Here is a 57671-nt window from a genome sequence, read left to right on the forward strand (position 1 = left end):
TCTTCGAGCGTCTTATGCATCTTCAAAAGTCCATGTCCTTCTCCGCTCCGGTCATTTCCAAGTGAAACAGTGTGAGAAATAAGACGTTCATAAAGCTCAGGCTCTTTGATATCTTTGCCGTAATCTTGTTTCCATTTGTTTGCTAAAAGAGCTGCTGCTCCTGCAACGTGCGGAGTAGCCATTGATGTTCCACTCAATACGGCGAATTTCCCTTTTAGATAGGTTGACAAAATTTCCTCTCCTGGAGCTACTAGATCAATTTTGTCATTTGTATTGCTAAATTCAGAAAGCTGACCGCGTAAATTCACAGATCCGACTTGAACCACTTCCTCATATGCCCCTGGATACGCGTACTCATCTGTTTGATCGTTTCCATCGCCTTCATTTCCAGCTGCACAAACAACTAAAATGTTTGCTGCAACAGCTTCTTGAACAGCTTTGTGAAGAGCTGGATCATCTTGTGGTCCACCTAGAGACATTGAAATAATACTTACTTTTTCTCCTTGTTTTCCTCTCCACTCTACTGCATATTTAATAGCCTTTATAATCCAGTCTGTTTGCCCCATCCCTTGTTTATCGAGAACTTTAAGAACAAGCAACCCTGCTTTTGGTGCTACACCTACAACGCCCATATCGTTTTCCATAGCAGCAATCGTCCCGGCAACATGCGTGCCATGGCCGTTATAGTCTTTTACATTCTCTTTTGTATCATCTTCTGTAAAGTTATAAACATCAACAATTTGGTCTTTTAAGTCAGGATGATCTACTTCACATCCTGTATCAAGAACAGCAACAATAACTTCTTCTCCTCTATATCCTTGCTGCCATACAAGCGGTGCATCAATAAGGCGAACCCCTGGCGGTACCTCATTTGATGATTCACGAACTTCCTGTACTTTAAAAGGAATTAAGCCGACTTTAGCCATCTTTTTCTCCCCTTTTCCAAATGATTTTTTATACTTTACGATGAGATGGGACGCACACTCTTATTTCCTTAACTTCTCTAAAGATGCTCTACAAAAATCGCCTCTTTCGTTTTGGTTTCTTTTTAATATTTTTCATACTTTTCATATTTTTTACGCCGATTGTTATCGTGGTAAAAGTCGTAGCGACTAGTGCGAACAGCTGCAGAAACTGCTCTAACCACGCTAGCACAATATCTCCCCCCTTCTTATAAAAAAGCACCCGCAAACAGCTTTATGATTAATGACTGCTCGGGGCGCTTTGTTCTATAAAGAATTGAATATAATGATAGGAATAAAATGTGCGTCTTATTAAAATTTTAACATATACTGATAATTCAAACAAGTATAATTTTTCAATAAATACAAGCGAATGTAATCTTAGCATGCGCTTATATTTATTCATCTCTTAGAGCATTTCACTAATTGTTTTAGGGAGCATGTGTAAAGGAAGATAATCTGGACCTCCTGCTTTAGAATCTGTGCCAGACATGTTAAAGCCACCAAATGGATGATATCCAACAATCGCTCCTGTGCAATTTCGGTTGAAATATAGATTTCCAACATGAAAGTGACCTTTTGCATACTCCAGATGTTCGCGGTTATTTGAAAAAACGGCTCCTGTTAATCCATACTCCGTATTGTTTGCTATTTCAATAAGCTCTTTAAAGTCTTTTCCTTTTGAAAAGGCTAAAACAGGACCAAATATCTCTTCCTGCATAATCCGTGCATTTGGATCAACGTCTGCAAAGATTGTTGGATCAATGAAAAAGCCTTTTGAATCATCGCTTTTCCCTCCATATACAAGACGTCCTTCTTCTTTTCCAATTTCAATATAATCTGTAATTTTATCAAATGAACTTTGGTCAATAACAGGTCCCATGTATGTTCTCCCATCTACAGGGTCTCCTACTTTTTTAGTTTCTGCAATTTTTACCACTTGTTCAACTACGCTATCGTATACATCCTCATGGATAACCGCTCTGGAACCAGCAGAACATTTTTGTCCTGAAAAACCAAAAGCCGAAACAAAAATTTCTTCTGCTGCTGCCTCTAGATCTGCACTTTTATCTACGACTACTGTATCTTTGCCTCCCATTTCAATAATGGAGCGCTTCAACCATTTTTGTCCTTCTCTTACTTGTGAAGCTCTATTATAAATTCTTATTCCAACTTCACGAGAGCCGGTAAAACTAATAAGATGTGTTAACGGATGGTCCACTAAATAATCACCTACTTCACTACCGCTTCCAGGGCAAAAGTTGACAACGCCTTTCGGTATCCCTGCTTCTTGCAGAATGTCAATAAAAGCCCGAGCAATAACAGGAGTGTTTGAAGCTGGTTTTAGGACAACCGTATTTCCTGTCACAATAGGAGCAACTGTTGTACCAACCATGATTGCAAAAGCAAAATTCCACGGAGGTATAACTACTGTTACCCCCATACTTGTATAAATATATTTATTTTTCTCTCCATCTCTGCTTTTTACGGGCGCTCCGTCTTTTAAGCGAATCATTTCCCGACCATAATACTCCATAAAATCAATGCCTTCTGCAATGTCTGCATCTGCTTCCTTCCATGGTTTTCCTCCCTCTTTAATAAGAAGCGCTGTTAATTCCTTTTTTCGCCGGCGTGTAATAGCTGCTGCTCTAAATAAAAGCTCTGCTCGCGCTTCTGCATCCCACAAACGCCAACTTTCAAAAGCATGGTGAGCAGCCTGCATCGCGTCCTCTGCTTGCTCCTTACTCGCTTTTGAAACATAACCTACTACTTCCTCTTTGTTAGCAGGGTTAAGAGAAGTAATCTCTTCATCTGTTTCAACATTTTTTCCATCAATTAATAAGCTATGTTTTTTACCTAAATAGCTTTTTATATGTTCAAGAGCTTGTTCCATCTCTTGATAGTTTTTCTCAATTGAAAAATCAGTAAATGGCTCATGCGAATATTCCTTAATCATCTTATCTACCCCTTTGCTATTTATTGAATTCCTTTCATCCTTATAAACTCATATAACCTCCTAACCTATAATTAAACATATATTTTTCTAACAAAAAAATGCTTGTTTGTCTTGCATCCATTTCCTGTAAAAAAAGACTTCCTATTATAATGGGAAGTCTTTTTGTTGAGATTAATTTTTCATATCAAGTGACTCATCTAAATGTAAACGTCCTTTTTGTTCTTCAGACTTTGTAATATACATCGCACACGCTGCGTCTCCTGTAATATTAACAGCGGTTCTCACCATATCAAGAAGACGGTCTACTCCGATAATCAATCCAATTCCTGCTACAGGCAAACCAACAGATTCTAATACCATTGCTAACATAATTAAACCTACACCAGGAACGCCTGCTGTTCCAATGCTTGCAAGTACAGCTGTTAATACGACCATAACAAGTTGTGAAAATGTTAGGTTTACATCGTAAACTTGGGCAATAAATACGGTTGCAACCCCTTGCATAATAGCTGTTCCATCCATATTAATTGTTGCACCAAGCGGTTGTACGAAACCACTGATTGCTTTTGGAACTTTCAATTCGTTTTGTGCCGTTTTCATACTAAGTGGTAAAACGGCATTACTGCTTGATAAGCTGAATGCAACTGTTGCTGCCGGGAAAAATTTCTTAAAAAACATAAGCGGATTGTATTTTCCTAAAAATGCAACAGCTGCTCCGTAAACTATGAAAAAATGAAGAGCTAAAGCAATTAATACAACACTCATGTAAAGTCCCATTGATCTGATTGCTTCCCAACCTTGTGAGCCTGAAGCTGTCGCGATTAAACCAAATGTACCATATGGAGCAAACTTCATTACAATGTTTACTAAGTACATCATAAGTTCGTTTCCTTGCTCTACTATTTTTAACATACCTGCTGTTTTCTCTCCTAATACTGCAAGCCCTACTCCAATAAATACAGCAAAAAAGATAATTTGTAACATTTCGCCACTACTCATAGCAGCAATAGGGTTTGATGGAATAATGTTTAAAAGAGTCTCTACAAAGCCTGGTGTTTTTTCAGCCTCAAATCCTGGACTTGATGAAGCATCAACATCCATTAATTTACCAGGCTGAATGATAGACGCAAGAGTAACCCCTATTGTAATCGCTAAAGCGGTTGTAATAAGAAAAAAGGAGATTGTCTTGGTTCCAATAATACCAATCTTTTTAGGATCACCAAGCCCAGCTACTCCTAAAATAATCGAAAAAAGAACAATTGGGACAACTAACATTTGAATAAGTTTTAGGAAAATCTGGCCTAACGGGACAAACAAATACTTATTGACCCCATCAAAAGCATCTGGAGAGATCATGTGTAAGGAAATTCCTACAATCGCCCCCAAAACTAAAGCTACAATAATTTTTACTGTTAAGTTAGATTTCATCTCTATTCCCTCCTTCATTTTAAAAAATTGATTTTTAATATTCAGAAAATTTTAATTAATTATCCTTCCTCACTTTCCGCACATTCTATCATATTACGTGCTGTTTTTACTATATCACATAGAACAAACGGAAACATACAAAAATAGTCATTAAACACCATTTTCTAACAAAAAGAGTCGTTCTTCCTAAAGAAGAACGACTCTTTGTTTATTCACTTTTTGTTTTCTTTAATATCCCTACAAGTAACGCTGTTACAATCGCTCCGATTACAACTGCTAATAGATATAGAAGTGCGCTTCCTTGCACAAATGGGAAGACGATGATTCCACCGTGTGGCGCAAGAAGCTTAATATGAAACGCCATTGTTAAAGCCCCAGCAGTTGCTGCACCCACAACTGCAGCTGGAATAACGCGAAGTGGATCTGCTGCTGCAAACGGGATTGCTCCCTCTGTAATGAATGTTAAGCCCATGACATAACACGTTTTTCCTGTATTACGTTCTTGTTGTGTAAACTTTTTACGGAAAATTGTTGTTGCAAGTGCCAAACCAAGTGGCGGTACCATTCCACCAGCCATAACAGCTGCATGTGGAGCATAGTTTCCAGCATCAATCATTGCAATACCAAAGGCAAATGCTGCTTTGTTGATTGGACCGCCCATGTCAATTGCCATCATTCCACCTAATAGAATACCAAGGAAAACTAAGCTTCCTGTACCAAAACCGCCTAACCAGTTTTGAAGACCTGTGTTAATTGCTTCCACAGGACCATTGATTACGTAGACCATAATAAGACCCGTAATTAACATTCCTAAAAACGGATAAAGAAGAACAGGTTTTAATCCTTCTAATGACTGTGGTAAACCTTTTAAGGCACGTTTAATTCCTAATACAACATAACCTGCTAAGAAACCTGCAATAAGTCCACCTAAAAATCCAGCGTTTGCTGTGAAAGCTAAGTATCCACCAACCATACCTGGAGCTAGACCAGGACGATCTGCAATACTCATTGCAATATAACCTGCTAAAACAGGGACTAATAGTTGGAATGCGTTTTCAGCCCCAATTTGATTTAAAACTTTTGCGAATGGGTTGTTAATTCCGCCATCTTGATCAATACCAAACAAGAAAGAAATAGCAATAAGAAGTCCGCCACCTACAACAAACGGAAGCATATTTGAAATTCCGTTCATTAAATGCTTATAGAAAGCATTTCCTTTCTTTTCAGATGAACCCGATTCTTCACTTTTATCACTGCCACCGTTTCCTTGATACGTACTTCCTTCACCTCTAGATGCTTTTTCTAAAAGCATCTGTGGTTCACGAATGGCACGAGCTACAGGAACCTGGATAATTTTTTTGCCTTTAAAACGTTCCATTTCAACTTGCTTATCAGCTGCAACGATAATTCCTGCTGCATTTTCGATATCTTCAGAAGTAAGTGCATTTTTAACACCTGTTGAGCCGTTTGTTTCAACTTTAACATTCATATTTAATTCTTTAGCTTTTGCTTTTAAGCTATCAGCTGCCATGTACGTATGAGCAATTCCTGTTGGACAGGCTGTAACAGCTAAAATTAATCCTTCTGAAGGTTGTTCAACTTCTTCTTCGCCTTCTTCTTCTCTTTCTTTTGCATCAATTGCTGCAATCACTTCGTCTTCTGAAGATGCATGAAGAAGCGCTTCACGGAAATTCGCATCCATTAGAAAAGAAGAAAGTCTTGATAATGTCTCAAGGTGAGCATTATTAGCTCCTTCTGTTGCCGCAATCATGAAAAATAAATGTGCATTTTGACCGTCAAGTGACTCATAATCTACACCTTGCTTTGATACACCAAAAGCAATTGCAGGCGTATCAACGGAACTTGTTTTTGCATGTGGAATAGCGATACCTTCGCCAATTCCTGTTGTACTTTGTGCTTCACGAGCTAAAATTGCCTCTTTGAACCCTTCTCGGCTTGATAAACGTCCTGCTTCATCAAGTTTACCAACTAGTTCATCAATTACATTAGCTTTTTCTGTACTCTGAAGCGATAAAATAATCGTATCTTTTTTTAGTAAATCTGTAATCTTCATTTTGTTTCCCCCTTACTCATCCATACCTGTAACATGAATCTGCGGTAGTAACGATTCCATATGGTCTTTCGTACAAAGTTCAATTGAAAATGCTGTTGCACTTCCTGTAGCTGCTCCAACTTGTAATGCTTTTGCAAAATCCCCGTCTTTCACATAACTAGCTAAGAAACCGGCTACAAGAGAATCGCCTGCACCAACTGAATTTTTCAGTTCGCCTTTTGGAACATTGGCTCTGTAGACATTATCTTTTGTAACAAGTAAAGAACCTTGTCCAGCCATTGAAACGATAACGTTCTCAGCTCCCATGTCCATTAATTTTCTTGCATATGGTACAGCTTCTTCAGCTGTTTGAATACTAACATCAAAGAGTTCACCAAGTTCGTGATGATTTGGTTTAATGAAAAATGGTCCTTCTTTTACGATATCTAATAAGTCTTTTCCGCTTGTATCTACAACAACGCGCGCGCCCTTTTTACGGGCTAGCTTTGTTAGCGTCACGTAAATATCTTTCGGTGCAGAACTTGGAATGCTTCCTGCTAAAACAACAAAGTCTCCTTCTTCTAATGAAGAGAACTGTTGATACAATGCCTGTAAATTCTCTTCAGTTAGCGTTGGGCCTTGTCCATTAATTTCTGTTTCTTCATCTGCCTTAAGCTTAATATTAATGCGTGTATCTTCATTAACTTCCACAAATGCCGTTTTTGTGCCTTCTTGTTCAAGAATATCTTTAATATACTGGCCTGTGAATCCACCTGTATAACCAAGTGCTGTACTTTCTAATCCAAGGCGATGCAAGACACGCGAAACGTTAATTCCTTTTCCCCCTGGATGTTTTGTATCAAATGAAGTTCGATTTAATCCACCTAAGTCAAATTCCTTCACATGAACAACATAGTCAACGGAAGGATTTAATGTACACGTATAAATCATGTTGTCACAACCTTTATATCTGTTTTTTCTTTTAATAGAGCTTTTTGTTCATCTTCTAGTTCATTTGTAATGACAACGGCTTGGTTTAAATCCGCAATTTTAGCAAAACTCACTTCTGAGATTTTTGTCTCATCTGCCAAGATAAAGCTTTCTTTTGCAAGATTTATAGCACATCGTTTAACCATTGCTTCTTCTGGATCTGGTGTTGTATATCCATAAACAGCATCAACACCGTTCGCTCCAATAAATGCTTTATCAAACCTGTATTGCTTTAGACTTTCAAGCGCATTAACTCCGATTAGGGCCCCTGTTTTATGTTTCACAGCTCCTCCGATAACAAAAAGAACAATTTCATTTTGTACTAAGTGAGCTACATGGGGTAATCCGTTCGTCACTACTGTGATATCTTTATCAGTTAAAAACGGAATCATTTCATATGTGGTTGTTCCTGCATCTAAGAAAATACAGTCGCCAGATTCAATTAGGCTTGCCGCATAGTGAGCGATCTTTCGTTTTTCTTCAATGTTTCGAGCTGATTTTTCAGCAACACTCATCTCAAACGCTTTTTTACGAAAAAGGGTTGCCCCTCCATGTATGCGTTTGAGTACGTTTTCTTCTTCAAGCTGACTGAGATCTCGCCTTATTGTAGACTCAGAAGCGCCTGTTATATGAATTAGTTCACTAATTTTAATTGTGTCTTTTTCTTCTAAGAGATTTAAAATTAACTCATGTCGCTCTTGTGTTAGCATGAAGATATCGCCTCTTTCAAACGCTTTCATCTTTTGCTTAACTTAATTTAACATGAACATCTTTCAAAATCAATCATTTTCTATCAAAAACCGTCAAAATTATTCAGGTAAACGTTCATAATCTTTCACCGCGGATTGCTCTACCTTTTTACAAAAGAAAAAGAGTGCAGGCAAACTGCACCCTATCATTTATTTTTGAATAACTCCACATGCAATTCTACTTCCTGCATCTCCGGCAGGATTTGTTTTGTTATCATCTGCTTTCTCGTGAATCATAAGAGCACTGCCATCTTCATCAAACAGAGAGTTCTCTTTTCCTTCTTCTAATGTAACAAGAGGAGCTACCACTTTTACATCTACCTTACCGTTCTGGTCAACTTCAATATTTGGCAAATCCCCTGCATGCGGGCCCTTCGGATTGTCTAACCCGTGTTCTTTATTATAAGGATTAAAATGACCTCCAGCAGATTCAAATCCAGCTCCTTTACATTCCCCTTTTTCATGAATATGAAATCCATGTACACCTGATGGTAAGTTCTCCGCTTTCAAGTGAATGGTAACCCCGTTTTTACCTTCTGTTAACGTGGCTGTTCCAATTGTATTCCCATCAATATCTTTCAGTTTTGTTTTATACATATCTTCGGCTTTTTCACTTACTTCTATAGAATTGTGATGCTGTGTTTCTGTATTTGCTCCACTGCACGCTGTTAAAAAAAGGATACTCAACAAAAAAACGTGAATGCTTTTATTCATGGAAAAACTCCTTTTTCTGTTGTCACGTTCAGTTTGCATCAAATCAACTTTTTTTAAACCTTTTTACTATTTCTTCGTTGAAGTAAATCGGTTTCATAAAGGATGCTTTCGGGAAAGTGGAAACTATCTTTTTTGAAATATAGAATCCAAATATATTTTTACGCCGTTAGCTTAATATGAAACGAAATATCTCATGACCGTAAACAGCATGATCGCATACTTTTTTAGAGACATCATAATAAGAGGGAGCATTACTTTTCATAATCACAAAGATAGCCTGCCATTTCAAAGCCTTTATGGACCTTTAGAAGGAACCGTTTCTTCTATCTCCTACGATTCTCGAAACGCACGAAAAAACACAGCGTTTTTCTGCCTGCGTGGCACAAACTGCGATGGACATCTTTTTATTAAAGGAGCGATAGATAACGGAGCTTCGTTAATTGTTGGAGAAGATGAAAAAATCTTACGCCATTTTTCTTATCAATATGATCATATTACCTTTTTAAGCGTCAAAGATTCAAAAAAAGTGATGGGTCTTTTCTCTTCCTCCTTCTATCATCATGCTGATCAAGCCTTAACAACTGTTGGTATAACAGGAACAAATGGAAAAACAACGGTTACCGCATATGTACGCTCTCTATTAAATAGAGTTGGAATGAGGACAGAGTCAATTGGAACAGCTGGTATTTGGGATCATGAAAAAGAACTTAACTTCACTCACACGACCCACACAACCCCTGAAGCACCTGACCTTCATGAAACTTTTTCTCACTTTGTTCAAAAGGGATTAAAAACAGTTTTAATGGAAGTAACCTCTATCGCTATTGAGCAAAAACGAGTAGAAGGGATTTTATTTGATATAGCCGTTCACACGCATTTAACGCCAGCTCACCTTGACTTTCATAACAGCTTTGAAGAATACAAAAAGGCAAAGCTGAAGCTTTTTACACGTGCTAAGAAAGCTGTTGCTAATCTAGATGATGAGGGAATGAGCAAAGACATTTTATCTTTATTTAAAGGACAAGTTATTACATATAGTATGAAACAAAAGGCAGATGTTTTTGCTAAGGTCATAAAAGTAGAGAAAACGGGGACAGTCTTTCAATTGCATGTCTACGGAGATAACTACCTTGTCAAAGCTCCCATTCATGGAGATCATAATATCGCGAACTTTCTTGCTGCTTTCTCTGCATGTCTTCTTATGAAAATATCGATACAAGATCTTTTAACAGCAGCAAACTTTATTACAGGCCCTGAAGGAAGATTCCAGCTCCTTACCAATTATCCAAGTCACCAAATTATTCTAGATTATGCACATACACCCGAAGCATTAGAAAGTCTTGTTAAAGCTGTTAAAAATCTTCCCCATAAACGTTTGATTTTGATGGTAACAGGCGTTGGACTAAGAGATCCAAAGCAGCGTCCCTTCATTGGAAAAGCTGATGAAATCGTCGTTACTGTTGATCATCCTGGGCCACATAATAGAAGAAACATTGTAAATGATGTGATGAAGGGCTTTTCTTCTTCATCTTCCGTTCATGTTGAACTTCATCGCGAATGCGGTATTCATAAAGCTCTTTCACTTGCGGATAAAGATGACCTTATTGTACTAACTGGTCTTGGTTTTGGTGGCTATCAAGTCATTGGAAAAGAAAACGTTCCATACTGTGAATACGATGTAATTCATCAATATTTCAACAAAGAACAAAAAGTTCTCGTATAAAAAAGAGCGGTCAATTTTGACCGCTCTTTTTTTATAAAGTTAACGCTGATACAGGTTGTTCAAAATACGCTTTGTACAGAGATTGCACAGCCTTATTTAGTTCTGTTTCTTTTACGCCAAACATCATGCTTACTTCTGAAGATCCTTGGTTAATCAGTTCAAGGTTTACTCCCGCTTCAGCGAATGCATTTGTTGCTTTAGCTGCCACTCCAACAGAGCTTGTCATCCCTTCTCCTACTACCATAATTAAAGCTAAACCGTACTGGACTTTCACATCATCAACCTTCAGCTCTTTTTGAATGCGTTCAAGCACTCTTTCTTCTTTTCCATTTGTAAGCTGACATTTTCGCAAAATAATAGACATATCATCAATGCCAGATGGCGTATGTTCATAAGAAATCTGTTCATCTTCTAAAATTTGTAGCAGTCGACGTCCAAAACCAATTTCTCTGTTCATTAAATATTTTGAAACATAAATGCTACAAAATCCTTCATCACTTGCAATTCCTGCCACCTGTTGTTTTAAATAATCACGCTCTGCTACAATTAACGTCCCTGGCGCTTGTGGGTTGTTCGTATTTTTTACACAAACAGGGATTTTTTGACTTACAACAGGATGAAGAGCTTCATCATGGAAAACAGAAAATCCTGCGTAAGATAGCTCGCGCATTTCTCTATACGTAATTTCCTTAATATCTTTTGGCTTTTCTACAATTGTAGGATTGACGCACACGATAGAATCTACATCTGTAAAGTTTTCATACATTGTTGCTTTTACACCCGCTGCTACGATGGAACCCGTAATATCAGACCCTCCCCGCGGGAATGTTACAATATTTCCTTGTTCTGAGTAGCCAAAAAATCCGGGAATAACTAGAATTTCTTCTCGTTCTCTTAGATTGGCTAGCTCTCTATACGATTGTTCTAGAACTTGAGCATTTCCTGGCTCGTCTGTTACAAAGATGCCCGCTTCTTTTGGATTTACATATTGCGCTTTTAAACCTAAGCTTTGGAGATAAAAAGCCATAAGCCTTGCATTATTGTCTTCACCACTTGCTTTTACACTATCTAACAGACGGTTAGCGTCGTCTTTGTATGTATCAATAATGTCTTGGAGATTTTCTGCGATTTCATCACAAATATAACTTTTTAGCTTCAAGCCATCTGCAATTTCTTTATAACGCACAATAATTGCTTTAAACTCTTCCGCATAGGAATTTCCTGTTAAAATTTGGTTTGTCAAAGCAATGAGCAAATCTGTCATCTTTATATCGTCTTTAAATCGTTTTCCTGGAGCAGAAACTACCACAATACGTCTCTCCTGATCCGCCATGACGATATCCGCAACTTTCATAAATTTTTCTGCACTCGCAACAGAGCTTCCACCAAATTTTGCTACTTTCATTCCTCATACACCTTCTTCAATAGATTGTTTACAATGCTGAAATAAAATATTGTTACTATCATAGCACAAATTTTCAAAAAATTAAGCTTTTATTGAAAAAAACTTTCAAAAATTCCACCAGAAAAGAACAAATGTATTTATTAAAGGTACAAAAACGTTTTTCTTTTACTTTTCATGATATATTTTTTCATCCTTTGTATAATGTGCACCTTTATGACGCAAATTAACAAACGTATCAATACTACAAAGGAGTGAACACTTTGAAATTTTCTATTTTTACTCTTGGTGCTGTTCTTCTTCTAGCAACAGGCTGTGGAGCAAACGACAACCAACAAGGTCAAGGCGGGATGGACAATAATGCGCGTGACGTTCGCTACAATGCTGATTATGATCGCGGCATGAACGATGCAACAGATAACAATATGAATAACTATGATATGAACGATGCTGGTCCTTACCAAATCAATAACGACGATAATAACAATAACAACAATGACAACGACGACAACAATAATAACGACGATATGCGCGTTGATCAGAACTTAAAAGGAAAAATTGAAAATATTGATGGAGTAAAAACAGCTCACGTCATTGTAACAGGCGAAAATGCTTACGTTGCTACTGTATTGGATAACAACCAAAAAGGTGAAATTACAGATAAAATGAAAGAAAAAGTGCGCAATGTAGTGAAAAAAGCGGACAATAATGTTGATGAAGTGTACGTATCTTCAAACCCAGACTTTGTAAAACGCATTGGTGGTTATGTAAACGACATTCAAAATGGCAAACCTGTTGAAGGCATTGGACAAGAGTTCTCAGAGCTTGTACGTCGCGTCTTCCCAGAAGGTCGCTAAACAATTACGCCTCATTCATTAAGAATGAGGCGTTTTATTGCCAGATTGGATAAAGACTCACCGTAACAAGCGCAAGACAAATGGCAAATCCAATTAAATAGAGCACGTTAAATAGACTTGTTAGACAAAGCAGCCCCCATTTCGAAACTCCTTTACTCGTAAAAGCCACATAGAAAAAACGATAATCAATCAAAAAAAGCAACAAAAAAGAACCAATGAAATAAAAAGGAAGTACCCAATCCCCTAACGCTGTTACGCCACTTTTATTCAGCCACTCATGCTCTGAAAGACCATAATAGCCTGTTTTATAGCGAATTAAAAAAACACCGCTTAAAAAGAGAAGAAAAAGCCCTGTAAAAACTCCCCCAACTTTTAACTTAACGTCTCTTTTCATTCCAATGAGAAATGAAAAGCTCGCCGCAAGGTATAAAGAAGCAGCAAAAACCATCTCTTTCACTCCTTTTACTTCTATTATATTGTCCACTCTTTTTTTTAGACGTTTTTTCTATTTGTTTTAGACAAAAGAAGAAAAAATAGTGAAAAAACTCTCTTAATCTAGTTGTTTTATCTACGCTTACTCTCTTTTTCTTTCATACGATACGGTAAGAGACAATGAAAGGAGATGACACAATGCTAAAAGTATTCATTGATCCTGGCCATGGTGGAACAGATTCAGGAGCTACAGCAAATGGAATTGTTGAAAAAGAGGTTAACCTATCAATAGCCCTATTCCTTCGAGAAATCCTCGTTCTTAATTATGAAAACGTGCAAGTTAAAATGAGCCGTGATCATGATGTGTTTATCCCTCTATATGATCGGGTGAAAAGCGCTAATAACTGGAATGCCGATCTTTACATTTCCATTCATTGTAATGCGAGCAGCATTAGAACAAGAAGAGGATACGAAGATTTCGTTTACACAAAATCTACTAACAGTCTCGAATTACAGGATGTTTTACACGGGTCTATTACCAGAACAATTACCATCCCAGACCGAGGACAAAAAAAGGCTAATATCTTCGTACTAAGAGAAACTAATATGCCTGCTATCCTTACTGAGAACGGCTTCATTTCTAATGTAGAGGATGCAAAACTTCTCCAAGATAAGACCTACCTAAAAATGATTGCTAGAGGGCATGCACAAGGAATTGCTGCATTTTTCAATCTGCATCCAACTGTTTCTGAGATAATGTACTATCGTGTTATAACAGGAAACTTTAAGACAGAGAAAGAAGCTCTTATCAGGAAACAAGAGCTTCTTGAAACAGGTATCGAAACTTTCATCCTCATTGAGAAAGAAGATGAAAATAAAGAGTATTCCGTTGTTTCTGGAAGCTTTCAATCGTTTCAAAAAGCACATGAATTTGTGCAAGTGCTACAAGAAAAGGAGTTTAAAAGTTTTATCGTTACTGTAATAATTCAGTAGTTGAACACACTCTTCATGTTTAACAACTCTTTAAAGATGGAATAATAGGAATAAGAGTTAAAACAAAGGAGTGGAATGATTATGACAGTTAAAGATGTAAAAGAAAAAATTGCAAAAGTATTAGAAAATAATAAGATTGGTACACTTGCAACAATTGAAGGAAACAAACCAAATTCTCGTTACATGACATTTTTTAATGATGATTTAACACTTTATACACCAACAAGCAAAGAAACACATAAAACAGAAGAAATCGAAAAAAACTCAAACGTTCATATTTTACTAGGTTATGATGGTAAAGGTTTTGGAGACTCATATGTTGAAATTGAAGGTACTGCTGAAATCTATGAGGATCAAAAAATGAAAAATGAGCTTTGGGAAGACGAGTTCGAGCACTGGTTTGATGGAAAAGATGATCCAAACTACATCATCTTAAAAATTACTCCTTCTCAAATTCGACTTATGAACGAGAAAGGTCAAAAACCACAAACAGTGACGGTATAAAAAAACGCGAGTTCAAAGAACTCGCGTTTTTTTATATCATGACATATACTCTTTCATTTTCTACAACAGCTTCGTAAGTATGCACACACCCTATATCAGGAGCCTGCACCTTCCCATCTTGAAGGGATATTTTCCAGTCATGCATCGGACAGAAAACAAATTCACCGCTCACAATCCCTTCAGCAAGTACACCATTCTTATGTGGACATCTGTTTGTGACAGCTCTCACTTTTTGATCTGACAGTCTAAAAACGGCAAGCTCTTCTTCCCCTACAATAACGGTTTTTCCAAGCTGCTTTGGAAAATCGCTAAGATGCCCAATCTCTACTTTTGACTTTACTGTGCTTTTCATCTACTTTTCCCCCTTAGCCTTTTTGAAGCATTACATTTGTAAAGAGTTCGTTTTTCGTATCTTTATTTTCAATAATTTCACGCCAAGGATCTGTTGTGACAGCTAATGCTTTATCCATTCGAATGTTAAGCTCTGTTCTTGTATCCATGTTATCGAGCACTTCTTTAATGTGAGCAAGACCAACGCGCTCTACAAAAGCTGAGGTTCTCTCTAAATAATTTGCATTTTCGCGGTAATATTGTAAAAAGGCCGATGACATTTCCATCACTTCTTCTTCTGTCGCTACTTTGCAAAGTAAATCTCCTGCTCTTAAGTGGGTTCCTCCGTTTCCACCAACATAAATTTCAAAAGCTCCTTCAATTCCTACAATCCCAACATCTTTAATCCCTGACTCTGCACAGTTACGCGGACAAGCTGAAACACTCATTTTTACTTTGTGTGGGGTTTGGAGTCGTTCAAATTTCTTCTCTAATTTAATGCCAAGCCCCATAGAATCTTGAGTACCAAAGCGACAAAATGACTCTCCTACACACGTTTTAACGGTGCGAAGCGTTTTTCCATATGCATATCCTGACGGCATATCAAGCTCTTCCCAAATTTTCGGTAAATCTTCTTTCTTTGCTCCAAGGAGATCTAATCGCTGCCCACCTGTTACTTTAACGAGAGGAATGTTATATTTATCCGCCACATCAGCAATTTTGCGAAGCTCTTTTGGATTTGTAACACCTCCGTACATTCTCGGTACAACAGAAAATGTTCCATCCTTTTGAATATTGGCATGCATTCGCTCATTTACAAATCGAGACTCGCGTTCATCTTCATACTGCTCTGGATCGATCATACCAAGATAGTAGTTAAGCGCTGGACGACACTTTGAACATCCTTCATCATTTTTCCATCCTAGAACATTCATCACTTCTTTGCTGTGCGTTAAGCCTTTTTCTTTAATCTCCGCTACAACTTCATCACGAGAAAGAATCGTACATGAACAAATCGCTTCTTTTTGTTCTACTTCACTTCCGGCTGTTAAACTAATCAGTTCAGCTACAAGTGGTTTACAGCCTCCACACGAGCGACACGCTGTTGTGACATCTTTGACTTCATCAACGCTCGTTAATCCGCCTTCTGAAATTGCGCTACAAATGGTGCCTTTCGAAATTCCATTACAGCCACAGATAATGTCATCATCACTCATCGAAGCTACAAGACTCTCTTCTTTTCCACTATTTGTTGAGAAAAGAGTTGGACTCAATCCCTCAAGAGTGCTTCCTTTTTGAATCATTTGGAAAAGTTTATTTCCATCCTTTGTATCACCAAAAAGCACAGCTCCAATTAATTTCTCATCTTTTACAAGAAGCTTTTTGTAAACATTCGATACTTCATCAAATATTTTAATGGCATAGGCATTTTCCACTTCATGTTCCATAAACTCTCCAGCTGAAAATACGTCAACGCCTGATACTTTAAGCTGCGTGGACAAAACAGAACCTTCATATGGAGCACAATCATGTTCAAGAATGCGATGTGCCAATACTTTTCCTTGCTCATAAAGCGGTGCAACAAGACCGTAAGCAATTCCTCTATGTTCAGCACACTCTCCAACTGAGAAAATGTCCGGATCGCTCGTTTGCAGATGGTCATCAACGGCAATTCCTCGGTTAACCGTCAAACCACTTTCTTTTGCAAGAGAGGTATTTGGAACAATTCCAATTGCCATTACAATCAAATCCGCCTTTATTTCCGAACCATCTTTAAAGCGAATTCCCGTTACCCTCTCTTCACCTAAAAACTCGTCTGTATCATGATTAACAAGAATATTCATTCCCTGTTCTCTGAGCGACTTTTGAAGCAAGTTTCCAGCTGTTTCATCAAGCTGTCTATTCATAACGTACGGCATATTTTGAATAACATCGACTTCCATCCCTAGATTGAGCAATCCTCTCGCCGCTTCAAGCCCTAGAAGTCCACCTCCGATAACAGCTGCTTTCTTGTACTGTTTTGATGCATCCACCATTTTTTCGCAATCTGCTATATCTCTAAATGTAACAACCCCTTCTTTGTCTATTCCTTTGAATGGAATCATAAGCGGGTTTGAACCTGTAGCAATGATTAATTTATCATAGCTTTCTTCACGCCCTTTATTAGTGAATAACGTTTTAGATTCACGATCAATTTTGATTACTTCTTCACCTTTATGAAGGGTAATGTTATTTTCCTCATACCACTCTAGACTATTTAACACAATATCTGAAATCTCCGTATCCCCTTGAAGGACTTTTGATAACATAATTCTGTTATAGTTTGGATGTGGCTCACTCCCAAAAATCGTAATCGAAAAGCGATTAGGGTCTAATTTTAAAATCTCTTCTACAGCTCGAACACCGGCCATTCCATTTCCAATTACAACGAGTTTTTGCTTTTCCACTACAGTTCCCCCTCTGGAATTAAAACATGTATTGTATTTACATATTTACAAACTTGCGTCTTTTTTAAAATCAGTTTGTGAGTTTTCCTTACATGTTTTTTGTAAATTCTGATAATTCATCCATTTTTAGAAAACGCTTTCTGTCAAGGAGGGCTTACGTTCTAGAAGAAAAACACTTTCTGAGAAAAAAGAATAAAGGAAAGAAAAATGAAAGCGCTGTGACCATATCATAAAAATATGGTAATATTGAATAGACAACCACTATTTTATTTATTTCAAGGGGGATCTACAATGGAATACCGTATTGAAAAAGATACGCTTGGCGAAATGAAAGTACCAGCAGACAAACTATGGGCTGCTCAAACACAGCGCAGCAAAGAAAACTTCCCAATTGGAACAGAAAAAATGCCTCTTGAAGTGATCAAAGCATTTGCTATTTTAAAGAAAAGCGCGGCTCTAAGTAACTATAACTTAGGAAAATTATCAAAAGAAAAAGCAGACGCAATTGCAAAAGCTGCGGATGAAGTAATTGAAGAAAAGTTAACAGACCACTTTCCACTTGTTGTTTGGCAAACAGGAAGCGGTACACAGTCAAATATGAATACAAATGAAGTAATCGCGAACAGAGGAAATCAAATTTTACAGGAAGCAGGAAGCGAAGAGCGTCTTCATCCAAATGATGATGTTAACATGTCTCAAAGCTCAAATGACACGTTTCCAACGGCTCTTCATGTTGCAGGAGTAATTGCGGTTGAAGATCATCTTCTTCCTTCATTACGTACGTTAAAAGAAACGTTCCAACAAAAATCAGAGCAGTTTGATTCCATCATTAAAATTGGTCGTACACACCTTCAAGATGCAACTCCACTTACACTTGGTCAAGAAATTAGTGGATGGTACCGCATGCTTGAAAAAAGTGAAAAAATGGTAGAAGAGAGTATCGGCTACCTAAAAGAGCTTGCTATTGGCGGCACGGCTGTTGGTACAGGCATTAATGCACACCCTGAATTTGGAGATCGTGTAGCAGCTGAAATTAGTAAAATCACTGGTAAAACGTTCACTTCTGCTCAGAATAAATTTCATGCTTTAACAAGTCATGACGAAGTTGTATACGCACACGGTGCCTTAAAAGCTCTTGGGGCAGATTTAATGAAAATTGCGAATGATGTACGCTGGTTAGCAAGCGGTCCTCGCTGCGGAATTGGAGAGATTATAATCCCTGCTAATGAACCGGGAAGCTCTATTATGCCAGGAAAAGTAAACCCAACACAAAGTGAAGCAATGACAATGGTTGTTTCTCAAGTAATGGGAAATGATGCAACAATCGGGTTTGCAGCAAGTCAAGGAAACTTTGAACTTAACGTCTTTAAACCGGTAATCATTTATAACTTCCTTCAGTCAGCAAGAATTCTTGCCGATTCAATGAAAGCATTCAACGATAAATGTGCTGTAGGAATTGAACCAAACTTGGAAAAAATCCAAGAAAATGTTCAAAATTCACTTATGCTTGTAACAGCCTTAAATCCTCATATTGGATATGAAAATGCGGCTAAAATTGCTAAATATGCTCATCAAGAAGGATTAACATTAAAAGAAGCGGCTCTAAAATTAGATCTTCTTACAGAAGAGCAATTTGACAAAGTTGTAAAACCTGAAAACATGATTAGCCCTTCCGTTTAAATAAAAAAACGTGCGGTTTCTATACCGCACGTTTTTTATCTTTCCGTTTGCTGTTGCTGCACAAGCTTTTGATAAAGGTTGTGGTCCTTCAAAAGCTCTTCGTGTGTCCCAACACCTGATATTTCCCCTTTTTCGATTACAACAAGTTGGTCGGCATGAACAACAGTGGAAAGTCTATGAGCAATAATAAGGGTTGTTCGGCCTTTCATTAAACTATTTAAAGCTTGTTGCACAAGGTGTTCTGAAGAGCTGTCTAAGTTAGATGTTGCTTCATCAAGAAACAAAATTTTTGGATCTCTGATAAGAGCTCTTGCAATAGCTATGCGCTGGCGCTGTCCTCCTGAAAGCTTTATTCCTCTTTCTCCTACCTCTGTATGAAATCCATCTGAAAGATTATCAATAAACTCTTTTGCATTAGCAAGTTTAGCAGCTTCTTTTACTTCCTCATCGCTCACTTCTCTGCCTACTCCATAGCAAATATTCTCTCGAATTGTTCCTGACATGATAGGACTTTCTTGTGAAACATAGCTAATCGCTTTTCTCCAAGAAGAAAGCGTAAAGCTATCAATATCTTCTTCTCCTATTGTAATACTTCCTGAAGTTGGCTTATAAAATCGCTCTAGGAGCGAAAATAGTGTTGTTTTCCCTCCACCACTTGGACCAACAAAAGCAGTTGTTTTTCCTTTTGGAATACGAAGGTTAATATCTCTTAAGATAGGGGTTTTATCGTTATAGGAAAAAGAAATATCCTTAAGTTCAATATCTACAAGTGCTTCGTCTAAATTTTTTCCTTTCTGTTTTTCTTCCGTTCGTAAGTTCAGCATTTCTCCAATTCTCTCTGTCGCCCCAAGTGCTTTTTGAAGAGCAGAAAAAGATGTTGCCATCTGACTAAATGGAACGATAATTTGGAACATGTAAATAATAATGGCAACAAGAGATCCTGCTGTAAGGGTCCCAGAAGCAACTCTTACTCCCCCGTATCCAATAAGAATCACAATTACCAACATCATAATAAGTGTCATAAAAGGATGAAGCACAGACTGAATTCGAGCTTCTTTTAATCCAAAGCGAAACAGCTTTTTAATTCCTTCCTCTCCTTTTTCAACCTCTTCATTTTCTGCACTATACATTTTCACAAGACGGATTTCACCAAGCACACGTCCAAGCTCTCCTGAAAATGAAGCAAGTTCGTCTTGAGTCGCTTTTGAAATTCTGTACATTTTTCGTCCTAGTGGAATAATAAGAAGTAGCGAGAAAGGAACCGCTAATATCATAACAAGCGTCATTTTCCAGTCGATAAAAAGCAAAATAATAACAGATCCAACAATTGAGACAATACCTGTTAAAAATGAAACAAGATGCTGAGTCACAAGTGTCTTAATTGTATTTGTATCTTGCGTAATTCTACTCATTGTTTCGCCTGACTGATGTTTATCAAAGTAGGGAATTTCTAAAAAAAGAACTTTTCGCCAAAGGTTACTTCGTAAGCGAGAAACCACAATTTCACCTACGTACATAATCAGATAGGAGGAAATACCACCTGAAATAGCTTGTAACATAAAAGCAAAAATGAGTATAACAATGACAGATGTCTCAAGAGCAGATGAAGCTGCTTTATCTACTAAATTTTTTGTAAAAAGTGGAACAATAAGAGCAGCCCCTGTTTCTAATAAACTTAACGTTAATGCCGTTATCATAATAGCTTTAGGAAGCTTTATGCTCTTTAGTAACTGCCAAAATGAGGCTAAATTTGCTTTTGTATTTTCCTTCTCCATGTCCCTTATCCTTTCTCTTTCTTATCTATTAAAGTAAAGTGATGCTCAAAAGCTTCATCCATCCATTTTTGCTGTTCTTCTGAAAAAGGTGAAGGAAGTTTCAATAAATCTTGTGGTAAATCCTCTTCTTTTATTTCTTTTATTAAAGATAAATCTTCTCCCACAAAAGATACGAGCAAATCATATACTTTTCCAATACATTTTTGAACAAGAAGCGAACTAGATTCTATTCCTTCCTTATAAAGATTTGTTAGTTCTACAAAAATGTTAACCCATTTTTGATTCAGTAAAATTTGCTCTTCATCTGAAATGTTAAAAATACGATCAATTGTATCTTCCGGCAAAATTTGCTTCAATGCTTTCTTACTTTTTTCTTCCATTTGAAAACTATCAATAATAGCCACATATATAGAAGGACTTAGTTCTTTTTGTTCTTTAGAAATCGCCAGCGCATTGTCAAGCGCTTTAATAATATTTGTAAGTTTCTCTCTTTCCTTCTCCATGATTTGACGTTGAAACAGAAGACTTTGTCGCAGGTCCCATACTTCTTCATTAAGATACTTCTTAATTTTTTCAAGCGAAAGACCGATATACTTCAATGAAATAATTTTTTGTAGAGAGCTAAGATGAGAATCATAATAAAAACGCCGGTTGGTTTTTGTACACTCCGGAATTAATAAACCGATTTCTTCATAGTAACGCAGTGTTCTTACCGTAACACCTGTTTTCTTTGCAAACTGACCAATGCTATATTTCATTACCTTCCATCATTCCTTCCCTTCTCTATCTTAAAACGTTACGTTACGTAAGATGCAAGACTTTTTTCCTCTATTAGAGAAAAAAACTTCACAAAAAAAGAACTCTACTTAAAAAGTAAAGTTCTTTCTTCCTTAATGTTCAAAAATGCCTTCCATTATAAATCATATTTTGTTACATTAACCATGTAATAAGAATTGGTAACGTAATCAACGAAAGGATAGCACTAATAACGAAAGCTGAAGCTGTTTCTGCTTCGCGTTTTTCAAATCGCGTTGCAATTAGTGCTGCAACTGCAGAACCTGGAAAAGCTACAAGTAACATTGCTTTTACTGTATCGTCTGCTGAAAGACCAATCATTGTAGCAATTCCTAACATTACAAGTGGTTGTACAGCAACTTTTAATAATGCAATTGCAAATGACACAACGCTGAAACTAATTTTACGAACTCCAATTGTTACCCCAACAGCAAACAGGGCTACACCAGATGTTGTTGTACCAATTTGGTTTAACATATCATTGAAAAGTTCAGGAATTGGAATACCAATTAATACAATGACAATCCCAATAAGCGGAACACATGCAAGCGGTTCTGATAAACCATGAAGAACCGATTTAATGGTAATCTTCCACAAGCTCTCGCTTTTTTCATCTTTATTATCTCCACGTTGTCCAATTGTACCGAAAATAATAGAAAGTGGATCTAAAAGTGCATTTACAACAATCCCTGTAATGGCAATTGGAATTGCTACTGCCTCTGCTCCAAATAAACTCCCTAGTACAGGAATCCCCATAAAAGCGAACGTTGGTTGAGCAGAGTTCAATGAAATCATTGATGCTCCTGTTAAATCCATTTTAAAAGCATAACGAGAAACAATAAGTAGAATAATATAAAAACCAACAATACCTAAAAACATAGTTACAACAAATGGCCATTTTTCAATAAATTGTTGTTTTGATGTTGTTACAACCCCTACAAATAGATGGGCAGGTAACGCAAATTTTGTAACAAACGTGTTAAGCCCCTTTGATGTTTCCATATTGTATTTTTTAAAGTATCCTGCTAAATAGCCTAATGCAATAACGAAAAAGATGGGAGCTAAAATAACAAGAATATGCTCAATTCCCATGAAAAATCCTCCTTAAAATAAAACAGAAAAGAGAGAAGCTTGAGTGGAGAAACTCAAACCTCACTCTCTGTTAATGCTTATTTAGTTGCTTTGATTGTACGGTAAACAGGATTCCAAATTGCATCATTTACCGCTTTTTCTACATCTCCTGGTACTTCTTCAGCAACACCGTCTTTAATTGCTGCTTTTGCAACTTCGATGGCTACGGATACGGAAACCTCACGAAGTTGTTTTATGCTCGGAAGTAATGATGCACCAGGTTTAGAACTATCTACCATTTTTGCTACAGCATCAGCACAAGCTGCAAACATACTATCTGTAATAACTTTTGCTTTTACTACAATTGAACCTAGTCCTAATCCAGGGAATACAAATGCGTTGTTGGATTGTCCAATCTCATATGTTACGCCTTTGTATGTTACAGGATCAAATGGACTACCTGTTGCAATTAGAGCCTTTCCATCTGTCCAGTTCAGTAAATCTTCTGGAACAGCTTCAGCAAGTTTTGTTGGATTAGACATCGGTAAAATGGCTGGACGTTCTACATGTTTTGCCATCTCTTTTACGATTTCTTCTGTGAACGCACCTGCTTGACCAGATGTTCCAATTAAGATCGTTGGCTTCACTTGTTTAACGACTTCTAATAGTGAAATTTTACCTTCTTCATCACGTGCAAAGCCTTCAACTTCTGATGCTTTACGTGCATAAGGTTCTTGGAAACCTAATAAATCGTCCATGTCGTCAATTAAAAGACCACGGTAGTCAATTGGCCAGAAGCGTGCATGTGCTTCTTCTTTAGAAATCCCCTCAAGAACCATTGCATCACGAATTTGATCAGCAACTCCGATACCTGCTGTTCCTGGTCCAAAGATAACAACGCGATGTTCGCTAATTGGTGTTTTTGTTACTTGAACAGCTGAGAATACAGCGGCAAGTGTAACAGCTCCTGTACCTTGAATATCATCATTAAACGTTAGAATTTTCTTTCCATATTTTTCGATAATGTGGCGAGCATTTACATTACCAAAGTCTTCCCAATGAAGAAGCGCATTTGGAAACTGTTCTAATGCTTTTTCAATGAATGTATCGACAAATTCGTTATAGCGGTCTCCACGAATACGTTCATGACGATTTCCAATATAAAGTGGATCTTCTAAAAGTTCTTTGTTGTTTGTACCAACATCAAGAACAACTGGTAACACACGGCTTGGATCAATACCAGCAGCTGCTGTATAAACAGCTAATTTACCAATCGCGATGTTAATTCCACCAACACCCCAGTCACCAATTCCAAGAATACTTTCAGAGTCCGTAATAACCATTAAATCAATATCTTCAGGTGATTTGCCAGTGTTCTTGAACGCTTGCTCAATACCTTCTGGATTATCAATTGAAAGATATACCCCACCAGGACGGCGGTATTCATGGCTATATTCTTGAATGGCTTGTCCAACAGTTGGCGTGTACACAACTGGAAGCATTTCACTAAGATGGTCTGTTAAAAGTCTGTAAAATAGCACTTCATTGCGATTATGCAGATCATTTAAAGAAACATTTTTACGTAAGTTATCCGGCTGAGCTTTAAACTGCTCGTAAGCGCGTTTTACTTGCTCATCAAGTGTTAAAATTGTTGGAGGAAGAAGACCTTCAAGTCCAAGCTCTTTTCTTTCCTCTTCAGTAAATGCCACACCTTTATTAAGCATTGGCATTGCTAGTACGTCTTTTCCTCTTAAAGTTGTTTCAATCGCATCAGAAGATACGTGTAAGTGACGCATAAAATCCGCTCCTTTAATGTTCTTGTGCACAAGGTGTAAGACAAATACTCACACATTATAGTACCCGTAATTGTGCATTGGTATTTTATCTTTACCATAAAGCTATTTGTTTCTAATTTGTACACATTTTTTAATCAATCGTCCATTGACTTATGTCCTACAGTAGGATATTATATACCCCTGTTTTTTCGAAAACAAGCATCTACATATTAAGTAAGTAAATTAAATTATGAAAAATCAATCTCTTTTTTAAATAACATAAATTATTTTAATGTGTCTTTTATTTTCGTATTTTACTCACTTTAAAGGGTTAGGTTTCTTTACCCTTCAAAGCAGCAGGCTTTTATTTCTTTCTCAATAAATTTACAAATAAAAAAAACCCTCTTTCAAAAGAGGGTTTTTGCTATTTTCTTGCACGAAAATTACAAATTAAGGAAAGAATATTCCGAAGAATTTTTCTTCTTTATATCATTCATTTTTCTTAAATCTTGTCCTAAAAAACCATATTATCCTTTTTAAAGGAGACTTTTCACCCTAATTTCACCTAAAACAGAAGATCAAAAAGGGTTAGAAAGAACGCTTTTTCTTCAATGAAGTACTTAAAAGATGAAGGTCGATAGCTCAAAAAAGAGAAAGAAATAATAGCTTTTCATATTATCACCTTACGTTCATTTAACACCTCAATTGAAAAAGTTACTTACAAACTTTCCTTATTAAACATGACGTACATGAAGAAATGAGGTTTTAACAGCAATATCTACAATAATTTCATATGCAATTTTTTCGCGTTTGTTTACCATGTCTTCCATTCGTTTAATAAGACTTCTTCTTTTCCATTTGTCTTCTAGAACAATTGAAAGCTGCTCTTCAAATCCTTGGTCTTCATGAAGCATTACAGCAAGCCCTTTATCAATGATTCGTTTTAAATTGATCCGCTCTTGACCTGGAAGTGAAGAATGAATAAAAATAGGCAAACCTAGCTTTAATGCTTCACTAATTGTAATTCCTCCCGGCTTTGTTACAAGTGCATCTGCTCTTGCATATAATTCGTTCATTTCCTCACGTGAAGAAATAAAGGCCTTTGGTTCAATATGCGGTATATGCCATCTCTTCAATTCTTCATACAGCTTTTCATTTTTCCCACATAAAACAGTATAGTGATAATTGCTTGAATGTTTAATTTGCTGGAGGTAATCATTCATTTTCCCTAATCCAATACTTCCTCCTGCAACTAAAATCTGCTTTTTCATTTTTTTAGAAGAGCTGCACTCCTTTCCAATCTTCCCGTTTACAGGAATTCCTGTTATAAAAATATGTGAAGCAGGAATAGAAAAACGCTGGATAAGCTCTTGCTTCATCTGCATATCATTCACTAAATGGTAGTCAATTTCAGCCCCACCCCAAATACTGTTGATAAAGAAATCCGTATATACATTCACAACAGGAATATTGATAGCCTTGCGCTGCTTTAAGCGACTTAAAATAGCAGAAGGAAAACAGTGTGTGCAAACAATAGAATCAGGCTGCTCTTCTTGAATTAGCTGAAGCATTTTTTCCTCAAAACGCAAACTATAAATGCGATTTAGTAAAGAAACTTGCTTGTTTGTAAATTGGTTGTACATAAAATTGCGATAAACCCAGTCATACATATTAGGAAAAGCATGAATCATTTTTAAATAACTAGATTCCACCAATTTCTCGATATGTTTATTCCAATAGCTTAAGAAATCTACTTTTTTACAGGTTACATTTTCCGTTGTTTTTTCAATTTCATACATAAGTGCATCTGCCACTTGGTGATGACCAGATGGCATTTGAAATAAAGGTAAAAAAAGAACTTTCTTCAAGAAATGCACCTCCTTATTTAGCTTGTTTTCTTTCGTTTTTTCACAATAATCACTACAACAAATCCAATCAATGCTGCTAGTCCTAAAAATGAGACATATTCAACAGGGATACGATTTCCAATAAAATAGCCACCTATAATATACACCACAACCCATAAGCCGCTCCCAAGTGTTGCAAAAAACAGGTATGAAAGAATTGGAAATCCCGTGATTCCGGCTACGTACGGCGTTATTTGACGAAAACCTGGAATGAACAAACACAACAACGTTGATAGCTTTCCATGGCGTTTAAAGTTACTATATGTTTCCTCCCTGTTCTCCTCTGTGATCTTAATGTATTTACCAAACTTTTTTACAAATGGGCTACCAACTTTTCTTCCTATAAAATAGGCACAGAGCATTCCAACTAATGTTCCTGCAAAAGCACTTCCAATGCTCTCATAAAATGAAAGCTGATGTTTGGCAATAAGCATACCTATAAAAACAAGAAACGTCTCTTCTGGAGCCGGTATTCCAACAATTCCACAAAATAACACAAGTAAAATAATCCAATATCCATATGTTAGTAAATACTCAGTAATTTGATCTACACTCATTTTTTAATGTCCTATTCTATAGTGTTTCTTCCCTACTATAAGGTCTTGTAAGCTTACACAAGTGAAATTTCTTTTGTACATTTCATCTAAAAATAAAGAAAGCTGCTCAATCATAACACGAGGAGCCTGTTCTTCGGCCCCAAATGTGGAACCATTATCGTGTAAAAGATAAATATGACCATCACCAAGCCCTTCGATTAAGCGTTTTGAGAGAGTGCTTTCTCCCTTTTCGGTTTTCCAATCTTGTAAGATTACAGACCACATAATAATTTGATATGTTTTGGCTAATGCTAGTGTACATATATTAAAATGGCCCCATGGCGGTCTATAATATCTCACTTCTTTTCCTGTAATATGCTCGATCGCCTCTTGGCACATTTTGAGTTCCTTTTTCAATTTTCCGGGTGTTAAAAACCATCCACTTTTGTGTTTGTAGTGATGAATCCCTATTTCATGGCCTTCAATAACCATTCTTCTCAATAAGTGCGGGTGCTTTAAAGCATGCTCTCCTACAACAAAAAAAGTTGCTTTTACATTGTGCCTTTTCAATAAATCAAGAAGGTTCTTCGTATATTGAGGATGTGGACCATCGTCAAAAGTGAGAGAAATCTTTTTTTCTCCTACGCCTTTCTTCACAATACGAAGAGAAGACAAACGTATGAAAAGCGTTGGCAAAATGCTGTAAATAAGAAATAAGATAATTGCAACAAATAATAGTTCTACAATAAACAAGGTCTCCCCTCTTTCCTTTCACTTTTTCTCCTCTATTATAACGATTGAAACCTTAAAGCGTTTCAAAAATATAGAATAATCAAGCTGATTTTCATTTTTCTTTGTATTATAGCGTTAATTATAGTTCATTTCGATTACTTTTTATGGTAAAAAATAAAACCATCTATAAAAAGATGGTTTTTACTTCATTTTTATGAAAAAGGAGTTTTGCATAAGGATGTGTAAACGGCTCGGTTTTCCAGTCTTTTACTACTTCAACAAGTTTACCTTTGTACATCACAGCAATCCCTTCACAAAGCTTTTTGGCTGATGCTAAATCATGGGTAATAAATAAGTATGCTAACCCTTTTTCTTTTTGTAAACTAAGAAGCATATTAATGATAGACATTTGAGCCGATTGATCAAGACTTGCGAGACTTTCATCAAATATAATAAGCTCAGGCTCTACAGCTATTGCCCTTGCAATACATACTCGTTGCTTCTGCCCTCCGCTTAGCTCTCTTGGATATCTTTCTAAGAATGTTTCATCAAGACCCACTTTTTGAATCAACAAAAAGCATTTCTTCTCTCTTTCTTCCTTATTCAACTTAAAGAAATTTCGTAATGGCTCTTCTATAAGAGCTTTAACAGACATCCGCGGAGAGAGGGAAAAAGAGGAGTCTTGAAAAACGAGCTGAACTTTTTTATATAACTCAAGCTCGCTCAAATCCCCATTATGTATAGAATATCCATTTATAAAAATTTCACCTTTTGTAATGCTCTCAAATTTTGTAATTAGTTTTGCTAATGTACTTTTCCCACTTCCACTCTCCCCGACTAATCCTACCCGCTCTCCTTTTTCTATATTCAAACTTACCGTATCTACGGCGGTTATAGAGGAGGAACGAAAGCGTCTTTGTATTTGATATTCTTTTGTAACTGACTCTAGTTTTAAGAACATACGCTTATCTTTCCTCCTTTCTTCATTCTAATGACTCGATCTGCAATTCTTTCCACACTCTCTTGATCATGAGAAATAAGCAAAACAGTTAACCCATATTGTTTTTGAAGTTTTTTTAGCAACTGCATTACTTTTTCTTTATTGATTGTATCAAGAGCTGTTGTCGGTTCATCTGCAATAAGAAGAGATGGTTTTAAACTAAGCATCATCGAGAGAAGAACGCGCTGACGCATACCACCGCTAAGTTCAAAAGGATAGGAAGATAAAATATAGCCCGGATCTTTAAATCCCACACTTTGTAAGAGCTCATAAATATGCTTTTTATCCTTTGGTAAATCTCTATGCTTTTTAAGCGTTCTTTTTATATGTTTTTTCACAGTGTGAAGCGGGTTTAAACCATTCAAAGATTCCTGGATAAGCAAGCCTACTTCACGGCCCCTTATCCGTTGAAAATCTTTTTTATTTCTGGCATCCAAACGTTTACTTTTATAATAAATGGCTCCTCCTGTCACTTGACAGTTCTTTTCAAGCAGGCCAACTAAGGCATGAGCTGTCAGGCTTTTCCCACAACCGCTCTCTCCTACTAAAGCAACAATTTCTCCCTTTTGAATATGAAATGAAGCTCCTTTTATGAGAGGGACCTTCTTCTCCTTTATAATTGTGGAGATTTCTAAATTTTCCACCTGCAACAACGCGTCATTTTTCAATTTAAAGTTCACCACTATTCTTTTTTAAATTTTCGCTTATAAGCTGACATGCTAATACAAAAAGTAAAACAAAGAGCCCTGGAAAAAGCATAACGTGTGGAGCACTTTGAAAATAAGAAGCTCCATTATGAAGCATAACTCCCCACTCAGGCGTTGGTGGTTGTACGCCTAATCCAAGAAAAGATAATCCTGCCATTAAAAGCACAATCTTGCCCATATCAAGAGAGATAAAAACAGCAAGTGGCGTAAAAATAGATGGAATAATATATCTTACCATCACTTGAAAGTGCGTATTTCCAGCCATTCTTGCTCCTTTTATGTAATCTTCCTCACAAATATTTAAAACAAAGCTACGTACAATGCGCACATAGTTTGCCCATCGAACAATTACAACCGCAATCATCATATTTATAAATCCTTGCCCTAGCACACCAACAATAGCAATAGTAAGAACAATATCAGGAACAGCTAGAAAACCATCCATAATGCGCAGAAAAAAGGTGCCCTTTCTACTTTTGTATCCTGCTAGAAGACCAATTGGAAGGCTAATAAGAAGCGTACTAATCATAATGAGGAAAGCTCCTCCAACACTTATTCTCATTCCATACAAAATACGAGACAGTATACATCTTCCAACATGATCTGTGCCAAATGGATAAGTAGAATTTGGCGGATGTAACCGCTGGGTCAAATTCGTATCTAAAGGATTATGCGGTGCCAAAAGAGGCGCTAACAGTCCCACAAGTAAAAGAACGATAAGAAAACTTACACCTTTCATCCCTCGGCTATATTTGTTATAAAACTGATGTGTCATTCTTTTTCCTCCTAGTTGGCCCGTAACCGAGGGTCAACAAAACTACACAATATATCTATTAAAATATGAATTAGCACAAATAAAAAAGTCGTAAAAATAACATACCCTTGAATAATAGGGTAGTCTCTCATATTAATCGCATCAATGATGTAACGGCCTAATCCAGGCCAAGAAAAAACCGTTTCAACAATGATACTCCCGCCAAGCATAAAAGCAAAGCTCGTCCCTGTCATCGTAATTATTGGTAATATAGCATGTTTTAATACTTCACCTGTTAAAAGAGAAAACTCGGACTGACCTCTTGCTCTTGCTGCTTTCACAAAAGGCTTGTGTAAAACATCAAGCAAATGCTCTCGTAATACGCGGGCATACACTGTTCCAAGTCCAAAACCGAGTGTGATAGCTGGCAATACTAAATTTTCTAAGCTCCCTCTTCCCATTGAAGGAAGTAACTGATACTTTACAGAACAAATATATATAAGTAAAAATCCTAGCCAAAATGATGGTAGAGATGAGCCAACAAGCGCAAGTCCCTTCCCAAAACGATTCACTATTCCTTGTGAACGGAGGGCTGTTGATATTCCAAAAAGAAAAGTCATAAAAAGCATAATCCCTAAACCGCCTAGGGCTAGTTCAAATGTGGCTGGAATTCTTCTCACAATTTCTTCAAGTACAGGCTGTTTTGACATATAGGACACTCCCCACTGTCCTGTAAATACGTCTTTTATCCAATGCACATATTGAACGGGGAGTGTGTTTGTTAAGCCAAGCTCTTCTCTTACACTATCTAAAGCTTCCTGTGATGCAGGCACGTTATGAGCTGTTAACATAAGGCGTGCAGGATCTCCGGGGGCTAGCCTAAGCAATAAAAAAGTGAAGGTTGACATAAGAAAAACCACAAGAATAAGCTGTACAACGCGTTCAGCGATAAAGCGAATCATTTAAGACGAGCTCACATCAACATTTGGGGTAATATAGTAATACTCGATTGGACTTGGCTCAAAGTTTTTCACCTTTTCATTCACTCCAAATACGGTATTTGGATAAACGATAAAAGATTGAGGAATATCTTTATTAATTTGATTACCGATTTTTATTGCGATTTCTTCACGCTCTTTTTCTCCAGAAGTTTGATTTAACTCTGTTAACAGTTTGTCCACCTCAGCTGAATTATAATGACTTACATTTGCTAGGCTCTTAGAATTATAAAACAAGTTTAAGAAGTATTGAGGATCTCCCGTGTGTGCTGTCAGCATGCTATACATAGATAAGTCCCAATTATCCTCCGCAAGAACATCATCAATATTTTCCACGCTTCTTACCTTTACTTTTATCCCTTCTTTTAAAAGCGAACTTTGAATCGTTTCAGCCATTACCGTCAACTCTGGTCGTTGAGGGAAAGTCAGCATTGTTAGTTGCAAAGGCTCTCCACCCTTAGTCCATACTCCACCCTCTTTCGTATAGCCTCCTTGTTTCATTAACGAATCAAAAGACTGATTTTCTTGACTCTGCTTTACTTTTCCAAAAGACAATACTTCTGGAAATGGGCCGTTTCCTTTCGCTCCTTCATTTTTCATAATAGACGTTAAGATCTCTTCTCTTGGCAAGACTTTATCAATTGCTTGTCGAACGGAAAGATTTGTTACACGAGCTGAGTTCATATTGAACATCATCATATGGGTTCGAAGTGAAGGAGCAGTTAAGACATTTATATTGTCGCTGTTTTTCAGCACGCTAATTTGATCTGTTGAAATATCAACAGCACCGTCCACATCTCCTGATTGTAAAGCCATAAATCTCGTATTTCCATCTGATATGAATTTTATATCAATTTCCTCAACTCTTGCTTTCTGTCCCCAGTAGCCCTCATTTCTCTTCATAGTCAGCGATTCGTCTTTGTTAAATTCCTCAAATTGAAAAGCTCCTGTAAGGGCAGGATATTCCTCTTTTCCATCTAATGTAGAGACATCTGCAATAATTGTAGATGGATCGGCTAGATGTGAAATTAAAGCTTCGTTTGGTTGTTTTGTAACAATCTCAATTTTGTGATCATCAATGACACGGATAGTTTCGAAGTTTAGTAAATCTTTAACCTTTGAATCTTTTTCATTTGAACGTAGAAGCGATTTTTTTACACTTTCAGCGCTCATTTTTTCTCCATTATGAAAGCTTACATTTCCCTTTAATGTGAAGGTCCACGTTTTACGATCTTTTCTTTCCCAGCTGCTTGCTAACCAAGGTTCTGGTTTTAAGTCTTCATTGAGTTTTACAAGTGTTTCACCTGCACCAGATCGCATTACTTCCCAGCTATCGCTGCCGTGTGGATCAAGGCTCTTTGGGCTCCACGGAAATGCAAAGGATAATTTTTTTGAGTCTGACTCTGCCCTATCTTGTCCTTCTGTACAGCCTGCTACAGCTAAAAAAATAAAACAGAATAGAGCTAAAATAACCGAATAACTGCGTGCTTTTTTCATTTTCTTCTCTCTCCTTTTATTTATCTAGGCTAAAAAAATAAGCATGTCTCCCCTTTCAAAGGTTAGACATGCTTTTATATTCATAAAGTTTAAGAAAACAGGCATTCTAACCACCTCCCTAAACTCCCGTAGGTCGAACAGCGATGTTAAAACAGGCAGGTCTCCTGACTAAGGAAAAGAGCCTTATTCCTTCCCGAACTTTTGTTCAGTGGTCTATTTAAAGCTCCTATACTCCATTCACAGTGGCGGGTCCGTGTCGAAATTTCATCGACTTCCCTTTTAAGCAAGCAAACTATGCTTTACACCTGTTTCCAAACTTTATAAAATTTTTATTTTTTGCACTTTTTAAAGTCTGACATTCTAATAACTACAAATGCAACTCTTCTATATTATAAAGCAAATGTATCCAATTGCAATATGAAGAGAAAGAGAATAAACTGCTCCCCTCTTTATTATAAAAATATAAATTCAAAAAGAAAGTTCCACTAGACAAAAAGAACTATATTTCTTTTCTTCAAATTCTTTAAAACAAGCTATATCCCTTTAAACATATTGTTCTATTATCTTTTTGATATTTTTACCTTTTTAGGTGATAATAGTCATATTTACTCAAAACAGACTTTACTCCTAGTCTCTTTTACTTTAGAATAATATTCCGAATAGTTAAATTATTTTCTCATAAAATAAGAGAAATAATTCACTTCATCAGCGCTTAAAGCGTAAAAACAAACAAGGGAGAGATTTGGTGGAGATTGGTACTTATATTACACTGGGCATCTATTTTTTAGGAATGCTCGCAATTGGTTGGTATGCATATAAAAAATCAACAGATGATATATCTGGTTACATGTTAGGAGGACGTGGTCTTGGTCCTGCAGTTACTGCCCTTTCAGCAGGTGCATCTGATATGAGTGGATGGATGCTTATGGGGCTTCCTGGTGCATTGTATACAACAGGATTATCTGGAATATGGCTCGCTGTTGGGTTATCACTTGGAGCTTACCTCAACTACTTGCTAGTTGCTCCTCGTCTTCGAACGTATACTTTTGTAGCAGATGATTCGATTACAATCCCCGACTTTTTTGAAAATCGATTTGAAGATAAAAGTCGTATGCTGCGACTAGTATCAGCTCTTGTTATTTTAGTCTTCTTTACACTTTATACCTCATCTGGATTAGTATCTGGAGGTCGACTATTTGAATCTGCATTCGGATTAGACTATCGATATGGAATGTTTACTATTGCAATTGTTGTTGTTGCTTATACGCTTTTTGGCGGCTTTCTAGCTGTAAGCTTAACGGATTTTGTGCAAGGTATTATTATGTTTCTTGCTCTTATTCTAGTACCGATTGTTGTGCTATTTGACTTAGGTGGACCAACGAATGTATTTGATACCATCAAAAGCATTGATGAAACACATTTGGATCTTTTCAAAGGAACAACAGTTATTGGTCTCTTCTCACTTCTTGCCTGGGGATTAGGATATTTCGGCCAACCCCATATTATTGTTCGTTTTATGGCTATTAGTTCTATAAAAGAATTAAAACCAGCTCGACGTATTGGAATGGGCTGGATGATTATTGCTATTATTGGAGCCTGCTTAACAGGACTATTTGGATTAGCCTATGTTACAGAAAATAACATAACATTGAATGATCCTGAAACGATCTTTATCCTGTTATCTGACATTTTATTTAACTCTTATATTACAGGATTTTTACTAGCCGCTATTTTAGCCGCTATTATGAGCACAATTTCATCTCAGCTTCTTGTAACATCAAGTGCAGCAACAGAGGACTTTTATAAAACGTTCTTCCGGAGAAATGCCTCTGATAAAGAGCTTGTTACAGTTGGGCGACTCGCTGTTTTAATTGTTGCCGTAATTGCCGTTATTCTCTCATATACACCAAATAGCACTATCTTAGATCTTGTTGGCTATGCATGGGCTGGTTTCGGTTCAGCATTTGGTCCTGCTATTCTTTTGAGTCTATTCTGGAGACGTATGACAAAGTGGGGTGCTCTTGCCGGAATTATTGTAGGTACTGTTGTTGTGCTTGCTTGGGTACAAACAGGGATGTCTGATTTTATGTATGAAATGATTCCAGGCTTCTTTGCAAGCTTACTTGCCGTTGTAGTTGTAAGTTTCTTTACGACCACTCCTTCTCAAAGTGTTCAAAATACGTTTAGTAAAATGGAAGAAGTCTTAAAAGACAGTCAGAAATAATGTACGTTTCATTTATATTTAGAAACTCTCTTTGCTTTCAAAGGGAGTTTTTCTCTTTTCATCTTCAATTAAATATTCAAAATCGCTAATACAGCTTTAAAATTAAACGTGAAAGGCATATAATATTAAGAGATAGGTTTAACACGATACACGTTCGGAAATGCACAGCAGTTTTTAAATATTCCTTTTAATATTTTCTGTAGTTTCCCATAATAGCGGGTTAAACAAGAGTACACTATATTTTTTATGGGAGATGTAAACAATGACTGGATTAGCAAAACTCTGGGAAAACCGCGGTTTTAGACGCTTCTTGATTTTCCTCATTTTAGCGCTTGCTCTTTTCGCTCTAAAAAGCATGATCAATTTTATTTTGTTAACATTTATTTTCACTTTTTTAATGGATAGAGTGCAAACGTTTGTCACAAAATGGGTGCATAAATGGGTACCCATCAGCCAAAAGCTCATCGTGCTTATTCTTTATGTTTTACTTGTCACTGGACTTATTGTAGGTGGCTTTAGATTTTATCCAGTTATTAAAACACAAGTTGAAGAGCTTGTAAAACAAATTAAGTCATTTTATCTGAATCCAGAAGATATTCCTTTCTTCTCCTTTATCTCAAATACGTTTGATAGCGTAAATTTAAATACTTATATTGAACAAGGATTTAACTTTTTATACAAATACTTAACAGACCTTAGTATCCTAAGTGTCCAAATCTTTTTGTCTTTAATTTTAAGCATGTTCTTCCTCTTGGAAAAACAAAGACTTATTATGTTCAGCAAAAAGTTTCAGCAAAGTAAGCTGTCTGCTTTTTATACAGAGATTGCTTTCTTCGGTCGTAAATTCGTTAGGACATTTGGAAAAGTCATTGAAGCTCAGTTTATTATTGCTCTTGTAAACTGTGTTCTTACAACAATCGGCCTTTGGTTTTTTGATTTCCCACAGCTGTTTGGGCTAGCGATTTTAATTTTCTTCCTCGGTCTTATTCCTGTTGCTGGGGTTATCCTCTCGCTTATCCCACTTTCCATCATTGGATATACAATTGGTGGATTTACAATGATTCTATACTTATTGATTATGATTATGGTTATTCATGCTATTGAAGCTTACCTTCTAAATCCAAAACTTATGTCAGCTAAAACAGAGCTTCCGGTTTTTTTCACCTTTATTGTGCTTATTTTTTCAGAACACTTTTTCGGAGTATGGGGATTAATTGTCGGAATACCTGTCTTTGTATTTTTACTTGATGTATTAGGGGTTACAAACAATCAAGAAGAAAAAGCTTAACATGAAAAAAGCTCTTGAGAAGATTTCTTCAAGAGCTTTTTTGATTTGAATATCCATTTTCCCCATTTTCTCTAATAAAAAAATCCCACATGATCTTACTTGCATGAGGTCCTTCAGAATCTGTAAAGCTTCCATTTTCATTTCCTCCTGACCATGCATGCCCCATGTTCAATACCGTATATTTCTCAACAATAGATTCCCCTCGTTTGTTTCGATACAAGTCATGTGTATATTCTTTTCCATTCCTCACTTTTCCTTTTATTGTTTCATTTACTCCATGACAAATCCATCCTGCATTATGCCTTTCCACTAGATCATTTGTAACGATCCATTGTGAAACAACTTGCTCTCCGTTAATTGGTGCAACTGTTGTATCAGAGCTTCCATGAAAAACAATAGTTGGAATAACTCTTGCCCTTTCTCCCATTTCTTTATATGCTAAGTAACCCTGTTCAAACGGATTTGGTCCTCCATTGTTCATAACATTTAAAGCATCAAAAACGCTTGTAGCTCCTTTATATTCTAATCCTGCTCCAACTCCAAGTCCTGAGAAAATTTCTGGATAGGCTGCAGCCATAATAATACTCATTGCTCCTCCAGCTGACATTCCTGCAATAAACACTTTATGATTATCAATTGTGTACGCTTCTTTTATTTCTTCAATCATTCCGGCAATTGCTGCAGGCTCTCCTCTACCACGTGCTTGATGAAGAGGTTCAAACCAATTCCAGCACTTGTTTGGATTACTTTTAGCATCTTGTTCAGGATAGAGGACAAGAAAATTGTGTTCTTCCGCTAGCATATTCATCTCAGTACCAATCGCAAAGTCTGTTGCACACTGGGTACAGCCATGAAGCATAACAAGTAATGGAGATGCTTTTTCTTTGTCATACGTACTTGGAACGTAGAGCTTGTAGCTTTTTCCTCCATACTCCCCTTCCTTAAACGTTTCTCTTGTTTCAAAACTACAATCACTCGATGCAGAAGGACTACCAAACAGTGGACAAAGTGCGAGAGAGAAAAATGCTTGCAAGGCTTTTAACACTCTTTTTTCCTCCTTTTATGAAAACGATTGCAAAAATATAAAAGTTACGAAAAAGTTCTTAAATAATCCTCATAGTTTTAATGGGTATACCTTTATATATATGTGACTTACACATAATTAGTGTAGGAAAAAGAAGAATAGCTTTTCTTTTCTCAAATTTTGTAAAAAAAAGAAACGCTTAAGAAGCGTTTCCTGTCTTTTCTGTCCTCATATAATCAATGGTTTGTTTTATTCCTTCCTTATAAGGAGTTCTTGGAATTTTTCCGATTCTATGCTCATATTTTGTTCCGTCTAGAAACAGAGGGTCTTCATTTAAATAAAACATTTCTATAAATTCCTTCATATTACGATCAAAAATGCCAATAAGCCGTACCATTGTTTTTGTGGCTGTTCCTACTCGTTTCTGATAATTTGTGTATTCTTTAATATAAGAAAGAAATTCGGATCCTGAAATTCCACTGTAGCCAGGGATATTCCACGTCTCTCCGTAAGCTTCTTTACAAAGAGCAAGTTCTACAAGAGCTTTTGCTCCGTCTGGAGTATAAATATATTCTCTTTTTATTGTTTGATTTCCAACAAACATTGCTTTTTTATTTTTAATGATACTTTGAAGCAAATAGTCAATCTGTGTATTCTCTGCTCGTGGGCCGTAAAAATCGGGAAAATGAGCAAGAAGATAAGGAACTTTTGATTCTTCTAACAAGTGTTCTAAGCGAAGCCGGATCTTCCCCTTTTTTGTATGAGGGCTTTTCTCGTCATTTTCTCTCACTTTTTCTCCTTTACTTCTTCCATAAGCATAGATATTGTCAACAACGACAAGCTTCGCTTTGTTTTCTTTTGCTGCATTTATGATACACCTCATAAATGGTTCCTGTTGTTCTTGCCATTGGGCGTACGGAAGTGCCCCAGCATGGAAAATAATTTCAGCTCCGGCAACAGAGGAAGATAAATTATGAAAAACATCCCCTTTTTGAATTGTAACAAGGTCTTCTTTTCCGAAAAAACGGTGAAGTTTTCTTTCATTTCGAGCAAAAGCAATAACTTTGATTCCTCTTTCAATCAATTCATATACAAGAGCACTTCCCATTCCACCTGTTGCTCCTATAACAAGAGCTTTCTTCATATCCATCACTTCCTTTTATTTTTTGACCACTGGTTAATTAAAAGGTGAAAATAAATGAGGAAACTCCTCATCTATTTTTAAATCTTTTTTAATAAAAACATAACGTGTGCTTTTGCCATATCCTTCACTTCTTCAAATGACTGCTCACAGTATGAGTGATGTGCTACAAATCCATGAAGAGATAAGAAGATAGACCATGCTTCACTTATCGACAGCTTCGTTTTAGAAAGTGTACTAAGAGCCTCTGCAAACCTTTTATAGCTTTCTTCTGGGCCACTGTGCTGATAAAACTTTACTTCTTTATCTTTTGTAAGAAACATAACCTCATAGTGATTTGGATATGTGAGGCCAAATTCAATAAAAGTTAAAAGCACAGACTGAAGTTTCTCGTCAGCGCCTATATCTCTTTTCATCACTTCATAAAACTTTTCATCTAAAAGTGAAAAATCTTCTTTAACAAGTGCAGAAAAAAGCTCTGCCTTGTTTTGAAAGTGATAATAGAGCGCTCCATGGCTATAGTCTAGCTCTTTAGCAATCTTCCTCATTGATACATGACTATATCCTTCTGTAGCAAATAACTTTCGCGCTACGTTTAATATCATTTCTCTTGTTAGCTCATGTTTTACAGCTTTTCGAGGTGACATCATTTCTCCCCTTTATTGACCATCGTTCAATAAAATTATAGAAATAATTCCTGCATTTGTCAATTGCAGAGAAATAAATAAACCATAAAAGCTAGCAGCAGGAGCTCAATAAGTGGTCCAAGGCCTAGTGCAAGAGAACCTTCTGGTTGCTTTTCGAAGGCTATTGTAGCCATAGCAAGAGCAAGTGGTGAATTCCTTGCAAGCGTAATAAAATGAAGGCTTATCCCATCACATGTTTTAAATCTTAATACTTTACTAATAAGAAAAACAGCTAGAAAAGTGATTATGAAAAAAACAAGAAGGGGAAGCAATAACACGTATAAAACCGAGAAATGACGAGAAAGATAGCTTCCTTCTGAAGCAAGCATCATCATTACAGCCAAACTTAAAAATAGCATTCCGCTGCTTGTAAAAAATGCTCTCCACTTTTGTACTCCCCTTCCCTTTCTCCTTTTTATAATGATTGCTAAAAGGAAAGGAAGCAAAAACATATAAAAAACACTCTCCAAAAGCATAGATATGGAAAATGTTCTTTTCACACCTGAAAACAGATAAAGATAAAAGGGAAGTAAAGCAATTTGCAAAAGAAGATTTACAGGTAATAGCGAAGCTGCAAGTGGTACATTTCCCTTTGCTAATTTTGTAAAAAGCAAATACCAATCTGTACACGGTGTAACAACAAGCATCAGAAAACCGAGAAATATAAATGGTTCCTTATCTAAGAGAATACGTCCAATTCCATAAGCCACAAGAGGCCCTATGATGAAATTAAGAATAAGAACTGATATGAGAAAGCCTTTGTGTGATAAAGCTGTTTTTGTTTCTTTAAATGAAACATCTAAAAAAGACCATGTATCATAAAAAATAGAAAAAGCAAAAGAAAGAGAGGTGCATATGTAGCAAAAAGCGCTATTTTAGAAAGGAAGAATCCTATCAACATAGCGCTTAAAATTACAAATGGCTGTATCTTTTCCACTGTGCTCATTTTAGTCTTCCTTTTTTACAAACAGTAAGCAAATTGTGATAATAAGAAAAGCAACGAAAGCTAAGAATGGAATGGTAATAAAGCCTAACCAGTTAATATACTCTCCGCTACAAGGAACACCCATTGAACATGGTTTAATGGCCGCAAATCCTGGTACCTTTTGTTCTAAATAATGAAAAACAGAAATCAGCCCGCCAATAATAGAGGCTGGTAAAACATATTTTTTAACAGCCAGATCTCTTTTAAAAACAGCAATCCCCATTGTTACTGTTAAAGGATACATAGCAATGCGCTGATACCAGCACATCTCGCACGGCACATATCCGCGTACTTCACTAAAATATAAACTTCCTAACGTTGCAATAATAGAAGCAAGCCAAGCAACGTATAAAAAGATGATGGAACGATTGTTTTTTTCAGTCATGGTGTACTCTCCTCTAGTTCTTCCTCAATTGCTTTTTGAATTTCGCTATAGTTGAACGGATCTTCTACAACTTTGTTATTAATCATTACAGTTGGAGTTGAAACAACATGATAATCCTCCACAAGAGACATATCTTTTTCAACATCCGAAAGCATACTTTTTGCCTCGATATCTTGTTTAAACTGCACAAGATCCACATTTGTTGTATTTCCTGCAATCTCTGTAAGCTTTGAAACAGTTACCCATTTTTCATTATGATTTTGCGTTGGTTGGGCATTGAATAAAGCTTTATGAAAATTCCAGTAAGACTGCGGATCTCGCTTTAGTATCGATTCAGCTCCTAAAGCGCTTAGCTCAGACTCTTCCCCATGGAAAAGCACGTTTACATATGAAAAATTAACGCTATCTTTTTCAAGATATTCTTTTTGAAGCTTTGGAAAAATCTCTTCTCCCCATGCTTTACATGCTGGACATTTAAAATCTCCAAATTCAACAACTGTAACAGGTGCATCTTCCTCACCAAGCAACGGTTGGTTGTTCAAGGAAAAGGAATGAGCTATTTCATCCTCCGAAGAAGTTGTACTTGTTTTAGTTGAGTTGCTGTTTGCTGATAAAAGAAAAAAAGCGATACCAATTGCTAACACCCCTGTAATAAGAGCAGCTACTTTCAAACGAAAGCTTTGGTTACTTTTCAATTCATCACCTCGTTCCTATCAGTTTCTTCTAAACTAGTATTCTTCATTAGTATAGCAGAAACCCTTTTCTTTCTCCTTTTTTCTTTTCAAGAAAAAAAGCCGAAAATTCGGCTTTCCTCCCTATCTTTTTAAAATTCGCATCGCATTTAAGACAGCTAAAAGCGTAACACCTACATCTGAGAATACAGCTTCCCACATTGTAGCAATTCCAAACGCTCCAAGAAGAAGAAAAATTGCCTTAACGCCAAGAGCAAAGCTAATGTTTTGCCATACAATTTTTCTTGTTCGTTTAGCAAGAGAGATTGCTTCAGCAATTTTAGAAGGCTCATCTGTCATAATAACAATATCTGCTGCTTCAATCGCTGCATCAGATCCAAGTCCTCCCATTGCAATCCCAACGTCAGCTCTAGCAAGAACAGGCGTATCATTGAGCCCATCTCCTACAAAAATCAGTTTTTCTGCTTTTTCTTTAGCCTTGTCAAGCTCTTCTACTTTTTCAACTTTGTGCTGTGGTAAAAGTTCAGCATATACTTCATCAATCCCTAATTGTTTTCCAACGTTTTCTCCAACGCTTTTTTGATCCCCTGTAAGCATCATTGTTTTTTTAATACCAAGCCTTTTTAAAGACTTTAGGGCTTCTTTAGCATCTTGTTTTATTTTATCGGAAATAACAAGATAGCCTGCATAGCGATTATTTACTGCAACATAAATAATTGTTCCATACTCACTTGCTCTGCTATAGGAAATAGAATACAAATTCATAAGTTTTTCATTTCCAGCTAAAACTTGCGCTTCATCTACAACTGCTTCAATCCCATGACCGGCTTTTTCATTATAGCTTGTAATTAGCCCTTCATTCACTTTACCGTTGTATGCTTTTTTTACTGATTCTGCAATTGGATGATTAGAATGTTGCTCAGCATATGCCGCATAATATAAGACTTGTTCTTTCGTAAAGCTTTTTTCAGCATGTACATGAACAACTTCAAATACACCTTCTGTGAGTGTTCCTGTTTTATCAAACACAACATATCTCACATCATTTAGTGCCTCTAAATAGTTTCCACCTTTTACAAGAATACCTCGTCTAGATGCTGCCCCAATTCCTCCAAAAAACGTTAGTGGAATAGAAACAACAAGCGCACATGGACATGAAATAACAAGAAAGACAAGTGCTCTGTATGTCCAGTCAGCTAACGTTGCCCCTGAGAAAAGAAGTGGTGGTAAGAATGCGAGAAGAAAAGCAATAATGACAACAATAGGCGTATAATAGCGGGCAAATTTAGTAATAAAATTTTCAGTTGGCGCTTTTCGATTGCTCGCGTTTTGAACAAGATCTAATATTTTTGAAACCGTTGATTCTCCGTATTCTTTTGTAACCGTTACTTCTAATAAACCTTGTTTATTTACGAATCCGCTCAGCACTTCGCTTCCTTTCTCAACCTCACGCGGAAGCGATTCTCCTGTAAGAGCGGAAGTATCTACTGATGAACTTCCATTTAGGACCATCCCATCTAAAGGAATTTTTTCGCCAGGCTTCACAACAATAATATCGCCTTGTTTCACCTCTTCTGGGGAAACTTTCTTGTTCCCTTCCCTTTCTTTAAGATTTGCATAATCAGGACGAATGTTCATCATTTCGCTGATTGATTTACGAGAACGATTAACAGCTAGACTTTGGAACCATTCACCAGTTTGATAAAAAAGCATAACAGCAACGCCCTCTGCATATTCGCCAATCAGAAATGCCCCAATCGTTGCAATGGTCATTAAGAAATGCTCATCAAACACGCGTCCTCTAATAATGTTCCTTACTGCCCTATACACAACGTCTCCACCAACAATAGCGTATGCAATAAGAAACAGAGAAAGCTCAAAAGGAAACGGTAAAGAAGCGAACATCGCTATTCCTGTTAGCAAAACTCCTCCACCTAAACGCCATAATATAGAACGCCTGTGCTCATCCTTTTCTTTTGAAGCACTTTCTTCCTCTTCCACTGTGATTCCAGATTCAATTTTATTAATTTTTTGAATAACTTTTTCTTTTTCTCTATTCCAGGAAACTTCAGAAGCAAGCGTGATGTGAAGCATTTTTGAAACAAAATCAACGCTTGCTTTCTGAACAGAGGGAATCTTGCCCATTTCTGACTCGATTTTCCCTGCGCAATGCGCACAATCAAGACCATGCAAGTAGAGCGTATACGTCTCTACCCCTTTTTCTTTAATTTTAATATGTGAATCAAGTGAATGTACTTTCTTTTTAACACTTTCTAGCGCTTTCTCTTCTTCGTTCATTTCTACATCAAATGTCAACATTTTAGTCGCAAAGTTCACTGTACAACGATCAATACCTTCTAGTGTCTTTACTCCATTTTCGATTTTCATTGCACAGTTCGCACAATCAAGACCTTCTAACAAAAGTTCTCTCTTCACTCTTTCTCTCCGATCTTCCACTAGCCCTCACCTTACTTTCTCCATAAAAATACGTTTTTCCTATGAATAAAGATCAAAAGACTTAACCGCCTTATATGAGCATATGTTCATGTATTGACTTCATTATATTCAATAGGGCCATTTTGTGTCAATCTCTATTTTCGGAATATTAACGTTTGTTTATTCATATCCAACGCATTTTAAAGAGGTTCGTACAAAGGTTAAATTTGTGTTTTTGTCATATAAAAAAAGCCTACTATAAGCAGGCTTTAAACGTCTTTTCTTTTATGAATTTGAATAGTGAAGGACCATGAAAAGAGGAAAAGAAGGATCGCTATACCGCCACTAATATAGTAGAGGCTAACGCTTTAATCAGCGATGAACTTCATTAATAAAAAAGGCGTTCTTCTCAAAGAGAAGAACGCCTTTTTTATTGCTTATACAAAGATATCGAAAATTAACACTCCAGCAAAAGCAATGAATGAAAGAAGTGTTTCAAGTACAGTCCATGTTTTGAACGTTTCTTTTACAGTTAAACCTAAATACTCTTTAACAAGCCAGAAACCAGCATCATTGACGTGGGAGAACATAAGTGAACCTGCGCCTGTTGCAATAACAAGAAGCTCTAAGTTCACGCCTGTCATGTTTGCCACAACAGGTGATACAATACCAGCGGCTGTTGTAAGGGCAACAGTTGCAGAACCTGTTGCAATACGAATGAGACCAGCTACTAAAAAGGCAAGGACAATCGGTGAAAGGGATAGATGCTCAGCCATCTGAGCAATTGACTCTCCAACACCGCTATCAATTAAAATTTGTTTAAATCCTCCACCAGCACCAACGATTAAAATGATAGAACAAACAGGCAGTACAGCATCTTCAGTAAGCTTTTTCACCATATTTTTATCCATGCCTTGACGGAATCCTAAAAGATAGAAAGCAGCAAAACATGCAAGTAAAAGAGCTACAAGTGGATTACCAATAAACTCTAATGCCTGAATAACAAACTTTGGTAACGCTTCAATTGTAGGTGCTACAACAGACAGAACCATTAAAAGAATCGGAAGTAAAATAACGAAAAACGAAACGCCTGTGCTTGGTAAACTACTTGATGATGTATTAATACGAATAAGCTCAGGCTCTTTTTCTGGAATTACTCGTTTATGAACCCATTTTGCAAAAACTGGTCCTGCAACAATTGCAGCTGGAATGGCAATAATAAGAGCATAAATTAAAACTTTGCCAAGGTCTGCGTTATAAATCCCAATGGCTGTCATTGCCCCAGGATGCGGAGGTACAATTCCGTGCACAATCGAAAGACCTGCGATGACTGGAAGTGCAATCAATAGAATATTTTGCTTTGTTGTTTTATAAATCGAAATAACAAGTGGAATTAAGATAATAATTCCTACTTCAAAAAAGACGGGAATACCGATAACAAATCCTGAAATAAGCATTGCCCATGGAAGTTTCTTACGTCCGAAAGATCGAATGAAGAAGTCAGCAACTCTCATACCGGCTCCTGATTCAGCCATCATTTTCCCTAAAATTGTTCCAAGTGCTAAAATTCCAACTAGGTGTCCAAGCACACTGCCGACACCGCTTTCATAAGAGGTTACAATTTTATCCAACGAGAGTCCTGATGTTATAGCCAAAAATAAACTAGCTACAAGCAAACTAATGAAAGCATGCCATTTGAACACCGAAACTCCAACAACCACAATTGCGATAGATATTAGCGTCATAATTAGTAGATAGAAATCCAAGGTTCATTCCCCTTCCTGTTGTATATCATGTCTGAATTTCAAATTTTTAGTATATGGCGAGCGCTTTCAAAACGTACTGTTTGCTGAAAGCACTTTCAATCTATAAATCAATTATAAGGAAAAATATTTCTTATATCAATGGATTTGACTAAAAAAAATTTAATCTTTTTATTTTTTATCGATTTTTTTTATGAAAGACAGGAAAAAAGAACCATCAAAATGCTTTTTATCCATTTATCCCCACCCATCCTTCTACTAAAAAACCTTTATAAAACTTTGTTACTTCTGTAAATCCTGATCTGTTTAAAAGATGCTTCATTTTCGCACTTGAAATAAGATGAATGGTATTATCTATTGATTTTTCAAAGTTAAGCCACTCTTCAATAGGAATTCCGTTTGAAAGCATGTATGCTTTCATCTGCCATTGAAACTCCCTTCCCTTTTTACCAACAATAGAAGCTACAAAAAGAGGAGCGCCACTTTTTAATCGCTCACTTATTTCTTTTAGCAACTTGCATGCTTCTGCTTCCTTCAAAAAGTGAAGCACAAGCATGCAAGTTGCACCTGTGAATTTTCCTGTTATGCTTTCTACCTCTCCATGTATAAAAGTGGCGTTTATCCCTGCTTTCTTAGAGCGCCGTTGTGCGATACCAAGCATTTTTATAGAAGGGTCTACTCCTGTAAATGCCCATCCCTTATTTCTATTCCCGAGAGTTATAAGTTCTTGTCCTCCTTCAGCCCCAACGATAAGCATATGAATATGCTTGTTTTCTGAAGAGACATATACTGACATAAGATAATTCATCATCTTATAAAGTTCATCATATCCTGGAATTTTCAAGGGTATTTTCGCTTGATAATTATATACTTCATCACTATGCCAATTCATATTGCTTACTTCCTTCATCTTTTCTCCTCCTATAAAGTCTTTCTAATCTCTACTCTTTTCGATAAAATTAATTAAGAACTATTCTCAATTATAAAGAAGAAGAAAAAAATGACGATCCCAGAAACATGGGGAAATAAAAATAGCAGGAGCAACGATATGAAAAAGTGGCGTGAAATTGATACAGCTTTACATCGCTTAGAAAAAACATGCACATCATCTTGGACATACCGGCAACGTGTTATCACACTTTTACAGCAAGAACTCTCTTTTCAAGCATATTGCCTGTCTGCAGTAGACCCTCACACATTACTTTCTATAGGAGCTGTTACAGAGCATAACATTGAAAGTATTCATCATCAGATTTTTAAAAATGAATATTTACAACAAGACGTAAATCACTATGCAAGACTTTTTCATGAAGAAATACGAGCGGCCGTGCTAAGTGAACAAAAAGAAGAACAACTTAAGAAAAGTTACAGATACACATCTATCTTAAAACCCGCCGGATTCAAGGACGAACTTCGTGCTGTTTTGGTATATAAAAATCAATGTTTCGGGTATCTAACGTTATTCAAAACAGAAGAACACTTTCAAAGTGAAGAAAAAGAGCTTATTGAAAACCTTTCTTCCTCGATTGGTCGTGGACTTCAGACCTTTTATCATTTATTTTTAGAACCCGTTCCTTTACAACCTAAAATGCTGTTATTTTCTCCTGATCTTAAACTGATCTCTTATACTAAAACAGGGATAGAGATGTTAAGTGCCCTAAGAGCTTCTGAATCGTTAGAAGGAGACAAATTGCCAAAGTCAATTCAAGCTCTCTGCTACCGGACACTAGGAAGTGAGGAAGGGTCAGCACATACGCTACTTGCTCTTCAAAAGTACGGATTTCTCACGCTTTCCTCTTTACTCTTAATAAAAGATAAAGAGGATTTCAACATAGCCATAAATATTGCTCAGACCTCTCCAACAAATATTCTAACCATTAATAAAAAGTATTATAATTTATCAAAACGTGAAAGTAATATCCTAGATTATTTAATTAAAGGTTCTTCAACTAAAGAAATAGCAAATGATCTCTTTCTTTTTCCTTATACAGTGCAAGATCATTTAAAATCTATCTTTCTTAAAACAGGTGTATCCACACGAAGAGAGCTTGTTTTTAAGGTGTTTACCCGCTATACAATTCCCTAATTTTTTTCTTTTGCACAATGATTCACAAATTGTTCATAACTTTATTGAAAACGCTTACCTTTTTTGTATATAATAAAAGTAAGGAAATTCTATAAAACATTAAAAATTTTAATATAAATAACAAAGGAGAATGTCATGATTTTAAAAGCGCTACGAAAAAACCGGTTGCTTACAATTAACTATTATGAAGATGGGCTTCTGCAAACTTGTCAAGGGCGCGTTCATAATCTTAACCTCTTAGATCAAACTTTATTTCTGAAAGATGAAAAGCAAAATATTTTTTCGATTCGTTTATCAGGCATTCAAGATATACAATAAAAGGAGCTAACTTTAGTTAGCTCCTTTTGCTATTTATCCTGCCCAAACATCCTTTGCGAAGCGGCCTTGTTTTTCTAAATCGAGAAGAAAACGCTCTGCTTCTTCTTCACTTTTATGTTCTATGTCTTGATATGCCTTTTTCAACGTACTTTCTACGGCAGGAGCCATACTTTTGCCGTCTCCGCAAATGTAAAGAGCTCCTTCTTTTTCAACAAGAATAGAAATCACTTCTGCTGCATCCTGTTCTATTAAGTGTTGAACGTACGTTTTGTCACAGCTTTCCATTCTTGAAAATGCCGTATGCAGTGTTACAATACCGTCACTTTCTGCTTTTTCAAGTTCATCTTTGTAAATAAAATCATGGGCTTCATTTCGGCAACCAAAGTAAAGATGGGCTTCTCCAAGTGTTTTTCCTTTCTCTTTTAACACAGATCTGGCTTGTAAAAAGCCTCTGAACGGAGCAACGCCTGTTCCTGGTCCAACCATAATAAGCGGTGTACTTTCGTCAGCTGGAAGCTCAAAACGAGACTGAGGTGTATTAATAAACATCATTACTTTTTCACCTGCTTGACATTGAGCAAGGTAAGATGAGGCAACACCATGATACATTCCATCTCCACTCCATGCTTTTCCTTCTACTACACTTACTGTAATACTTGCTTTTTGATTGCTCTTAAGCGGTGAACTTGAAATAGAATAATAGCGCGGTTTTAACGGTGAGCAAAGTGTTAAAAAGCGCTCAAATGACAATTCACACGCCTCATATTTTTCAAGAAGAGACAGCATTGTTAATCGTTTGTTCGTCACGTTTTCACTATAATGATCTCCTAGGAGGGCTTCAAGTTCATATTTATGTGGCGGACAAACGGTTGCTTCCGCTAACTCCTGTAGTGCTTTTCTTGAAACAGGTTCTTGCAATTCAACATTAAAAGTCAAAACATCTCGCACTCGTACAGGTTTGTTCAACGGTAAGTGTTGAAGTCCATATGCATCGCCTTCTAACATAATGCTCTCGCTTCCGTCTAATCCGTAACGCTTCAATACTCGATTAACAAGCTCAGCCCTATTTTGCGGAAGAATACCGAGATGATCTCCTTCCTTATAAGAAACACCATTTGGTAAAGAGATTTCAATATGACGTGTACTTCTGCCACTTTCTTCTCTCTGAAGCTCCTTATTTAACAGAACTTCTGCTTCTTGTGCTTTATACGTTTTGACAAGCGGATGCTGAACGTTTTCTTTTACAAATGTCACGTTTAATCCTTTTTTCTCTGCTACTTCTTTCGTTTCTTCGACGTTAAATGTTTCTTTCACTTTTTTCGTCAATTGATTTTTCCACTCATCAAGATGAAGCTCAAAGTCACCGCTTGCATCTCCTTCTCCTCTATCTACAATCCGTTCTGCACCAAGCTCAGTCATTTTTTCATCAATAACTCTCGGTATGCGTTGATACGTACTTGCCCAGTTTCTGTCCCCACATCCAAACACAGCATAGTGAACACCTGATAAATCATTTTTTGACGTTTCTAACCAGTTCACAAACTCCGTTGCATTATCTGGAGCTTTTCCATTATAGGAAGCTGAAACAATTAAGACAACGCCTGATGTTGGTAGCTTGCCACTATAGCTGTTCAAAGCAGCAATAGTTGTGGAGAAACCGTATCTCTCGCCAAGTTCAGCAAGTTCATTTGCAATTCCTTCAGCAGTGCCTAAATTTGATCCATGAAGAACAAGAAGCGGTGTGTTATGCTCTTCAATGATGACGTCTTGTTCTACTTTTTCAGCTGCTTTGTTTTCGCTTTTATGATCGTTTAGAGCTGCATATTCGCGCTCTCGAGGACTTACTTGAATTGTAAAATTATCAGGTTTTAATGTTAAAGTTTCTTTTACTTTTAGTTCGTAGTTTCTGTGATCCACAATATTAAATCTTTGCAGGATCATTCCTAGTACAAGCGTTGCTTCATGTAGTGCAAACTGTTGACCAATACATGCGCGCTGACCGTTTCCAAACGGTTTGTACGCATGATGTGGAATTTTCTCTTCATCTTGGAACCGTTCTGGTCGGAATTCTTCCACATTTTCTCCCCACACTCTTTTGTCTCGGTGAAGATTTCCTAAAAGAACGCTTACGCTTTGGTTCTTTTCTATTGGATATTTTCCTCCTAGCATAATATCCTCTTTCGCATAAAGAGAAAAGGCTGGAGCAGTTGGCCAAAGTCGTAGGGCTTCATTTAAAATCATTCGAATATATTTTAGCTTTCTTACATCTTCATAAGTAGGCATTCCTGTTAATACTTCATCAACTTCCTTGTATGCTTTCTTGAGCACGCGCGGATTTTTCAAGAGATAGTAAATCGCAAATGATAAAAGACCGCTCGTTGTTTCATGACCCGCAATTAAAAACGTAATCATTTGGTAGCGAATATTTTCATCATCTAGTTTCTCTCCTGTTTCAGGATCTTTTCCATTTAGCATATGGGCAAGAAGATCGTCTCCATCTACCTCTCCTTGTTTTTTACGCTCTTTAATAATCTCATCAGCGAGTTCAAACATGAACATTTTGTCCTCTTGAAATTGACGTTTTTTACGCACCATCAGCTTATCTTGAATAGGTAAACGATTCATTTTATTCATTGATTCATCCAATGCTCTCACCATACTATCTACAAATGGATGAGCTCCTTCTCGGTAGAAGCTATTGAAACGATAACCAAAGCCGCAAAGACCGATGGTATCTAGTGTTAAACGAGTCATATCTTCTGGTACATCAATTTCTTCTTCTTTATTTAGACGTTCCCATTTTTCAACAAGCTGTGTTGCAATATCAAGCATCATATGATGATAACCTTTCATTGCGCGTTGACTAAAGCTTGGTAATAAAATATTATGGGCTTTTTTCCAATTCGGCTCTTCTGTATAACTTGTAAAAAGTCCGTCACCTGCAAACTCTCTAGCGCTTGTAAGAGACACTCCTAGCTGCTTTTGAAACTTCTCTTCATCACATACTTCAGCAACTAAATCATGTCCTGAGACAAATGTGCCTAAAGCGTGTGGAAATTGAAATTGAAAAATAGGGCCTAGTTCCTGACCAATTTTCATAAATGTTTGCATTGGCTTATCTTTATCCATAAGCGGTAAGCTGCCTAACGGTCCATAAGTTTTAGGTTGTGGAATAGTACGTTCTTTTTCCATGAGAAAAGCCTCCTCTTTTTTTGTGCAATTGTTTCATAAGATAGACTGACGAAAAATATAGGTATCTATCATTCTATTTTCATAAATTAATGTAGCGGAATGAATGTTCATTCTTTTCTTCTTAATAAGAAAGCGGTAGAATTTCTACACTCTCACCGCATCCCAACAACACGCTTCTAAACTATTCATAAGCTGATCACTTTCTGAAAGAATCTTTTTACGCAAAAGTTTTGCTATCTCAACATATGCACCGTACACAATTGCAAACAGCGCTTCTGTTGGTACAGAGCGAATAACATTCACTTTCTTTCCTTCCTCTAAAAATTGATAGAAAAAATCCATCATTTCTTGGAAACTGTCAATACTTTTTGAATCTAAATAGGGCGCATTGCTTTGGCTTTCTAAAAATGAAAAAGCATAAACGTGATCTCGGGCAAAACCAACTACTTTAAAAAACAAGTGTCGAAACTGTTCTCTAATACCGGAATCACTCGGATAGTTCTCTTGTAAATGATGTGAAAAGCTTTCTACGCACCGTTGAAAAACAGCATTAACAAGAGCTTCTTTATGCTCAAAATAACGATAAATGGTCCCTGCTCCTACTTCAGCATTTAAAGCGATTGTTGGAACTGTTGTAGCGTTAAAACCTCGCTCTGCAAAAAGCTCGAGTGCAGCATCCATAATCTTATCGCGCTTATTTTGCATGATGTCCATCCTCTCAACAAGCATCTCTTAAGTAAGAATGAATATTCATTCTATTTTCATTTTACCTTCTTTCTCGTTCAGCAGTCAAACTTTTCACACTTTCTGAAAATCGTGTAGAAAAGAACTTCATCTCTTATCACTGTTCCCGTTTTACACAAAAATACTCTTTTTTTTCACTCTATAGATTTAGCATCCAAAGTTCCTTCTTCTCCATTACATACAAAATAAACAATCTCTATTTATAGATTAAAAAACCGGCATGTAAGTTCATACCGGTTTTATCGTTTCTTATAGTTCTTCTCCATTGCTTGCGATGACTTTCTTATACCAATAAAACGAATCTTTTTTCTTTCTTTCTAATGTACCATTTCCATCATCATCTTTATCAACGTAAATGTAGCCATATCGTTTAGACATTTCGCTCGTTGACATCGAAACTAAATCAATTGGTCCCCAAGATGTGTAACCAAGCAGTTCAACCCCATCTCCTATCGCTTCTTTCATTTGCTCAATGTGCTTACGTAAATAATCAATACGGTACGTATCATGAATTGATCCGTCTTCTTCTACTTTGTCATATGCACCTAAGCCATTTTCAACAATAAAGATTGGAAGTCTATAGCGGTCATACATATCATTCAACACGATTCGCAAACCAACAGGGTCAATTTGCCACCCCCAATCAGATGCTTCTAAATAAGGGTTTTTAAGAGAATTCATCAAGTTTCCATCTGTACGCTCTCCCTCAGGAGCAGAGGATGACAGCATAGACATATAGTAACTAATTGTAATATAGTCAACAGGATACTGTTTAATAATTTCATCGTCTCCTGTTTCTTTGATAATTTTAATATCATTTTCAATGAAGAAACGCTCCATATATTTTGGATATTCACCTCTTGCATGAACATCTGTAAAGAACAAGTTATCTTGATTGTCTTTTTGAGCTTTTAAGACATCTTCAGGGTTTGGTGTATTTGCATAGTGACTCATTCTTGCTAGCATGCAGCCCATTTTTCCTTCTGGATTGATTTCATGCAATTTTTTCGTCGCAAGAGCACTTGCTACAAACTGATGGTGAAGAGCTTGGTATTTCGTTTGTACCGGATTTTCCTCACGGTCTGAAACAATCCCTCCTCCTGTAAATGGACTTAATGTAATCACGTTAATTTCATTAAACGAAATCCAAAACTTTACTTTGTCTTTGTAGCGAGTAAAGACCGTCTCCGCGTAGCGTACAAAGTGATCAATCACTTCACGTCCTGCCCATCCGTTATATTTCTCTGTTAATCCGTATGGTGTTTCATAATGAGATAACGTTACAATTGGCTCAATGTTATATTTTGCGAGTTCATCAAACACACGATTATAAAAAGCTAGACCAGCTTCATTTGGCACTTCATCATAGCCGTTTGGAAAAATTCTTGACCAATGAATGGAAAGTCGAAAAGCTGTAAAACCCATTTCAGCAAGAAGAGCGATATCTTCTTTATAGCGATGATAAAAGTCTACTCCTTCACGTTTTGGAAAACGTCCTGTACTCTCACCGCTAAGTGTTTTACGAATTTGTTCTGAGGTGATTTCCATTGCATTATCTTTTGTGCGCTCTTTTTTTGGAATATATTCTACAAAGTCTGCAGCTGATAATCCCTTTCCATCTTCGTTAAATGCTCCTTCGATTTGGTTAGCAGCAGTTGCTCCACCCCAGTAAAAGTTTTTTGGAAATGTTGGTTTAAATGTAGCCATTTTTCATCTTCCTCTCAGTTTATTATTTTATAACGGTAAACACAGGCTCTTTACTATTCACATGCTTAAATGTTGATGGCACAACATCTAAATATTGATCTGTATTTGTTACAATAACAGGCGTTGTTGTTCGGTATCCTTCTTTTTGAATACCTTCAATATCAAATGTGACAAGCTTAGTTCCCTTTTTCACTTTCTCTCCTTGAGAAACGTATGCTGAGAAATGTTTGCCATCAAGCTGTACTGTATCAAGTCCAACATGGATCAGCAATTCGATCCCATCATCACTTTTTAAGCCAATTGCATGCTTTGTTGGAAATAAAATAGATACTTCTCCATCAAACGGCGCATATACAACCCCTTCTGTAGGTTCAACAGCTACACCTTTCCCCATTGCACCGCTTGAAAAAACAGGGTCTTCTACATTTTCCAGTGGAATCATTTCTCCAACTAGTGGAGAAGAAAGTTCAGTCTTTTGGCTGTTTTTCATGTTAGTCACAGCAGGTTCTGCAGTTGCTGCTACCTCTGCTTTTCCTTCTGCTTTTTCCACTTTTTTCTTTTTGCCTTCAGCTCCAATAATAAAGGTTAAAATCGTTGCTGCTGCAAATGAAATACTAATTCCAATCACATATCCTACCATTGGAGAATAAGCAGGAATTGTAAACATGCTGTTAAATACAAACGTAAACACTCTTACATCGAACACTGCAATAAAGGCTCCTCCAAGTCCGCCTGATGCAAGTAAGATTGGAATAAGCTTTTTATAACGTAGGATAATTCCATAAAGAATTGGCTCTGTTACCCCTGCAAATAGTCCTGATAAAAGGGCAGCAAATGAAAGGGACTGCAAGTTTTTGTTTTTGCGAGCGCGAAGGTAAACACCAAGTGCAATTCCCATTTGAGCAAATGTTGCAGCTGCTGTAATTGGGTTAATCATATCTCCGCCACGTGAAAAGTTTGCAATCGAAATTGGCGTAATTCCCCAGTGAACCCCTAAAATAACGAGGATTGGCCAAGCAGCAGCAATTAAAACCCCTGTAAGAATTGCTGATTTATCTAGCATAAAGACAATGCCTGATCCAATGCCGGCACTTACATATTCAGCAAAAGGACCGAATGCAAGCGCTGTCAAAGGAACCATAATAAGCAAGCTGATCATTGGTACAAAGAATAGTTGAATTGTATCTGGCGTGTATTTTTTTAATACTTTCTCAAGCAACGCATAAATCGCAATCGCAATCAGCATCGGGAAAACCGTTGAAGAGTAATCAATTGCAAGAAGTGGAATATTTAAAAAGTTTATATTTCCACTCTGTTCAATAAGAGCCGTAAAATTGGGTTCCAAAAGTCCTGCTGCAATGGCTCCCCCTACAAATGGATTTGCATTTAATTTCCGTGCTGCTGTAATACCGACAAAGACTGGGAGAAAGTAAAACACTCCTCCAGATGCGGCATTTAAAACGGCATATGTTGTACTTTTAGCATCTAACACGTTTAAAAGAGTTAACACGGCAAGGAGGGCTTTGATCATCCCTGCTCCTGCTAAAGCGGGAATAAGCGGCGAGAACGTGCCTGAAATATATTCAAAGACGCGAGAGACAACGCTAACCTTTTCTCCACCGCCTTCTGCTCCTTCATCTCCACCTTTAATCGCATGGTTTTTCATAATCTCGCTGTATACTTTTCCAACGCGGTTTCCAACAACAACTTGAAACTGCCCGCCCTTTTCAACAACTGTAATCACTTCTGGGTGATTCGTTAGAGCATCTTTATTTGCTTCGCTATGCTTTCGAAGCTTAAAGCGAAGGCGTGTTGCACAATGGACAAGGGATATGATGTTTCCTTCTCCACCAACTAGTTCTACAATTTCATTACCAAGCTGCTTGTTATCCATAACTCTTTCCTCCTTTTTAACGTAAAAAACCTGAAGGGAACACAAAAAGAGCATAGTCTTTTCTCTGTTCTCTTCAGGTTTTGCCTGCTAACCAGTAACAATCCTAAATGAGTATAGTTATTTATTTTTTTCTCGATTAGAAACTCTATGAATGTGAATAATAAAGTATGATAACTCATCTTTCGTCATTTTAACATCGTACTCTTTTTGTAAATACTTCTGTACTTTTTTTGTACATTCGTCTGCTGCAGGATACTGATTTTTCACTTGTTCATAGAGAGAATTTTCTTCTTCATCATGCTCAAGCTCCCCGCGTAGCATTCGATAAGCAAAATAGCGCAAGTGTGTAATAAAACGATTGTAATTAATTGACTCTTCATCAAAGGAAATACCGTAGTGATAGTTGACAATATTTACAACACTATTCACGATATTTGTCATTTCCATTGTCTCTTCCATGCCTGATGAATCTTGACGGGCATTGAAAAGGTGAAGAGCAATTGATGCGCTTTCATCTTCTGGTAAACGAATGCCTGTACGCTCTTCAATCAAATTTAGAGCAAGAAGGGCAACAGCGTGTTCATCTTTATAAAATTTCTTAACTTCCCATAAAAGCGGGTTCTTAATGATAAGTCCTTCTTTAAAGCGGGTTAGTGCGAAATGAATATGATCTGTTAATGAAAGGTACACCGTCTCATTAAGCTGACATGATAGTTTTTTTTGAGCTAATTCAATAATATCATTTGATACTTCTAAATGAAGAAACGGAATATCTTTGAGAAGTTCAGATAATTTGTTAGCAGTGGATTCTGAGTGAATAACGAATGTTTTTTCAATCTTCTCTTCCTCAACTTCGTCTCCTGCTTTCTTTTGAAAAGCGAGTCCTCTTCCCATTACAACTATTTCTTGATTATGTTCACTTTCTGAAAGAATAACATTATTGTTGAAAATTTTCTTTATGCGCATAATGATTCACCTTGTCACTGAGATTTTGTTCGCTAACAAAAAAACCCGAACTCATGACAGCATTATAGAAGCCTATAATACTCTAATGAATTCAGGTTTTGCCTGCCGAACAGTAACAATCCTTGTCTATGAACTTAGTATACAACATAATGATTGCGCTTGCAAACACTTTTTTAGTACTATTTTCACTAAAAACGTATAGAGTTGAAATTTCTTTTCTTGTTTGCTGTTATACTAAGAAAGACTATTGGCTTAGAAAGGATGAAAATAGGTGCAAAAGCTGCTTTCTTTTCTTCTTCATGAAGAAGAAAACCTACACTATCAATCTATCGAGAACATTACCATTATATCTGGAAATGTCGTTGCATGTGATCCTAATTTTTTTGAGGAAAGTACCCCTTTCCAAAAAAATATTCAACCTGGCTCATATCCTGTTTCTTTACTATTAGATAAAGAAAACTCTGTCGCCGGATCTCTTATTACGTTTTCAAATCAAAAGCCAGTTCGCTTTGAAATGGCAACAAAACCTGGTCAACATATTAAAAATCTTGAGAAAAATATGATTTTTGGTCATCCTGTTGATACAGGTTTAAGCTGTTTTGCTGATGGAAGTGCTGTACTAAAGATGGAAGAGCTCGAAAGAAAGAAAATCAACGAGCTTGGAGATGACTTTATTAGCTTCTATGATGATGTTCTAGAAGAAAAACTTGAAGAACACAATGATATGTGGGGAAATTTAATCCTTGATGAAGAACATAACCTTAATGCCCTAGTCTTCTCTTCTGGATATGGAGATGGATTTTATGCCTCCTATTGGGGGATTGATGAAAAAGGACATGTTGTTTCTCTTGTGACAGATTTTAATATTTTGTAAGAGAATCCTGCCTACAAGGCAGGACTTTTTTACACATCAACTTCCATTTCCAACAGAGCATAGCTAAGGCTCTTTCCGTGTGTATCAATGCTTAATGATGTTGTCACACCTCCACGCATGGCGTTATAACACACAAATTGTAAAGCCGAAATATTAGGAAGTTCATATCTGATAACCTCCCCTTCTACAATTCCTTCTAAATGTTTCCTCACTTTTTCTGCTGTTATCTTTTCACAAAGCAAACGATAATCTTGTTCATTGTAAGGGATAAGGGAAAGCATAAGTGTGTTCCCTTTGTCACCTGCTCGACTATGAGCGATATCATATAGTTTTCTCATGTGTTATATGCTCCTCTACTGTTATCCTTAGCTTTACTTTATCTCGAGGTATAAAGGATGACACAATCCCAATAACATCATAAGCATATTTTCTAGCTCCTCCACCGCCAGCAGGTCCGTTCGTATAGAGAGCTTCAACTTCTTCTCCTATTAATCTTGC

General features: G+C 36.8%; 50 protein-coding genes and 1 riboswitch (2 of these 51 only partly in view). Of the genes, 10 read left to right on the forward strand and 40 right to left on the reverse strand.

Annotated features, from left to right (window positions below; translation table 11 throughout):
• The 8 genes from ACK3CR_RS18290 to ACK3CR_RS18325 form a co-directional block, all read right to left on the reverse strand.
• Positions 1 to 926, reverse strand: partial view of a S8 family peptidase gene (locus ACK3CR_RS18290; RefSeq protein WP_488975903.1) — the 5' portion only. 25 nt of this gene lie to the left of the window's left edge; only the first 926 of its 951 coding nucleotides appear in the window; it begins with the start codon at positions 924 to 926; its stop codon lies off the left edge, out of view.
• Positions 927 to 1014: 88 nt separating this feature from the next.
• Positions 1015 to 1155: a hypothetical protein gene (locus tag ACK3CR_RS18295; RefSeq protein WP_167555104.1), complete on the reverse strand. Its 141-nt coding sequence runs from the start codon at positions 1153 to 1155 to the stop codon at positions 1015 to 1017.
• A gap of 216 nt (positions 1156 to 1371) precedes the next feature.
• Positions 1372 to 2919, reverse strand: a complete 1548-nt coding sequence (pruA, locus tag ACK3CR_RS18300) for an L-glutamate gamma-semialdehyde dehydrogenase (RefSeq protein ID WP_488975904.1) — start codon at positions 2917 to 2919, stop codon at positions 1372 to 1374.
• A gap of 171 nt (positions 2920 to 3090) precedes the next feature.
• Entirely contained in the window at positions 3091 to 4347 is a 1257-nt protein-coding gene (locus tag ACK3CR_RS18305; RefSeq protein ID WP_243519005.1) for a dicarboxylate/amino acid:cation symporter, read from the reverse strand.
• 208 nt (positions 4348 to 4555) lie between these two features.
• Positions 4556 to 6421 (reverse strand): PTS fructose transporter subunit IIABC, encoded by a 1866-nt coding sequence (locus tag ACK3CR_RS18310; RefSeq protein WP_243519001.1) that lies wholly within the window; start codon positions 6419 to 6421, stop codon positions 4556 to 4558.
• A 12-nt stretch (positions 6422 to 6433) separates the two neighbouring features.
• The gene (gene pfkB, locus ACK3CR_RS18315) at positions 6434 to 7351 is read right to left on the reverse strand and encodes a 1-phosphofructokinase (RefSeq protein ID WP_243518998.1); all 918 of its coding nucleotides are present in this window, start codon (positions 7349 to 7351) and stop codon (positions 6434 to 6436) included.
• Positions 7348 to 8100, reverse strand: coding sequence for a DeoR/GlpR family DNA-binding transcription regulator (locus ACK3CR_RS18320; protein ID WP_243518995.1), 753 nt, complete (start codon positions 8098 to 8100; stop codon positions 7348 to 7350). Before ACK3CR_RS18320 ends, pfkB begins: the two co-directional genes overlap by 4 nt.
• A 189-nt stretch (positions 8101 to 8289) precedes the next feature.
• Complete coding sequence (locus ACK3CR_RS18325) at positions 8290 to 8853, reverse strand: superoxide dismutase family protein (protein ID WP_243518993.1); 564 nt, start codon at positions 8851 to 8853, stop codon at positions 8290 to 8292.
• A 193-nt stretch (positions 8854 to 9046) separates the two neighbouring features.
• Between ACK3CR_RS18325 and ACK3CR_RS18330 the strand changes: the two genes are divergently transcribed.
• Positions 9047 to 10576, forward strand: coding sequence for a UDP-N-acetylmuramoyl-L-alanyl-D-glutamate--2,6-diaminopimelate ligase (locus tag ACK3CR_RS18330; RefSeq protein WP_488975905.1), 1530 nt, complete (start codon positions 9047 to 9049; stop codon positions 10574 to 10576).
• A gap of 31 nt (positions 10577 to 10607) precedes the next feature.
• On the opposite strand, the gene ACK3CR_RS18335 is transcribed toward ACK3CR_RS18330, so the two are convergent.
• Complete coding sequence (locus ACK3CR_RS18335) at positions 10608 to 11981, reverse strand: aspartate kinase (protein ID WP_243518986.1); 1374 nt, start codon at positions 11979 to 11981, stop codon at positions 10608 to 10610.
• A 260-nt stretch (positions 11982 to 12241) separates the two neighbouring features.
• Here ACK3CR_RS18335 and ACK3CR_RS18340 point away from each other — a divergent pair, with 260 nt between their 5' ends.
• On the forward strand, positions 12242 to 12835 hold the full coding sequence (locus ACK3CR_RS18340; protein ID WP_243518984.1) for a YhcN/YlaJ family sporulation lipoprotein: 594 nt from the start codon (positions 12242 to 12244) through the stop codon (positions 12833 to 12835).
• Between the two features lie 34 nt (positions 12836 to 12869).
• Here the strand turns inward: ACK3CR_RS18340 and ACK3CR_RS18345 are convergent, their stop codons facing one another.
• On the reverse strand, positions 12870 to 13283 hold the full coding sequence (locus ACK3CR_RS18345) for a hypothetical protein (protein WP_488975906.1): 414 nt from the start codon (positions 13281 to 13283) through the stop codon (positions 12870 to 12872).
• 182 nt (positions 13284 to 13465) lie between these two features.
• Between ACK3CR_RS18345 and ACK3CR_RS18350 the strand changes: the two genes are divergently transcribed.
• Complete coding sequence (locus ACK3CR_RS18350) at positions 13466 to 14260, forward strand: N-acetylmuramoyl-L-alanine amidase (RefSeq protein WP_488975907.1); 795 nt, start codon at positions 13466 to 13468, stop codon at positions 14258 to 14260.
• A gap of 81 nt (positions 14261 to 14341) precedes the next feature.
• Positions 14342 to 14764, forward strand: coding sequence for a pyridoxamine 5'-phosphate oxidase family protein (locus ACK3CR_RS18355; protein WP_111925500.1), 423 nt, complete (start codon positions 14342 to 14344; stop codon positions 14762 to 14764).
• A 31-nt stretch (positions 14765 to 14795) separates the two neighbouring features.
• On the opposite strand, the gene nirD is transcribed toward ACK3CR_RS18355, so the two are convergent.
• Both nirD and nirB read right to left on the reverse strand, forming a co-directional pair.
• Entirely contained in the window at positions 14796 to 15116 is a 321-nt protein-coding gene (nirD, locus tag ACK3CR_RS18360) for a nitrite reductase small subunit NirD (protein ID WP_243518976.1), read from the reverse strand.
• A 13-nt stretch (positions 15117 to 15129) separates the two neighbouring features.
• Entirely contained in the window at positions 15130 to 17541 is a 2412-nt protein-coding gene (gene nirB / locus ACK3CR_RS18365; RefSeq protein WP_243518973.1) for a nitrite reductase large subunit NirB, read from the reverse strand.
• A gap of 291 nt (positions 17542 to 17832) precedes the next feature.
• On the opposite strand from nirB, the gene fumC reads away from it, so the two are divergent.
• Positions 17833 to 19221: a class II fumarate hydratase gene (gene fumC, locus ACK3CR_RS18370; protein WP_328122675.1), complete on the forward strand. Its 1389-nt coding sequence runs from the start codon at positions 17833 to 17835 to the stop codon at positions 19219 to 19221.
• A 35-nt stretch (positions 19222 to 19256) separates the two neighbouring features.
• Here fumC and ACK3CR_RS18375 read toward each other — a convergent pair whose 3' ends face one another.
• The 12 genes from ACK3CR_RS18375 to ACK3CR_RS18430 all read right to left on the reverse strand — a co-directional run bounded on the left by ACK3CR_RS18375 (position 19257) and on the right by ACK3CR_RS18430 (position 32768).
• Positions 19257 to 20996 (reverse strand): ABC transporter ATP-binding protein, encoded by a 1740-nt coding sequence (locus ACK3CR_RS18375; RefSeq protein WP_488975908.1) that lies wholly within the window; start codon positions 20994 to 20996, stop codon positions 19257 to 19259.
• Positions 20997 to 21001: 5 nt separating this feature from the next.
• Positions 21002 to 21754 (reverse strand): MerR family transcriptional regulator, encoded by a 753-nt coding sequence (locus ACK3CR_RS18380; protein ID WP_328122767.1) that lies wholly within the window; start codon positions 21752 to 21754, stop codon positions 21002 to 21004.
• 172 nt (positions 21755 to 21926) lie between these two features.
• Positions 21927 to 22883, reverse strand: coding sequence for an AEC family transporter (locus tag ACK3CR_RS18385; RefSeq protein WP_243518963.1), 957 nt, complete (start codon positions 22881 to 22883; stop codon positions 21927 to 21929).
• A 77-nt stretch (positions 22884 to 22960) separates the two neighbouring features.
• Positions 22961 to 24658, reverse strand: a complete 1698-nt coding sequence (locus ACK3CR_RS18390; protein WP_243518961.1) for an NAD-dependent malic enzyme — start codon at positions 24656 to 24658, stop codon at positions 22961 to 22963.
• Positions 24659 to 25371: 713 nt separating this feature from the next.
• On the reverse strand, positions 25372 to 26505 hold the full coding sequence (locus tag ACK3CR_RS18395) for an MGDG synthase family glycosyltransferase (protein ID WP_488975909.1): 1134 nt from the start codon (positions 26503 to 26505) through the stop codon (positions 25372 to 25374).
• A 17-nt stretch (positions 26506 to 26522) separates the two neighbouring features.
• Positions 26523 to 27101, reverse strand: a complete 579-nt coding sequence (locus ACK3CR_RS18400) for a DedA family protein (protein ID WP_328122673.1) — start codon at positions 27099 to 27101, stop codon at positions 26523 to 26525.
• Positions 27102 to 27104: 3 nt separating this feature from the next.
• Positions 27105 to 27833: a polysaccharide deacetylase family protein gene (locus tag ACK3CR_RS18405; protein WP_488975910.1), complete on the reverse strand. Its 729-nt coding sequence runs from the start codon at positions 27831 to 27833 to the stop codon at positions 27105 to 27107.
• A gap of 163 nt (positions 27834 to 27996) precedes the next feature.
• A complete protein-coding gene (locus ACK3CR_RS18410; RefSeq protein ID WP_488975911.1) occupies positions 27997 to 28773 on the reverse strand; it encodes an ABC transporter ATP-binding protein in 777 nt (258 codons plus the stop codon).
• On the reverse strand, positions 28764 to 29480 hold the full coding sequence (locus ACK3CR_RS18415) for an ATP-binding cassette domain-containing protein (RefSeq protein WP_488975912.1): 717 nt from the start codon (positions 29478 to 29480) through the stop codon (positions 28764 to 28766). The genes ACK3CR_RS18410 and ACK3CR_RS18415 overlap by 10 nt, the downstream gene beginning before the upstream one ends.
• A gap of 1 nt (position 29481) precedes the next feature.
• Positions 29482 to 30294 (reverse strand): ABC transporter permease, encoded by an 813-nt coding sequence (locus ACK3CR_RS18420; RefSeq protein WP_328122671.1) that lies wholly within the window; start codon positions 30292 to 30294, stop codon positions 29482 to 29484.
• Positions 30295 to 30305: 11 nt separating this feature from the next.
• Positions 30306 to 31235, reverse strand: a complete 930-nt coding sequence (gene nikB, locus ACK3CR_RS18425; protein ID WP_243518953.1) for a nickel ABC transporter permease — start codon at positions 31233 to 31235, stop codon at positions 30306 to 30308.
• Positions 31236 to 32768 carry an ABC transporter substrate-binding protein gene (locus tag ACK3CR_RS18430; protein WP_488975913.1) on the reverse strand — a complete coding sequence of 511 codons (1533 nt, stop codon included), beginning with the start codon at positions 32766 to 32768 and terminating at the stop codon, positions 31236 to 31238.
• Positions 32769 to 32905: 137 nt separating this feature from the next.
• A riboswitch (cobalamin riboswitch) is annotated at positions 32906 to 33092 on the reverse strand.
• A 421-nt stretch (positions 33093 to 33513) separates the two neighbouring features.
• Here ACK3CR_RS18430 and putP point away from each other — a divergent pair.
• Entirely contained in the window at positions 33514 to 34992 is a 1479-nt protein-coding gene (putP, locus tag ACK3CR_RS18435; RefSeq protein ID WP_328122668.1) for a sodium/proline symporter PutP, read from the forward strand.
• A gap of 262 nt (positions 34993 to 35254) precedes the next feature.
• Positions 35255 to 36280: an AI-2E family transporter gene (locus ACK3CR_RS18440; protein ID WP_328122667.1), complete on the forward strand. Its 1026-nt coding sequence runs from the start codon at positions 35255 to 35257 to the stop codon at positions 36278 to 36280.
• Between the two features lie 28 nt (positions 36281 to 36308).
• Here the strand turns inward: ACK3CR_RS18440 and ACK3CR_RS18445 are convergent, their stop codons facing one another.
• The 9 genes from ACK3CR_RS18445 to ACK3CR_RS18485 all read right to left on the reverse strand — a co-directional run bounded on the left by ACK3CR_RS18445 (position 36309) and on the right by ACK3CR_RS18485 (position 46302).
• Positions 36309 to 37325: an extracellular catalytic domain type 1 short-chain-length polyhydroxyalkanoate depolymerase gene (locus ACK3CR_RS18445; protein WP_268583773.1), complete on the reverse strand. Its 1017-nt coding sequence runs from the start codon at positions 37323 to 37325 to the stop codon at positions 36309 to 36311.
• A 178-nt stretch (positions 37326 to 37503) separates the two neighbouring features.
• On the reverse strand, positions 37504 to 38448 hold the full coding sequence (locus ACK3CR_RS18450) for an NAD(P)H-binding protein (protein ID WP_328122666.1): 945 nt from the start codon (positions 38446 to 38448) through the stop codon (positions 37504 to 37506).
• 77 nt (positions 38449 to 38525) lie between these two features.
• A complete protein-coding gene (locus ACK3CR_RS18455; RefSeq protein ID WP_243518937.1) occupies positions 38526 to 39092 on the reverse strand; it encodes a TetR/AcrR family transcriptional regulator in 567 nt (188 codons plus the stop codon).
• A gap of 59 nt (positions 39093 to 39151) precedes the next feature.
• Complete coding sequence (locus ACK3CR_RS18460) at positions 39152 to 39988, reverse strand: arsenic resistance protein (RefSeq protein WP_488976208.1); 837 nt, start codon at positions 39986 to 39988, stop codon at positions 39152 to 39154.
• A gap of 90 nt (positions 39989 to 40078) precedes the next feature.
• The gene (locus ACK3CR_RS18465) at positions 40079 to 40501 is read right to left on the reverse strand and encodes a disulfide oxidoreductase (RefSeq protein ID WP_243518934.1); all 423 of its coding nucleotides are present in this window, start codon (positions 40499 to 40501) and stop codon (positions 40079 to 40081) included.
• Positions 40498 to 41196 (reverse strand): thioredoxin domain-containing protein, encoded by a 699-nt coding sequence (locus ACK3CR_RS18470; RefSeq protein WP_328122664.1) that lies wholly within the window; start codon positions 41194 to 41196, stop codon positions 40498 to 40500. The genes ACK3CR_RS18465 and ACK3CR_RS18470 overlap by 4 nt, the downstream gene beginning before the upstream one ends.
• A gap of 120 nt (positions 41197 to 41316) precedes the next feature.
• Positions 41317 to 43650, reverse strand: a complete 2334-nt coding sequence (locus ACK3CR_RS18475) for a heavy metal translocating P-type ATPase (RefSeq protein ID WP_488975914.1) — start codon at positions 43648 to 43650, stop codon at positions 41317 to 41319.
• A gap of 416 nt (positions 43651 to 44066) precedes the next feature.
• Complete coding sequence (locus ACK3CR_RS18480) at positions 44067 to 45395, reverse strand: GntT/GntP/DsdX family permease (protein WP_243518928.1); 1329 nt, start codon at positions 45393 to 45395, stop codon at positions 44067 to 44069.
• 226 nt (positions 45396 to 45621) lie between these two features.
• Entirely contained in the window at positions 45622 to 46302 is a 681-nt protein-coding gene (locus ACK3CR_RS18485; protein WP_243518926.1) for a class I SAM-dependent methyltransferase, read from the reverse strand.
• A gap of 138 nt (positions 46303 to 46440) precedes the next feature.
• Between ACK3CR_RS18485 and ACK3CR_RS18490 the strand changes: the two genes are divergently transcribed.
• Positions 46441 to 47478 (forward strand): helix-turn-helix transcriptional regulator, encoded by a 1038-nt coding sequence (locus ACK3CR_RS18490; protein WP_488975915.1) that lies wholly within the window; start codon positions 46441 to 46443, stop codon positions 47476 to 47478.
• Positions 47479 to 47613: 135 nt separating this feature from the next.
• Entirely contained in the window at positions 47614 to 47796 is a 183-nt protein-coding gene (locus ACK3CR_RS18495; protein ID WP_019392192.1) for a YolD-like family protein, read from the forward strand.
• Between the two features lie 33 nt (positions 47797 to 47829).
• Here ACK3CR_RS18495 and ACK3CR_RS18500 read toward each other — a convergent pair whose 3' ends face one another.
• The 5 genes from ACK3CR_RS18500 to licT all read right to left on the reverse strand — a co-directional run bounded on the left by ACK3CR_RS18500 (position 47830) and on the right by licT (position 56299).
• The gene (locus ACK3CR_RS18500) at positions 47830 to 50988 is read right to left on the reverse strand and encodes a bifunctional cytochrome P450/NADPH--P450 reductase (RefSeq protein ID WP_488975916.1); all 3159 of its coding nucleotides are present in this window, start codon (positions 50986 to 50988) and stop codon (positions 47830 to 47832) included.
• 144 nt (positions 50989 to 51132) lie between these two features.
• Positions 51133 to 51693, reverse strand: coding sequence for a TetR/AcrR family transcriptional regulator (locus ACK3CR_RS18505; protein ID WP_243518920.1), 561 nt, complete (start codon positions 51691 to 51693; stop codon positions 51133 to 51135).
• A gap of 288 nt (positions 51694 to 51981) precedes the next feature.
• Positions 51982 to 53439 carry a glycoside hydrolase family 1 protein gene (locus tag ACK3CR_RS18510; RefSeq protein ID WP_488975917.1) on the reverse strand — a complete coding sequence of 486 codons (1458 nt, stop codon included), beginning with the start codon at positions 53437 to 53439 and terminating at the stop codon, positions 51982 to 51984.
• A 22-nt stretch (positions 53440 to 53461) separates the two neighbouring features.
• Positions 53462 to 55333, reverse strand: a complete 1872-nt coding sequence (locus ACK3CR_RS18515; RefSeq protein ID WP_243518916.1) for a beta-glucoside-specific PTS transporter subunit IIABC — start codon at positions 55331 to 55333, stop codon at positions 53462 to 53464.
• Between the two features lie 117 nt (positions 55334 to 55450).
• Positions 55451 to 56299, reverse strand: coding sequence for a BglG family transcription antiterminator LicT (gene licT, locus ACK3CR_RS18520; protein WP_113753192.1), 849 nt, complete (start codon positions 56297 to 56299; stop codon positions 55451 to 55453).
• Positions 56300 to 56570: 271 nt separating this feature from the next.
• Here licT and ACK3CR_RS18525 point away from each other — a divergent pair, with 271 nt between their 5' ends.
• A complete protein-coding gene (locus ACK3CR_RS18525; protein WP_243518913.1) occupies positions 56571 to 57173 on the forward strand; it encodes a DUF4241 domain-containing protein in 603 nt (200 codons plus the stop codon).
• A gap of 29 nt (positions 57174 to 57202) precedes the next feature.
• On the opposite strand, the gene ACK3CR_RS18530 is transcribed toward ACK3CR_RS18525, so the two are convergent.
• Together ACK3CR_RS18530 and ACK3CR_RS18535 are read right to left on the reverse strand one after the other, a co-directional pair.
• Positions 57203 to 57511 carry an AtuA-related protein gene (locus ACK3CR_RS18530; RefSeq protein ID WP_328122658.1) on the reverse strand — a complete coding sequence of 103 codons (309 nt, stop codon included), beginning with the start codon at positions 57509 to 57511 and terminating at the stop codon, positions 57203 to 57205.
• Positions 57495 to 57671: the 3' end of an acyclic terpene utilization AtuA family protein gene (locus ACK3CR_RS18535; protein ID WP_488975918.1), read on the reverse strand. The gene runs 1158 nt beyond the window's last position; only the last 177 of its 1335 coding nucleotides appear in the window; the start codon falls outside the window, past its right edge — the gene reads right to left on this strand; its stop codon occupies positions 57495 to 57497. The genes ACK3CR_RS18530 and ACK3CR_RS18535 overlap by 17 nt, the downstream gene beginning before the upstream one ends.

This window comes from Priestia sp. TRM10 (assembly GCF_057808375.1).

Coding starts and splice junctions, on each gene's coding strand:
- pruA (WP_488975904.1), bottom strand. CDS start 2,919: ATGATTAAGGAATATTCGCATGAGCCATTTACTGATTTTTCAATTGAG.
- ACK3CR_RS18305 (WP_243519005.1), bottom strand. CDS start 4,347: ATGAAATCTAACTTAACAGTAAAAATTATTGTAGCTTTAGTTTTGGGG.
- ACK3CR_RS18310 (WP_243519001.1), bottom strand. CDS start 6,421: ATGAAGATTACAGATTTACTAAAAAAAGATACGATTATTTTATCGCTT.
- pfkB (WP_243518998.1), bottom strand. CDS start 7,351: ATGATTTATACGTGTACATTAAATCCTTCCGTTGACTATGTTGTTCAT.
- ACK3CR_RS18320 (WP_243518995.1), bottom strand. CDS start 8,100: ATGCTAACACAAGAGCGACATGAGTTAATTTTAAATCTCTTAGAAGAA.
- ACK3CR_RS18325 (WP_243518993.1), bottom strand. CDS start 8,853: ATGAATAAAAGCATTCACGTTTTTTTGTTGAGTATCCTTTTTTTAACA.
- ACK3CR_RS18330 (WP_488975905.1), top strand. CDS start 9,047: ATGACCGTAAACAGCATGATCGCATACTTTTTTAGAGACATCATAATA.
- ACK3CR_RS18335 (WP_243518986.1), bottom strand. CDS start 11,981: ATGAAAGTAGCAAAATTTGGTGGAAGCTCTGTTGCGAGTGCAGAAAAA.
- ACK3CR_RS18345 (WP_488975906.1), bottom strand. CDS start 13,283: ATGGTTTTTGCTGCTTCTTTATACCTTGCGGCGAGCTTTTCATTTCTC.
- ACK3CR_RS18350 (WP_488975907.1), top strand. CDS start 13,466: ATGCTAAAAGTATTCATTGATCCTGGCCATGGTGGAACAGATTCAGGA.
- ACK3CR_RS18355 (WP_111925500.1), top strand. CDS start 14,342: ATGACAGTTAAAGATGTAAAAGAAAAAATTGCAAAAGTATTAGAAAAT.
- nirD (WP_243518976.1), bottom strand. CDS start 15,116: ATGAAAAGCACAGTAAAGTCAAAAGTAGAGATTGGGCATCTTAGCGAT.
- fumC (WP_328122675.1), top strand. CDS start 17,833: ATGGAATACCGTATTGAAAAAGATACGCTTGGCGAAATGAAAGTACCA.
- ACK3CR_RS18375 (WP_488975908.1), bottom strand. CDS start 20,996: ATGGAGAAGGAAAATACAAAAGCAAATTTAGCCTCATTTTGGCAGTTA.
- ACK3CR_RS18380 (WP_328122767.1), bottom strand. CDS start 21,754: ATGAAATATAGCATTGGTCAGTTTGCAAAGAAAACAGGTGTTACGGTA.
- ACK3CR_RS18385 (WP_243518963.1), bottom strand. CDS start 22,883: ATGGGAATTGAGCATATTCTTGTTATTTTAGCTCCCATCTTTTTCGTT.
- ACK3CR_RS18390 (WP_243518961.1), bottom strand. CDS start 24,658: ATGCGTCACTTACACGTATCTTCTGATGCGATTGAAACAACTTTAAGA.
- ACK3CR_RS18400 (WP_328122673.1), bottom strand. CDS start 27,101: ATGAGTGTAGATCAAATTACTGAGTATTTACTAACATATGGATATTGG.
- ACK3CR_RS18410 (WP_488975911.1), bottom strand. CDS start 28,773: ATGTTCTTAAAACTAGAGTCAGTTACAAAAGAATATCAAATACAAAGA.
- ACK3CR_RS18420 (WP_328122671.1), bottom strand. CDS start 30,294: ATGACACATCAGTTTTATAACAAATATAGCCGAGGGATGAAAGGTGTA.
- nikB (WP_243518953.1), bottom strand. CDS start 31,235: ATGATTCGCTTTATCGCTGAACGCGTTGTACAGCTTATTCTTGTGGTT.
- ACK3CR_RS18430 (WP_488975913.1), bottom strand. CDS start 32,768: ATGAAAAAAGCACGCAGTTATTCGGTTATTTTAGCTCTATTCTGTTTT.
- ACK3CR_RS18440 (WP_328122667.1), top strand. CDS start 35,255: ATGACTGGATTAGCAAAACTCTGGGAAAACCGCGGTTTTAGACGCTTC.
- ACK3CR_RS18450 (WP_328122666.1), bottom strand. CDS start 38,448: ATGAAGAAAGCTCTTGTTATAGGAGCAACAGGTGGAATGGGAAGTGCT.
- ACK3CR_RS18455 (WP_243518937.1), bottom strand. CDS start 39,092: ATGTCACCTCGAAAAGCTGTAAAACATGAGCTAACAAGAGAAATGATA.
- ACK3CR_RS18465 (WP_243518934.1), bottom strand. CDS start 40,501: ATGACTGAAAAAAACAATCGTTCCATCATCTTTTTATACGTTGCTTGG.
- ACK3CR_RS18485 (WP_243518926.1), bottom strand. CDS start 46,302: ATGAAGGAAGTAAGCAATATGAATTGGCATAGTGATGAAGTATATAAT.
- ACK3CR_RS18490 (WP_488975915.1), top strand. CDS start 46,441: ATGAAAAAGTGGCGTGAAATTGATACAGCTTTACATCGCTTAGAAAAA.
- ACK3CR_RS18495 (WP_019392192.1), top strand. CDS start 47,614: ATGATTTTAAAAGCGCTACGAAAAAACCGGTTGCTTACAATTAACTAT.
- ACK3CR_RS18500 (WP_488975916.1), bottom strand. CDS start 50,988: ATGGAAAAAGAACGTACTATTCCACAACCTAAAACTTATGGACCGTTA.
- ACK3CR_RS18505 (WP_243518920.1), bottom strand. CDS start 51,693: ATGCAAAATAAGCGCGATAAGATTATGGATGCTGCACTCGAGCTTTTT.
- ACK3CR_RS18510 (WP_488975917.1), bottom strand. CDS start 53,439: ATGGCTACATTTAAACCAACATTTCCAAAAAACTTTTACTGGGGTGGA.
- ACK3CR_RS18515 (WP_243518916.1), bottom strand. CDS start 55,333: ATGGATAACAAGCAGCTTGGTAATGAAATTGTAGAACTAGTTGGTGGA.
- licT (WP_113753192.1), bottom strand. CDS start 56,299: ATGCGCATAAAGAAAATTTTCAACAATAATGTTATTCTTTCAGAAAGT.
- ACK3CR_RS18530 (WP_328122658.1), bottom strand. CDS start 57,511: ATGAGAAAACTATATGATATCGCTCATAGTCGAGCAGGTGACAAAGGG.